At 57.4% G+C, this 56,434-nt stretch carries 57 protein-coding genes and 1 riboswitch (2 of these 58 only partly in view); of the genes, 25 read left to right on the forward strand and 32 right to left on the reverse strand.

The window, feature by feature from the left end; genetic code table 11:
- Positions 1–19, forward strand: a riboswitch (cobalamin riboswitch); it begins 203 nt to the left of the window's first position.
- Positions 20–106: 87 nt separating this feature from the next.
- Entirely contained in the window at positions 107–514 is a 408-nt protein-coding gene (locus tag Q1B46_RS11970; protein ID WP_299948219.1) for a hypothetical protein, read from the forward strand.
- 3 nt (positions 515–517) lie between these two features.
- Here Q1B46_RS11970 and Q1B46_RS11975 read toward each other — a convergent pair whose 3' ends face one another.
- A complete protein-coding gene (locus tag Q1B46_RS11975) occupies positions 518–1,021 on the reverse strand; it encodes a protein-tyrosine phosphatase family protein (protein WP_299948221.1) in 504 nt (167 codons plus the stop codon).
- An 86-nt stretch (positions 1,022–1,107) separates the two neighbouring features.
- On the opposite strand from Q1B46_RS11975, the gene Q1B46_RS11980 reads away from it, so the two are divergent.
- The 5 genes from Q1B46_RS11980 to Q1B46_RS12000 all read left to right on the forward strand — a co-directional run bounded on the left by Q1B46_RS11980 (position 1,108) and on the right by Q1B46_RS12000 (position 5,225).
- The gene (locus tag Q1B46_RS11980; RefSeq protein ID WP_299948223.1) at positions 1,108–2,949 is read left to right on the forward strand and encodes a DNA polymerase III subunit gamma/tau; all 1,842 of its coding nucleotides are present in this window, start codon (positions 1,108–1,110) and stop codon (positions 2,947–2,949) included.
- Positions 2,950–3,095: 146 nt separating this feature from the next.
- A complete protein-coding gene (locus Q1B46_RS11985; protein ID WP_299664234.1) occupies positions 3,096–3,440 on the forward strand; it encodes a YbaB/EbfC family nucleoid-associated protein in 345 nt (114 codons plus the stop codon).
- A 64-nt stretch (positions 3,441–3,504) separates the two neighbouring features.
- Positions 3,505–4,098 (forward strand): recombination mediator RecR, encoded by a 594-nt coding sequence (gene recR, locus Q1B46_RS11990; protein ID WP_299948226.1) that lies wholly within the window; start codon positions 3,505–3,507, stop codon positions 4,096–4,098.
- A gap of 26 nt (positions 4,099–4,124) precedes the next feature.
- The gene (locus tag Q1B46_RS11995) at positions 4,125–4,622 is read left to right on the forward strand and encodes a hypothetical protein (protein WP_299948228.1); all 498 of its coding nucleotides are present in this window, start codon (positions 4,125–4,127) and stop codon (positions 4,620–4,622) included.
- 114 nt (positions 4,623–4,736) lie between these two features.
- Positions 4,737–5,225 carry a hypothetical protein gene (locus Q1B46_RS12000; RefSeq protein ID WP_299948230.1) on the forward strand — a complete coding sequence of 163 codons (489 nt, stop codon included), beginning with the start codon at positions 4,737–4,739 and terminating at the stop codon, positions 5,223–5,225.
- Here the strand turns inward: Q1B46_RS12000 and Q1B46_RS12005 are convergent.
- Positions 5,222–5,863 carry a ribonuclease T2 gene (locus Q1B46_RS12005; RefSeq protein ID WP_299948232.1) on the reverse strand — a complete coding sequence of 214 codons (642 nt, stop codon included), beginning with the start codon at positions 5,861–5,863 and terminating at the stop codon, positions 5,222–5,224. The genes Q1B46_RS12000 and Q1B46_RS12005 overlap by 4 nt on opposite strands.
- Before the next feature lie 130 nt (positions 5,864–5,993).
- On the opposite strand from Q1B46_RS12005, the gene Q1B46_RS12010 reads away from it, so the two are divergent.
- Both Q1B46_RS12010 and Q1B46_RS12015 read left to right on the forward strand, forming a co-directional pair.
- Positions 5,994–6,755, forward strand: a complete 762-nt coding sequence (locus tag Q1B46_RS12010; protein ID WP_299948234.1) for a DUF1013 domain-containing protein — start codon at positions 5,994–5,996, stop codon at positions 6,753–6,755.
- Between the two features lie 54 nt (positions 6,756–6,809).
- Positions 6,810–7,199: a hypothetical protein gene (locus Q1B46_RS12015; protein WP_299948236.1), complete on the forward strand. Its 390-nt coding sequence runs from the start codon at positions 6,810–6,812 to the stop codon at positions 7,197–7,199.
- 42 nt (positions 7,200–7,241) lie between these two features.
- Here the strand turns inward: Q1B46_RS12015 and Q1B46_RS12020 are convergent, their stop codons facing one another.
- Together Q1B46_RS12020 and Q1B46_RS12025 are read right to left on the reverse strand one after the other, a co-directional pair.
- A complete protein-coding gene (locus Q1B46_RS12020) occupies positions 7,242–8,273 on the reverse strand; it encodes a permease (protein ID WP_299948237.1) in 1,032 nt (343 codons plus the stop codon).
- Entirely contained in the window at positions 8,266–8,574 is a 309-nt protein-coding gene (locus tag Q1B46_RS12025) for a winged helix-turn-helix domain-containing protein (RefSeq protein WP_299948239.1), read from the reverse strand. Before Q1B46_RS12025 ends, Q1B46_RS12020 begins: the two co-directional genes overlap by 8 nt.
- Before the next feature lie 148 nt (positions 8,575–8,722).
- Between Q1B46_RS12025 and Q1B46_RS12030 the strand changes: the two genes are divergently transcribed.
- The 5 genes from Q1B46_RS12030 to Q1B46_RS12050 all read left to right on the forward strand — a co-directional run bounded on the left by Q1B46_RS12030 (position 8,723) and on the right by Q1B46_RS12050 (position 16,789).
- A complete protein-coding gene (locus Q1B46_RS12030; protein ID WP_299948241.1) occupies positions 8,723–10,183 on the forward strand; it encodes a PLP-dependent aminotransferase family protein in 1,461 nt (486 codons plus the stop codon).
- Between the two features lie 123 nt (positions 10,184–10,306).
- Positions 10,307–12,082 (forward strand): sulfoacetaldehyde acetyltransferase, encoded by a 1,776-nt coding sequence (xsc, locus tag Q1B46_RS12035; protein ID WP_299664252.1) that lies wholly within the window; start codon positions 10,307–10,309, stop codon positions 12,080–12,082.
- 171 nt (positions 12,083–12,253) lie between these two features.
- Complete coding sequence (locus Q1B46_RS12040; RefSeq protein WP_299948243.1) at positions 12,254–15,070, forward strand: molybdopterin oxidoreductase family protein; 2,817 nt, start codon at positions 12,254–12,256, stop codon at positions 15,068–15,070.
- Positions 15,071–15,167: 97 nt separating this feature from the next.
- Positions 15,168–15,917, forward strand: a complete 750-nt coding sequence (locus Q1B46_RS12045; RefSeq protein WP_299948245.1) for a 4Fe-4S dicluster domain-containing protein — start codon at positions 15,168–15,170, stop codon at positions 15,915–15,917.
- Positions 15,917–16,789 carry a DmsC/YnfH family molybdoenzyme membrane anchor subunit gene (locus Q1B46_RS12050; protein WP_299948247.1) on the forward strand — a complete coding sequence of 291 codons (873 nt, stop codon included), beginning with the start codon at positions 15,917–15,919 and terminating at the stop codon, positions 16,787–16,789. Before Q1B46_RS12045 ends, Q1B46_RS12050 begins: the two co-directional genes overlap by 1 nt.
- A gap of 140 nt (positions 16,790–16,929) precedes the next feature.
- Here the strand turns inward: Q1B46_RS12050 and dapA are convergent, their stop codons facing one another.
- Entirely contained in the window at positions 16,930–17,802 is an 873-nt protein-coding gene (gene dapA, locus Q1B46_RS12055) for a 4-hydroxy-tetrahydrodipicolinate synthase (protein WP_299948249.1), read from the reverse strand.
- A 135-nt stretch (positions 17,803–17,937) separates the two neighbouring features.
- On the opposite strand from dapA, the gene Q1B46_RS12060 reads away from it, so the two are divergent.
- Complete coding sequence (locus Q1B46_RS12060; RefSeq protein WP_299948251.1) at positions 17,938–19,911, forward strand: transglycosylase SLT domain-containing protein; 1,974 nt, start codon at positions 17,938–17,940, stop codon at positions 19,909–19,911.
- Here Q1B46_RS12060 and Q1B46_RS12065 read toward each other — a convergent pair.
- Together Q1B46_RS12065 and mnmD are read right to left on the reverse strand one after the other, a co-directional pair.
- Positions 19,885–20,754, reverse strand: coding sequence for a DMT family transporter (locus Q1B46_RS12065; RefSeq protein ID WP_299948253.1), 870 nt, complete (start codon positions 20,752–20,754; stop codon positions 19,885–19,887). The genes Q1B46_RS12060 and Q1B46_RS12065 overlap by 27 nt on opposite strands.
- Complete coding sequence (gene mnmD / locus Q1B46_RS12070; protein WP_299948255.1) at positions 20,751–21,416, reverse strand: tRNA (5-methylaminomethyl-2-thiouridine)(34)-methyltransferase MnmD; 666 nt, start codon at positions 21,414–21,416, stop codon at positions 20,751–20,753. The genes Q1B46_RS12065 and mnmD overlap by 4 nt, the downstream gene beginning before the upstream one ends.
- Before the next feature lie 55 nt (positions 21,417–21,471).
- On the opposite strand from mnmD, the gene Q1B46_RS12075 reads away from it, so the two are divergent.
- Complete coding sequence (locus Q1B46_RS12075; protein WP_299948257.1) at positions 21,472–22,506, forward strand: FAD-dependent oxidoreductase; 1,035 nt, start codon at positions 21,472–21,474, stop codon at positions 22,504–22,506.
- Between the two features lie 67 nt (positions 22,507–22,573).
- On the opposite strand, the gene Q1B46_RS12080 is transcribed toward Q1B46_RS12075, so the two are convergent.
- The 3 genes from Q1B46_RS12080 to Q1B46_RS12090 form a co-directional block, all read right to left on the reverse strand.
- Positions 22,574–23,116, reverse strand: a complete 543-nt coding sequence (locus Q1B46_RS12080) for an NAD(P)H-dependent oxidoreductase (RefSeq protein ID WP_299948259.1) — start codon at positions 23,114–23,116, stop codon at positions 22,574–22,576.
- A gap of 95 nt (positions 23,117–23,211) precedes the next feature.
- On the reverse strand, positions 23,212–23,883 hold the full coding sequence (locus Q1B46_RS12085; RefSeq protein ID WP_299948262.1) for an OmpA family protein: 672 nt from the start codon (positions 23,881–23,883) through the stop codon (positions 23,212–23,214).
- Positions 23,884–24,001: 118 nt separating this feature from the next.
- The gene (locus tag Q1B46_RS12090) at positions 24,002–24,694 is read right to left on the reverse strand and encodes a YafY family protein (protein WP_299948264.1); all 693 of its coding nucleotides are present in this window, start codon (positions 24,692–24,694) and stop codon (positions 24,002–24,004) included.
- Between the two features lie 104 nt (positions 24,695–24,798).
- Between Q1B46_RS12090 and Q1B46_RS12095 the strand changes: the two genes are divergently transcribed.
- Positions 24,799–24,990: a hypothetical protein gene (locus Q1B46_RS12095; RefSeq protein WP_299948266.1), complete on the forward strand. Its 192-nt coding sequence runs from the start codon at positions 24,799–24,801 to the stop codon at positions 24,988–24,990.
- 1 nt (position 24,991) lies between these two features.
- Here Q1B46_RS12095 and Q1B46_RS12100 read toward each other — a convergent pair whose 3' ends face one another.
- On the reverse strand, positions 24,992–25,639 hold the full coding sequence (locus Q1B46_RS12100) for an RluA family pseudouridine synthase (protein ID WP_299948268.1): 648 nt from the start codon (positions 25,637–25,639) through the stop codon (positions 24,992–24,994).
- Positions 25,640–25,736: 97 nt separating this feature from the next.
- On the opposite strand from Q1B46_RS12100, the gene Q1B46_RS12105 reads away from it, so the two are divergent.
- Both Q1B46_RS12105 and Q1B46_RS12110 read left to right on the forward strand, forming a co-directional pair.
- Positions 25,737–26,147: a nuclear transport factor 2 family protein gene (locus tag Q1B46_RS12105; protein WP_299948270.1), complete on the forward strand. Its 411-nt coding sequence runs from the start codon at positions 25,737–25,739 to the stop codon at positions 26,145–26,147.
- A 2-nt stretch (positions 26,148–26,149) separates the two neighbouring features.
- On the forward strand, positions 26,150–26,860 hold the full coding sequence (locus Q1B46_RS12110) for an SGNH/GDSL hydrolase family protein (RefSeq protein ID WP_299948272.1): 711 nt from the start codon (positions 26,150–26,152) through the stop codon (positions 26,858–26,860).
- On the opposite strand, the gene rarD is transcribed toward Q1B46_RS12110, so the two are convergent.
- The 8 genes from rarD to Q1B46_RS12150 all read right to left on the reverse strand — a co-directional run bounded on the left by rarD (position 26,851) and on the right by Q1B46_RS12150 (position 36,594).
- Positions 26,851–27,756, reverse strand: coding sequence for an EamA family transporter RarD (rarD, locus tag Q1B46_RS12115; protein WP_299948274.1), 906 nt, complete (start codon positions 27,754–27,756; stop codon positions 26,851–26,853). The two genes, Q1B46_RS12110 and rarD, sit on opposite strands and share 10 nt — an antisense overlap.
- Before the next feature lie 160 nt (positions 27,757–27,916).
- Positions 27,917–30,364, reverse strand: a complete 2,448-nt coding sequence (locus Q1B46_RS12120; protein ID WP_299948276.1) for an FAD-dependent oxidoreductase — start codon at positions 30,362–30,364, stop codon at positions 27,917–27,919.
- Between the two features lie 89 nt (positions 30,365–30,453).
- On the reverse strand, positions 30,454–31,434 hold the full coding sequence (locus Q1B46_RS12125; RefSeq protein WP_299948278.1) for a helix-turn-helix domain-containing protein: 981 nt from the start codon (positions 31,432–31,434) through the stop codon (positions 30,454–30,456).
- A gap of 9 nt (positions 31,435–31,443) precedes the next feature.
- Positions 31,444–32,337, reverse strand: a complete 894-nt coding sequence (locus tag Q1B46_RS12130) for a homocysteine S-methyltransferase family protein (RefSeq protein ID WP_299948280.1) — start codon at positions 32,335–32,337, stop codon at positions 31,444–31,446.
- Between the two features lie 213 nt (positions 32,338–32,550).
- Entirely contained in the window at positions 32,551–35,001 is a 2,451-nt protein-coding gene (locus tag Q1B46_RS12135) for an FAD-dependent oxidoreductase (protein WP_299948282.1), read from the reverse strand.
- 15 nt (positions 35,002–35,016) lie between these two features.
- Positions 35,017–35,397, reverse strand: coding sequence for a GFA family protein (locus tag Q1B46_RS12140; protein ID WP_299948284.1), 381 nt, complete (start codon positions 35,395–35,397; stop codon positions 35,017–35,019).
- 4 nt (positions 35,398–35,401) lie between these two features.
- Positions 35,402–36,025: a LysE family transporter gene (locus Q1B46_RS12145; RefSeq protein ID WP_299948286.1), complete on the reverse strand. Its 624-nt coding sequence runs from the start codon at positions 36,023–36,025 to the stop codon at positions 35,402–35,404.
- A complete protein-coding gene (locus tag Q1B46_RS12150; RefSeq protein ID WP_299948288.1) occupies positions 36,025–36,594 on the reverse strand; it encodes an XRE family transcriptional regulator in 570 nt (189 codons plus the stop codon). The genes Q1B46_RS12145 and Q1B46_RS12150 overlap by 1 nt, the downstream gene beginning before the upstream one ends.
- Before the next feature lie 58 nt (positions 36,595–36,652).
- Here Q1B46_RS12150 and Q1B46_RS12155 point away from each other — a divergent pair, with 58 nt between their 5' ends.
- Positions 36,653–36,997 carry a DUF1294 domain-containing protein gene (locus tag Q1B46_RS12155; RefSeq protein ID WP_299948290.1) on the forward strand — a complete coding sequence of 115 codons (345 nt, stop codon included), beginning with the start codon at positions 36,653–36,655 and terminating at the stop codon, positions 36,995–36,997.
- A gap of 11 nt (positions 36,998–37,008) precedes the next feature.
- On the opposite strand, the gene Q1B46_RS12160 is transcribed toward Q1B46_RS12155, so the two are convergent.
- Both Q1B46_RS12160 and Q1B46_RS12165 read right to left on the reverse strand, forming a co-directional pair.
- Complete coding sequence (locus Q1B46_RS12160; protein WP_299948292.1) at positions 37,009–37,461, reverse strand: GAF domain-containing protein; 453 nt, start codon at positions 37,459–37,461, stop codon at positions 37,009–37,011.
- 94 nt (positions 37,462–37,555) lie between these two features.
- The gene (locus tag Q1B46_RS12165; protein WP_299948294.1) at positions 37,556–38,728 is read right to left on the reverse strand and encodes an acetyl-CoA C-acyltransferase; all 1,173 of its coding nucleotides are present in this window, start codon (positions 38,726–38,728) and stop codon (positions 37,556–37,558) included.
- Positions 38,729–38,829: 101 nt separating this feature from the next.
- Here Q1B46_RS12165 and Q1B46_RS12170 point away from each other — a divergent pair, with 101 nt between their 5' ends.
- From Q1B46_RS12170 to Q1B46_RS12180, 3 genes are all read left to right on the forward strand, one after another.
- Complete coding sequence (locus tag Q1B46_RS12170) at positions 38,830–39,168, forward strand: STAS domain-containing protein (RefSeq protein ID WP_299948296.1); 339 nt, start codon at positions 38,830–38,832, stop codon at positions 39,166–39,168.
- Complete coding sequence (locus tag Q1B46_RS12175; protein WP_299948298.1) at positions 39,140–39,640, forward strand: ATP-binding protein; 501 nt, start codon at positions 39,140–39,142, stop codon at positions 39,638–39,640. The genes Q1B46_RS12170 and Q1B46_RS12175 overlap by 29 nt, the downstream gene beginning before the upstream one ends.
- 213 nt (positions 39,641–39,853) lie before the next feature.
- Positions 39,854–41,431, forward strand: a complete 1,578-nt coding sequence (locus Q1B46_RS12180; protein WP_299948300.1) for a gamma-glutamyltransferase family protein — start codon at positions 39,854–39,856, stop codon at positions 41,429–41,431.
- Positions 41,432–41,455: 24 nt separating this feature from the next.
- Here the strand turns inward: Q1B46_RS12180 and hspQ are convergent, their stop codons facing one another.
- Positions 41,456–41,782: a heat shock protein HspQ gene (hspQ, locus tag Q1B46_RS12185; protein WP_299664454.1), complete on the reverse strand. Its 327-nt coding sequence runs from the start codon at positions 41,780–41,782 to the stop codon at positions 41,456–41,458.
- Between the two features lie 80 nt (positions 41,783–41,862).
- On the opposite strand from hspQ, the gene Q1B46_RS12190 reads away from it, so the two are divergent.
- Together Q1B46_RS12190 and Q1B46_RS12195 are read left to right on the forward strand one after the other, a co-directional pair.
- The gene (locus Q1B46_RS12190) at positions 41,863–42,744 is read left to right on the forward strand and encodes an AEC family transporter (RefSeq protein ID WP_299948302.1); all 882 of its coding nucleotides are present in this window, start codon (positions 41,863–41,865) and stop codon (positions 42,742–42,744) included.
- A gap of 59 nt (positions 42,745–42,803) precedes the next feature.
- Positions 42,804–43,382, forward strand: a complete 579-nt coding sequence (locus Q1B46_RS12195) for a lytic transglycosylase (protein WP_299664293.1) — start codon at positions 42,804–42,806, stop codon at positions 43,380–43,382.
- A gap of 10 nt (positions 43,383–43,392) precedes the next feature.
- On the opposite strand, the gene Q1B46_RS12200 is transcribed toward Q1B46_RS12195, so the two are convergent.
- The 4 genes from Q1B46_RS12200 to Q1B46_RS12215 all read right to left on the reverse strand — a co-directional run bounded on the left by Q1B46_RS12200 (position 43,393) and on the right by Q1B46_RS12215 (position 49,547).
- Complete coding sequence (locus tag Q1B46_RS12200; protein WP_299948305.1) at positions 43,393–43,989, reverse strand: outer membrane lipoprotein carrier protein LolA; 597 nt, start codon at positions 43,987–43,989, stop codon at positions 43,393–43,395.
- 39 nt (positions 43,990–44,028) lie between these two features.
- The gene (locus Q1B46_RS12205; RefSeq protein WP_299948310.1) at positions 44,029–46,914 is read right to left on the reverse strand and encodes a DNA translocase FtsK; all 2,886 of its coding nucleotides are present in this window, start codon (positions 46,912–46,914) and stop codon (positions 44,029–44,031) included.
- A 14-nt stretch (positions 46,915–46,928) separates the two neighbouring features.
- Positions 46,929–48,110: an aminotransferase class I/II-fold pyridoxal phosphate-dependent enzyme gene (locus Q1B46_RS12210; protein ID WP_299948312.1), complete on the reverse strand. Its 1,182-nt coding sequence runs from the start codon at positions 48,108–48,110 to the stop codon at positions 46,929–46,931.
- A 108-nt stretch (positions 48,111–48,218) separates the two neighbouring features.
- Positions 48,219–49,547, reverse strand: a complete 1,329-nt coding sequence (locus tag Q1B46_RS12215; protein ID WP_299948314.1) for an amidase family protein — start codon at positions 49,545–49,547, stop codon at positions 48,219–48,221.
- A gap of 51 nt (positions 49,548–49,598) precedes the next feature.
- Between Q1B46_RS12215 and Q1B46_RS12220 the strand changes: the two genes are divergently transcribed.
- On the forward strand, positions 49,599–50,861 hold the full coding sequence (locus Q1B46_RS12220; protein ID WP_299948317.1) for an FAD-dependent monooxygenase: 1,263 nt from the start codon (positions 49,599–49,601) through the stop codon (positions 50,859–50,861).
- On the opposite strand, the gene Q1B46_RS12225 is transcribed toward Q1B46_RS12220, so the two are convergent.
- From Q1B46_RS12225 to Q1B46_RS12250, 6 genes are all read right to left on the reverse strand, one after another.
- On the reverse strand, positions 50,858–51,043 hold the full coding sequence (locus tag Q1B46_RS12225; protein ID WP_299948318.1) for a Trm112 family protein: 186 nt from the start codon (positions 51,041–51,043) through the stop codon (positions 50,858–50,860). The two genes, Q1B46_RS12220 and Q1B46_RS12225, sit on opposite strands and share 4 nt — an antisense overlap.
- Positions 51,040–51,681, reverse strand: coding sequence for an LON peptidase substrate-binding domain-containing protein (locus tag Q1B46_RS12230; protein ID WP_299948320.1), 642 nt, complete (start codon positions 51,679–51,681; stop codon positions 51,040–51,042). The genes Q1B46_RS12225 and Q1B46_RS12230 overlap by 4 nt, the downstream gene beginning before the upstream one ends.
- Positions 51,682–51,708: 27 nt before the next feature.
- Complete coding sequence (gene trxA / locus Q1B46_RS12235; RefSeq protein WP_299948322.1) at positions 51,709–52,626, reverse strand: thioredoxin; 918 nt, start codon at positions 52,624–52,626, stop codon at positions 51,709–51,711.
- 87 nt (positions 52,627–52,713) lie between these two features.
- Positions 52,714–53,502, reverse strand: coding sequence for an exodeoxyribonuclease III (locus Q1B46_RS12240; protein ID WP_299948324.1), 789 nt, complete (start codon positions 53,500–53,502; stop codon positions 52,714–52,716).
- Positions 53,503–53,988: 486 nt separating this feature from the next.
- Positions 53,989–55,542 carry a hydantoinase B/oxoprolinase family protein gene (locus Q1B46_RS12245; RefSeq protein WP_299948326.1) on the reverse strand — a complete coding sequence of 518 codons (1,554 nt, stop codon included), beginning with the start codon at positions 55,540–55,542 and terminating at the stop codon, positions 53,989–53,991.
- Positions 55,535–56,434: the 3' portion of a Xaa-Pro peptidase family protein gene (locus Q1B46_RS12250; RefSeq protein ID WP_299948328.1), read on the reverse strand. Its footprint extends 189 nt past the window's final position; the window shows 900 of its 1,089 coding nt (coding positions 190–1,089); its start codon lies beyond the right edge, outside the window; it ends in the stop codon at positions 55,535–55,537. Before Q1B46_RS12250 ends, Q1B46_RS12245 begins: the two co-directional genes overlap by 8 nt.

Here is a 56,434-nt window from a genome sequence, read left to right on the forward strand (position 1 = left end):
CATCAGGATGAAACTGAAACCTGGGCGGGGTGTCCGGGCAGGGTTAGACCGCAGACTTGCCGTCCCTCCTGACTGATGCCCCATTCCGCGCGCGGAGGGCGCATAGATGATCTGGAAGACCAATACGCACAAATTCTCGGCAACAATTTGCCAACGGACCGGAAAAAACTGCCCTGCCTTGGCCCGAATGGCACGGGCACTGGCCAGTTCGATGGCAAAAGCTGACCCCAAAACCACCGAAAGATTCGAGATTGAAGGAAGCTGCGATCTGACCCATTGCCCCAATGGCTGCACTGCTCGTTTTCGCGCCCGACCTGATGAAATCAGAGTATATTGCGATGTGGATTCGGACGCCAAAATCGAACATTTGGATGGCTATGCGGATCTTTTGTTTGGCACCGACGCCTGCGCAATCCCTGCAGGCACATTATCTCGCCCGCCATGCGCGATGCTTGAGGCGTTGGCGCTGAGCAAGCGTACTCGGCCCCAGACCGAGTTCCGCCCGTCGGTCTGATCGTTAGTCGGCTGCTAAAACACTGGCAGGCGCAGTAGCCCAACGCATCTGCGCGTCGGTTTCAACGGCACAAGGGCGCAACCCTCGCAGCCTTTCCAAGGCTGTGTCAGGGTGTTCTCCGCACTCGACCATCAGGCGCAATACGGCCATACCAGACCGACCGCACCCGCCTTTGCAATGGATTAACACGCGCCCTCCGCCCGACAGGGCCTGACGGGCAGACTCGCTGACCTCGTCCCACAGCGCATTAACCTCACGCGCAGGAATGCCGTAGTCTTCCACAGGTAAGTGAACCCAGCGGCAAGCGCGGCTACGCACATCCGCCCCGAAATCCCGCGCGCCATCAAGGATCATCTCAACCTCGGTGGCCATTGACAGAATTAGGCCGGGTTTCCAATCGGCCACAGCATCCAAATCACCAAGATAATCTCCTCCCCGTCCGGGCATTGAGGTCAACGCAAGCGTTCCTCCACCAACCTGTAGCGCATGGATAATAATCTCAGACATTCTACGCTCCCCCCGAAACGCTAATCAGAAAATCTAATACTGGTCTTAGACTGTACGATACTAACCGCGTCGGCCAACATTCCAAAATGAAAATCGTCGCGCCTTGCTGTGGACGCGGGCGGCGGGGGTCTCTACGCTGCGGGCAACTCGAATCCAACAGAGCAGACATGACCGACACGCCCAGCCCCGCCTATCAGGTTCTTGCCCGCAAATACCGCCCCGAAACCTTTGCTGACCTTGTGGGTCAGGATGCGATGGTGCGCACCCTAAAAAACGCGTTCGCGGCGGATCGGATCGCGCAGGCTTTCATCATGACCGGTATCCGTGGCACCGGGAAAACCACCACCGCCCGGATCATCGCCAAGGGGATGAACTGCATCGGGCCAGACGGCGAAGGTAAACCAACCACTGAGCCCTGCGGCCAGTGCGAGCATTGCGTGGCCATCATGGAAGGTCGTCATGTCGATGTGATGGAGATGGACGCCGCGAGCCGGACAGGTGTTAATGACATCCGCGAGATCATCGACAGCGTCCGCTATCGCGCAGCCAGTGCGCGCTACAAGATCTATATCATCGACGAGGTCCATATGTTGTCGACCAGCGCTTTCAATGCGCTGCTGAAGACGCTTGAGGAACCGCCCGAACATGTGAAGTTCATCTTCGCGACCACCGAGATTCGCAAGGTTCCGGTGACGGTCCTGTCCCGCTGCCAGCGTTTCGACTTGCGGCGGATCGAGCCTGAGGACATGATCGGCCTGCTGCGCAAGATCGCCGAAGCTGAGAATGCACAAATCGGCGATGATGCACTCGCATTGATCACTCGGGCCGCTGAGGGGTCGGCGCGCGATGCGACGTCGCTGCTCGATCAAGCCATCTCGCACGGTGCGGGCGAAACCAGCGCGGATCAGGTGCGCGCGATGCTTGGATTGGCCGATCGGGGCCGGGTGTTGGATCTGATGGAGATGATCCTGCGCGGTGATGCCGCCGGTGCCTTGACCGAGCTTAGCGGGCAATATGCAGAAGGCGCTGATCCTTTGGCAGTCCTCCGCGATCTGGCTGAGATCACCCATTGGGTTTCGGTGGTTAAAATCACCCCCGATGCTGCGGAAGATCCCACCGTTTCACCCGACGAACGCGCCCGGGGTCAACAAATGGCCGACGCGTTGCCTATGCGTGTTCTGACACGCATGTGGCAAATGCTGCTGAAAGCGCTCGAAGAGGTCTCGGCCGCGCCAAATTCCATGATGGCTGCGGAAATGGCCGTGATCCGCCTGACCCATGTGGCCGACCTGCCGAGCCCGGAAGAGCTGATCAAGCGCCTGCAGGACACCCCTCCGCCACACGGTGGCGGCCCGAGTAGCCGGATCAGCGTTTCGCCGCAATCAAGCCCTGCACCGCAGGCTTCGGCCCGACCGGCCTATGCCTCTTCTACCATTGGTGGAAGTGCGGGCGGACCAACAGCCGCGTTGGCCCAGGATGTGCAGGCCGCGCTGGCGCGCTATCCAACATTTGAACATGTGGTGGAACTGATCAGGGTGAACCGGGATGTGAAATTGTTGGTCGAGGTGGAAAACGGCGTGCGCCTTGTGTCCTACCAACCAGGCAGGATCGAGTTTGCGCCCACCGACAACGCCCCAACCGACCTGTCCCAAAGACTCGGGGCGTCGCTGCAGCGCTGGACGGGGAACCGGTGGGCGGTTTCGATTGTCTCAGAGGGCGACGCCCCAACAATTGCCGAACTGCGTGATGCTGCCGATTTGGCATTAAGGGCCGAGGCTGAGGCGCATCCACTGGTCCAAGCAGTTCTGAGCCAATTCCCGAACGCTCGGATCAAAAGCATCGAAACAGCCGAACAACGTGCAGCCCAGATCGAAACCGAAGCCCTGCCCGAGGTCGATGACGAGTGGGATCCGTTTGAGGAAGACTAACCCGCGCGACTTGGGGTCGATCCATCAAGTGCTGTCGAGCCTAATAGGCGGGAAGACCTTGACAACGGACGGGGGCAACCTGACCTCTTGTGCCGCGCGTTTGCCCTTCGTATTTAGGAAACAAATCGAGTAACAGGAGATTACCGATGCTTAAAGGACTCGGCGGCCTGGGTGACATGGCCAAGATGATGAAATCCGCCCAGGATTTGCAGACCAAAATGACCGACATGCAGGAAGAACTGAACACCATCATGGTTGTCGGCGAATCCGGTGCCGGGCTGGTCAAGGCCACGGCGTCTGCAAAAGGTGACTTGAAAGGGCTGGATATCGATCCTTCGATCTTCAATGGCGACGACAAAGAAGTGGTCGAGGACCTGATCCTGGCGGCCATCAAAGATGCCCAATCCAAAGCCGCCGAACGCGCAGAAGAAGAGATGGGCAAACTGACCGAAGGCATGGGTTTGCCAAAAGACATCAAGCTGCCGTTCTGATACACCCTCCTGACGGATCAATGGCCGGGTGTCTTCATCCGGCCCATTTGCAGGAGCCTTCGCGGTGAGTTCGAATAGCGATATCGACAACCTGATCGACCTGATGGCAAAGTTGCCGGGGCTGGGCCCCCGCTCGGCCCGCCGCGCGGTACTGCACCTGATCCGCAAACGCACCCTGCTACTGACGCCTTTGTCAGACACGATGCAACAGGTCGCCATTACTGCCCGCGAATGCCTGAATTGCGGCAATGTGGGTACCACCGACATCTGTGACATCTGCGACGATGAAGCCCGCGCGATCGGCGAACTCTGTGTGGTCGAGGACGTCGCCGACCTTTGGGCGATGGAGCGCGCAGGCGTTTTCAAAGGCCGCTATCACGTTCTAGGCGGCACGCTGTCCGCGCTGGACGGGATCGGCCCGGACGACCTTCGCATTCCCCGACTGAAAGATCGCGTGGTGGCCGAAGAGATCACCGAGATCATCCTCGCCCTGAACGCCACCGTCGATGGCCAGACCACCGCCCAATACATTGCCGATCAGTTGGAGGGGCAGGTCCGCCTGACCTCACTGGCGCAGGGTGTGCCGATCGGGGGTGAGCTGGACTATCTGGATGATGGGACGATTACGGCTGCGCTTAGGGCGCGGAAGGAATTGTAGTCTTTTTTGCTTCAAGGATGGAATTTGTGACAACTAAGATGCAGAAACTCAAACCAGCAGTGCGTTTGCAGATTTTGGCATTAGGTGCTGTGGTGTTGTGCTGTCTCGCAAGCGTGGCGAATCCAGAAAACCTCAGACTAGCTGTGATCTCAAACATGGACGATCAGACACTTGATGCGTTCTACAATAGAATTGCCGCAGAAAACTCGGTCGTCGACCCCTTTGCTCGTCCAATTGGAATCGATGATACTGACATACTTGTCATTCTGTTAGACAACTGGGCGGACGTTGAAATTCTTCCAAATGGTGGTCCCCTAGACCCATTATTTGCGAATCTCGGAAAGAACCGCCCAGATACTGTAAGAATCGAAACATCGGCCAAGAGGTCCAGTGGCACCGAATTCCGGATTATTGCCTACGCTCTTGCGAGCACAAATTACAAGTCGTTGGCGTGTTACGCCGAAGATATCGCCGAAGTACTTCGCAACAATTTTGACGTTTTAAATTCAGACTACTGCCAGTAGTTTGAAAGCGACCTTATTTTCAGCGATGAGGTGTCATAACACGTCTATTATATTGATTGTCCCTACTACGTTAGTAGGCATCAAAATCGCCACATAATGTTGGGATACCATGCTATGAGCCGCCTTCTCGCCCTCACCTTCGCCGCTTTAACCGCAACCGCCGCTCTATCCCAAGAACTGATCGACAAAGGCTTTGTCGAAGGCTGGAACATCATGATGGACCCGAACCTCGGCAATGGTTGCCTGATACAGACCATCTATCAGGACCTTTCCGTTGTGCGGTTAGGCTATGACGCGCTGGACAATCGTGGGTATTTCACCGTTTACAACAAAGCCTGGGGCGACATCAAACCGGGGCAAAGCTATCCGATCCGATTTGATCTGGACGGCAAAAGCTTTGATGCCACCGCCACCGGGTTCAAGCAGGATCGTGTGCCGGGCGCGACGGTGTTCTTCACCGACCGGAATTTCGTCACCTCGATTGCCCAGAACAAGACTATGACCGTTTACAACCCGGAAGGTCAGGCTGTCATGGCGATTGACCTGAAAGGTACCGCCAAGGCGCTGGAATATGCCCGCGACTGTCAGAACAAAAAGCTTTAACGAATCGGATCGAACAACGCGTCGTTGGCGGTGCAGTCGCGGATGACATCGCGACCACAGGGAACAGGTTCAAGATCGCGGGACAGACACAGGCGGACCTCTTCTATGTAGCCCTGCTTGCAAGTGATGGTGATCATGTCCGCCTCAAGCGTGGGGTTGGCCTTCAAAAAGGCCTTCTCTACCACCGACGCCGGCAGCTTGACCGAAGCATCCAGTTTGCGGAAAACCTCGGGGCGTGTGACGCCTGAATAGGCCTGCCGCGACAGGGCGAAATAGTCAGGCGCGTTGAGACCCGAGCAGGTTCCATGCTTTTTCCACTGATGCCAGGCCAGCCCAGAAGACCCCTGAATATCTTCCATTTCCCGTGTCATGCGGCGGGTAGGCGCGGCCTCGGGCGTGCGGCAAAACGAAGGCCAGCCCTGATGGAACTGCGGCCAAAGACCGTGCAGGATCCACCCGTGATCATGCCGCGCGTCGCATTGGTCCGATCCGCGCGCATCCCCTTCGCGGGCGCACCAATTGGGCGACCAGCTAAGCGACAGGACGTAATAGTCGAACTCTCCTGCCTTTTCACCTTCGGCCAGTGCGGCCACGGCGCTCAGCACCCACAAAAACAGCCCCCAAATACCCTGGCGCATTCGCCTCTTCCCTTCTTTATCTGACGCGACTATATAAGCCTCAAGTTCCCCGACAACGGAAACCTGCCCCGAAGCCACGGGGCCGCCGAATTCCGGCGACGGGATAGATGTATTTATAGGAGACGGGCTGATGGCAAAACCGCTTATGGCCAAGGCAACCGCCGTATGGCTGGTGGACAACACCACGATCAGCTTCAAGCAGATCGCGGATTTTGTAGGCATGCACGAGCTTGAAGTTCAAGGCATCGCGGATGGCGATGTGGCCGCTGGTGTGAAGGGCTTTGACCCGATTGCCAACAACCAGCTGACCCAGGACGAGATCGATACAGCGCAGAACAACCCGCTTTACAAGCTGAAGCTCAAGTTCAACCCGGCTGCATCGGGCGAAGAAAAACGTCGCGGCCCACGCTATACCCCGCTGTCCAAGCGTCAGGACCGTCCGAACTCGATCCTGTGGCTGGTCAAGTTCCACCCCGAACTCAGCGACGGTCAGATCGCCAAGCTGGTCGGCACCACCAAACCGACCATCCAGTCGATCCGCGAGCGCACGCACTGGAACATCTCGAACATGCAACCCATCGATCCGGTTGCTCTGGGCCTGTGCAAACAGTCCGAGCTTGATGCGATTGTTCAAAAGGCTGCCGCTAAGAAAGCAGCTGAGGGCGGTGTGATGAGCGATGACGAGCGTCGCAAGCTAGTATCGACCGAGCAGTCGCTGGAAATGGACTCGGCGCCGAAGATACCGACTGCGATTGAGGGGCTGGAAACCTTCTCGCTGTCAAATGAACCGGAAGAGAAAGAAGACGATGACGTGATCGTCGACGCTGATAGCTTCTTCAACCTGCCTAAAGATGGTGGCAGTGAAGAAGATGACGAAGATCCGCGCCCCTGAGATGCGTCAGCCCTGACTTGAATTAGTCAGGGCTCAATTTGTTCGGGAAACCCAATGCTGAGCATTTTGTCCTCAATACTCGGACCGCATCGCGCCGTTTCGGTCTATGTGTTCCTGAAAACCTGGTGGCTGGCCATTACCGGGGCCATCGCCATGACTGCCATTGTTGCAGGATTGTTGTTGCTGAACGATGATGGCGCGCATGAACACCACTCGTTCCTGACTGTTACGGTTCTTTCTGCGTCGCCAATCAATGGCGATATCAAGAACGGCGTGATTGCATCGGTACGCTTGCCGGACGGTTCGGCAACTTCCATCACCTCGACGGAACGGCCAGTTGCGCAATCTGTCGGGACCAGCGCGTGCATCGAGAAACGTGTCTACGTTGAAAGCGGTGAACCCCGATATAGGTTCAAGCTGCCGCGATACTGCGCCGCTAGCTGAAAAGTAAAACCGCCCGGTCACATCGCCGGGCGGCTTTTTCGTTCAAATCATCTGGAACACTACACCCGCAACGATGGCCCCGCTGATGCCTAACCCCAGATAGGTGGCAAAGACGCGCGGCTTGACCAGTGACCAGACCGCCGCCATCGCCGGAATTGAACTGACGGCCCCGGCAACCATGAACGCCATGGCAGCGCCCGCTGTCATCCCCTGCTCCATCAGACCGGCCAATAGCGGCGGTGCGACGTAGGAGTTCAAGTAGGCGGGCATCCCGACCAATGCGGCGATGACGATGGGCGCCACACCCTCGCCCCCGACGACACGAGCGATCAGGTCTGCAGGGACATAGCTAACCAACAGCGCCTCAAGCACGTAAGCCAGCGCCAGCCATTTCAGCAGGAACAGGCCGTTCTGAACAAACTCAGAGCGGAACTTGGACCGACGTTCAGGTTCTTGCCAGAACTTCCAAACTGGTTTGTCGTCTGTCTTCGGCACGCTGCCGCAGCAGCCCGCAGGTTTGTATTCCCGCAGAGGCTCGGCAAAGGCACCGCTGCGCATCAGGGTGCGAACCGCAAAACCCCCGAAAAGACCTAGCGCAATCGCTGCAACAGCCTTGCCAATGGCAAAAGGCCAGCCCAGCGCACCTGCGGTGATCAACAGTGTTGGTGGATCGATCAAAGGCGAACTCAGCCAGAAGGCCATCACCGCCGACAAGGGCGCGCCCAGCGCCAGAAGCCCGGCGATAAAGGGAATCACCTCACACGAACAGAACGGAGCCAGTCCCCCGAACAGCGCGGCCAGAAAGATCATCCGCGTCTCGCGCCCTTCAAACGCGCGGGCGACCATAACTTCGGCCCCGGTTGCCTTGAGGTAGGACAGCAACAGAACGGCAAACAGGATGTATTGACCGGTATGCGCAAGCGCTTTTCCGGCAAACGCCACGACTTCGGTCCAGTTACCTGGGTCAAAGATTGCCACAAGCGCCAATATGACCACGATCAAAGCCCACGGCGTTTTGACTATGTCGATCAGATTCCTAGCCAAAGGCCTGGGGTTCTGTGTCAGTTCAGCCATCGTTCGCGACCTTTCCCACCTCATCCACGCAGCATTCACTGAGGATGAACTGCGCCAGATTTCTCAGTTCATCAAAACACGCCCGATTGATCGTACTGCGTCCGACTTTCTCTTGCTCTACAACACCACCCGCGGCCAAAAACCGAAGGTGGTGCGCCAGGGTCGAGGGCGCAATGCCCGTCCGAGACTGGATTTCTCCGACAGTCAGCCCCGTTTGCCCGGCGCGGACCAAAGTCTTCAGAACCTTCAGCCGAGCTTCGGACCCCATCGCCGAAAAGCCAGCAGCGGCTTCTTCCCACATCTGCCATCTCCATTAAACTAGATTTATAGTTATTTAGATCGATTCCCTTTATACGTCAACAGCAGGATTGCCGGTGCATTCTCTATTAGGTTCGGTCGCGCGATAAGTCCAGATTGCCACGACCTTAGGTCCAACCTATAAGGATGCAATGGGTATCTCGGTCGACACGTTTTTTCTGGAACGCAATGGGCAAGGCACGTTGCAAGCGCAGCTGCAGCAGTTGATCGCCGAGGGTATTCTGTCAGGGCGGTTTCATGTTGGTGAAAAGCTGCCCTCGTCCCGTAAACTTGCTGCTCATCTGGGTGTCAGCCGGATAACGGTCACCCTCGCCTATACCGAATTGCTGGCAAATGACTACCTTACTGCCAAGGGCCGGTCGGGATATTATGTTTCGGAAAATGCGCCCGTGCCGCCGACCTATACGCCAGTGCGGCGTGATACCGAGGTCGTCGACTGGGATCGAACCTTTGCGCGCAGATACTCGGATGGTGATGTGTTGGCAAAGCCCAAAAACTGGCGCGAATATCGCTATCCATTCATCTATGGTCAGGTCGACAGGAAACTGTTCGATCATGCAAACTGGCGTCTTTGCGCGGTTCGGGCCCTTGGGCACAAGGATTTCGACTCTCTGACCGGAGATCATGTCGATCAGGACGACCCTTTGCTGATCGAGTTCATCGCTCGCCACACACTGCCCCGTCGCGGGATCGTAGCAAGGCCCGAGGAAATCCTGATCACATTGGGCGCTCAGAACGCTCTTTGGCTGGCCTCGCGCATCTTGTTGAACAAAAACCGAAGGGCAGCCATCGAAAATCCTTGCTACTACGCCCTACGCGATCTTCTGAATCATTCGGAGTGCAAGCTTTCCTACCTGCAGGTCGACCGTGACGGGTTACTTCCGGAAACGATCCCTGACGATACCGACGTCATTTTTACCACCCCCAGCCATCAGTGCCCGACTACTGCGACCATGCCGGTCGATCGCCGACATGCGCTGCTGAGTCGTGCTCGTGAATTGGACGCCATGATCGTCGAGGATGACTATGAGTTCGAAATGTCATTCCTCGGGGCCCCATCACCCGCGCTTCGATCAATGGATCGGGACGGGCGGGTCATCTATGTAGGCAGTTTTTCCAAGTCGTTATTTCCGGGTCTGCGGCTGGGCTATATGGTCGGGTCCGAACCTTTTATCCGCGAAGCCCGGGCATTGCGATCATTGGTCCTACGACACCCGCCCGGTCACATACAGCGAACCGCAGCCTATTTTCTGTCGCTGGGCCACTATGATGCGCAGATCCGGCGTATGGCCAAAACGCTGCAACGCCGCCGCGAAACCATTGAAGAGGCCATCGGGCAATATGGCCTGACCGTGGCGGGGCGGGGCATGCTGGGCGGATCATCGATCTGGATGCAGGCACCGCCACGTGTCGACACCGCAAAACTGGCCAGAGACCTACAGCGCCAAAGTGTCCATATCGAACCTGGCGAGCCTTTCTTCTCGGGCGAGAACAGACCGAAAAACTACTACCGACTGGGATACTCTTCGATCTCGTCAGAGCGTATCGCGCCTGGCATCCAGCAAATAGCCGAGGCCATCCGTAGATCCTGAACTGTTCTGGACTTAAGCCGCCACCCGTTCTGGCCCTAACGCCACGGACACCTGTGCGCCAAAACCGACCAGAAACAGGGGCGCCAGACCCCGTGCCAGCCATCTATGATCGGAGATACGCAGATGAAGATGACCACCGAAGAAGCCTTTGTCAAAACTTTGCAGATGCATGGGATCGAACATGCGTTCGGTATCATCGGCTCGGCCATGATGCCCATTTCTGACATTTTTGAGAAAGCTGGTATCACTTTTTGGGATTGCGCGCATGAAGGTTCAGGCGGAATGATGGCCGATGGCTATACCCGCGCGACCGGAAAAATGTCGATGATGATCGCTCAGAACGGCCCCGGCATCACCAACTTTGTCACCGCTGTTAAAACTGCCTACTGGAACCACACTCCGCTGCTGCTGGTCACTCCGCAGGCCGCCAACAAGACCATGGGTCAGGGCGGTTTCCAGGAGATGGAGCAGATGCGCATGTTCGCGGACTGCGTTTGCTACCAGGAAGAAGTGCGCGACCCCAGCCGCATGGCCGAGGTTCTGAGCCGCGTGATCATGAACGCCAAGCGCGCATCGGCACCTGCGCAAATCAATGTCCCGCGTGACTTCTTTACTCAGGTTGTCGATATCGAACTGCCTGCTGTAGTTGAATTCGAACTGCCTTCGGGCGGCGCATCGGCAGTATCCGAAGCTGCAGCACTGCTGTCGAACGCAAAGAACCCCGTCATCCTGAACGGTGCTGGTACGGTTTTGTCGAAAGGCGGCATTGAAGCTTCGAAAGCACTAGCCGAGCGTCTGGATGCCCCGGTTTGCGTTGGCTACCAGCACAACGACGCCTTCCCCGGATCGCACCCGCTGTTCGCTGGCCCGCTTGGCTACAACGGCTCGAAAGCCGGTATGCAGTTGATCAAGGAAGCCGACGTGGTTCTGTGCCTCGGTACCCGTCTGAACCCCTTCTCGACCCTGCCGGGCTACGGAATGGAATACTGGCCTGCAGACGCGAAGATCATTCAGGTCGACATCAACCCCGACCGTATCGGCCTGACCAAGAAGGTCTCGGTTGGTATCGTGGGTGATGCAGCAACTGTTGCTACTAACATCCTGAACCAACTGTCTGATACAGCTGGTGACGAAGGTCGTGATGCGCGCAAGGCGAAGATCGCTGAAACCAAGTCGCGCTGGGCGCAAGAGCTGACTTCGATGGATCACGAGCAAGACGATCCGGGCACCACCTGGAACGAACGCGCCCGCGCTGACAAGCCCGATTGGTTGAGCCCGCGCAAAGCATGGCGTGCGATCCAGTCCGCCCTGCCGAAAGAGGCAATCATTTCGTCCGATATCGGCAACAACTGTGCCATTGGTAACGCCTATCCATCGTTTGAAGAAGGCCGCAAGTATCTGGCCCCCGGCCTGTTTGGCCCCTGCGGCTATGGCCTGCCGTCAGTAATCGGTGCCAAAATTGGCTGCCCGGATGTTCCGGTTGTTGGTTTCTCGGGCGACGGTGCCTTCGGCATCGCGGTCACTGAACTGACTGCGATCGGTCGCGAAGAATGGCCCGCCGTCACTCAGGTTGTGTTCCGCAACTATCAGTGGGGTGCGGAAAAGCGCAACTCGACGCTCTGGTTCGATGACAACTTCGTCGGCACCGAACTGGACACCAAGGTATCTTATGCAGGTATCGCAGAGGCCTGCGGCCTGAAAGGCGTCGTGGCCCGTACCATGGACGAACTGACCGCCGCGCTGAGCCAGGCGGTCGAAGATCAGAAGAACGGCATCACCACCCTGATCGAAGCAATGATCAACCAGGAACTGGGTGAGCCCTTCCGTCGCGACGCGATGAAGAATCCGGTTGAGGTTGCCGGTATCGACGCAAGCGACATGCGTCCGCAGCAAGTTTGATCGCTGTCAAAAACATAAGCCGGACCGGGTTTAGCCGGTCCGCGCACCCAAATACTGAAGGAAAAGGGCGATTGCGCTCTCTTCCTTTGAACGGTTGAGCCCGGCCTCATTCCGCTCCAGTGTGCTCAACACGATCAAGTACCAAGGCGAACCGCCACAGGGAGAGTAAGCGTGAACCAACAACCGGACCTCAACCTATCGCCACCGGTATCGGACGAGATTCGCCGCACCACCTGCTACATGTGTGCCTGCCGCTGCGGTATCAACGTGCACATGAAGGATGGAAAGGTCGCCTATATCGAAGGCAATCGGGATCATCCGGTGAACAAAGGTGTTCTCTGCGCCAAGGGCAGTGCGGGGATCATGCAGGTGAATGCACCTTCACGGCTGCGTGCACCGCTGAAACGGGTCGGCCCACGTGGTTCGGGCGAATTCGAAGAGATCAGCTGGGACGAAGCACTTGATATCGCCGTTGGCTGGCTGAAGCCAATACGCGAGGACAACCCCGAAAAACTGGCTTTTTTCACCGGACGCGACCAAAGCCAAAGCTTCACCAGCTTCTGGGCGCAAAACTTCGGCACCTGCAACTACGCAGCCCATGGCGGGTTCTGCTCGGTCAACATGGCGGCGGGCGGCATCTATACGATGGGCGGCGCGTTCTGGGAGTTCGGCCAGCCCGACTGGGATCATACCAAACTGTTCATGCTGTTCGGCGTGGCCGAAGATCACGACAGCAACCCGATCAAGATGGGTATCGGCAAGATCAAGGCGCGCGGCGCGCGGGTGATTGGCGTGAACCCCATTCGCTCGGGCTATAATGCGGTCGCTGATGATTGGGTCGGCATCACGCCCGGCACCGATGGGTTGTTCATCCTGTCGATGATCCACGTCCTGATGAAGGCGGGCAAGATCGACCTGGACTACCTCAGCCGGTACACCAATGCTCCGGTTCTGGTGGATGCGTCAGAAGGGCCCGGTAAGGGTCTGTTCCTGCGGGATGCGGACGGCAAGCCGCTGGTCATCGATCGTAAAACCGGCAAGTTGACCGCATTTGACAAGCCCGGCGTTCGCCCTGACCTGTCGGCAACTTATGAAAAGGACGGCATTACCCATCGTCCGGTGTTCCACCTGATGGCCGAGAAGTACCTCAGCGAAGACTACGCGCCAGAGAACATTGCCGATCAATGCGGCATCCCCGCCAGTCGCATCCGCGCCATCGCAGGCGAACTGGCCCGCGTGGCCTTTGACGAAGCGTTTGAACTGGATCATGAATGGACCGACTTCCGCGGTGAGAAACACACCAAGATGATCGGTCGCCCGGTCGCGATGCACTCGATGCGCGGTGTGTCAGCCCATGCCAACGGTTTCCAGACCTGCCGCGCGCTGCATGTTCTGCAGATCATTCTCGGCACGGTCGAGGTTCCCGGTGGGTTCCGCTTCAAGCCGCCCTATCCCAAACCGGTCGAAGCGCACCCAACCCCCCACTGCAAGGTCACCCCTAACTCACCCCTGGACGGGCCGCATCTTGGCTTTGTTCAAGGCCCCGAGCATCTGGCGCTGAAAGACGACGGCAGCCCGGCCCGGATCGACAAGGCCTTCACTTGGGACAACCCTATGTCCAGCCACGGCCTGATGCATATGGTGATCTCGAACGCCCATGCGGGTGATCCCTACAAAATCGACACGCTGTTCATGTACATGGCGAACATGTCATGGAACTCGTCCATGAACACCAAGGGTGTCATGGGGATGCTGACGGACAAGGATGAAAGCGGCGAATACGTCATTCCACACATCATCTATTCCGATGCCTACAGCTCGGAAATGGTGGCCTATGCCGACCTGATCCTGCCTGATACCACATATCTGGAGCGCCACGATTGTATCTCGCTTCTGGACCGCCCGATTTGCGAGGCCGAGGCGGCAGCAGATGCGATCCGCTGGCCGGTGATCGAACCCGACCGCGACGTGCGCGGGTTTCAATCCGTCCTGATCGATCTGGCAAACCGTCTGGATTTGCCGGGGTTCACCAAGGAAGACGGCAGCGCCAAGTGGCAGGACTATGCGGATTACATCGTCAACCATGAACGCAAACCCGGTATTGGCCCCCTCGCCGGGTTCCGCGGCGAAAACGGCGACAAGGTAGGCCGTGGAGAGGTCAACCCCGATCAGTTGAACCGCTACATCGAAAACGGCGGTTTCTACGTGTCCCATATTCCGTCGGGTGCGGACTACTATAAACCCTGGAACACCGCCTATCAGGACTGGGCCGTGGGCATGGGCATCTATGACAGCCCGCAGCCCTATTTGTTCCAGCTCTATTCCGAGCCGATGCGCAAATTCCAGCTGGCCGCCGAAGGGCATGGTGAACGGCAACCACCTGAACACCTGCGCCAGCGCATCAAAGATACAATGGATCCGCTTCCGATCTGGTACGACACAGACCAGACCGGCAACGAAGGCTTCACCGTCAACGCACTAACCCAACGCCCAATGGCGATGTATCACAGCTGGGGCACTCAGAACGCTTGGCTGCGCCAGTTGCACGGGCGCAATCCGCTTTATGTCCCGACCAAGCTGATGCGCGAACACGGGCTGGAAGATGGCGATTGGGCCAAAGTCAGCTCTCCGCATGGTGCGATCACAGTGCCCGTCATGGAAATGGCCGCGCTGAACGACAACACGGTCTGGACCTGGAACGCCATTGGCAAACGCAAGGGCGCATGGGCCTTGCAGGAAGATGCACCTGAAGCCACCAAGGGCTTCCTGCTGAATCATCTTATCCACGAGCTGTTGCCTCCAAAAGGCGACGGCCTGCGTTGGGCCAACTCTGATCCGATCACCGGTCAGGCCGCATGGTTTGATCTGAAGGTTAAGATCGAAAAGGCCGCACCGCCGATCGATAGCGAAAGCCAGCCCGAGTTCCCCGCGATCAAATCTCCTGTTGGCAAAGGTCCGAAAGATCTGGCTTGGAAGGTGGGCAAATGACCCGATCGGCGCTTCATTTGGCCAAAAATATCCCGGGGAGGGCGAGGGGCTGGCCCCTCGCTCCTGCCCTCACCATGAAATCGAAGGCAAGGCAGTCATGACCCAACTTCCCGAATCCACCGACCGCAAGATGGGTCTGGTCATTGACCTTGACACTTGCGTCGGCTGCCACGCGTGCGTGATTTCGTGCAAAGGCTGGAACACCGAAAACTACGGTGCTCCGCTGTCGGATCAGGACGCCTATGGAGCCGACCCCTCGGGCACTTTCCTGAACCGTGTACATTCCTACGAGGTGCAGCCTGCCGAAGGGCACGCCCAGCTGATCCACTTCCCCAAATCCTGCCTGCATTGCGAGGATGCCCCCTGCGTCACCGTCTGCCCGACCGGTGCCAGCTACAAGCGGGTCGAGGATGGGATCGTTCTGGTCAATGAAAGCGATTGTATCGGCTGCGGACTTTGCGCGTGGTCTTGCCCTTATGGCGCCCGCGAGATGGACGCGACCGAGGGCGTAATGAAGAAATGCACGCTGTGCGTGGACCGCATCTATAATGAAAACCTGCCTGAAGTGGATCGTGTGCCCTCTTGCGTTCGCACCTGCCCTGCAGGCGCACGTCACTTTGGTGACCTGGGTGATCCTACCAGCGACGTCAGCATACTGGTTGCTGAACGCGGCGGTATGGACCTGATGCCTGAACTGGGCACAAAACCCGTGAACAAATATCTGCCGCCCCGGCCCAAGGACCAAATTGAGGAACAGATCGACATTCTGGCCCCACTTTTGGCGCCCATCGCCGAAGAGCCTAAGAGTTTTCTAGGTTGGCTCGACAAGACACTGGAGAAGCTCTGATGCACCCAGCCCCTTCAGTAATCGTTTTCACCACCCTATCCGGCCTCGGCTTTGGTCTATTGTTCTTTTTGGGGCTCGGGGTGCCTGACGTCTCGGGCTGGGTTGCATTTGTGTTCTTCGCAATAGCGTTTGGCCTGTCGGTTGGCGGGTTGATGGCCTCGACCTTCCACCTCAGCCACCCCGAACGCGCGTTGAAAGCGTTCACACAATGGAGATCAAGCTGGTTGAGTCGTGAGGGCTGTTGCGCAGTTCTTGCCCTAATTTCTATGGGGCTATATGCGATTGGCATTATCTTTCTGGGCCAGCGCTGGGGCTTCTTCGGCATCCTTGGATCAATTCTGTCGTTGGCAACCGTATTCACGACATCAATGATCTACACACAACTCAGGACAATCCCACGCTGGAACATGAAACTGACGCCTATCCTGTTCCTCAGCTTTAGCCTCGCGGGTGGCGCATTGCTGGCGGGTCAGACCCGGATCGCGATGCCATTGCTGTTGGTCGCAGCGCTGGTGCAAATTCTGTATTGGCGGCAAGGTGACAAGGCGTTTGCAGACTCTGGCACCGATCTGGGAACCGCAACGGGGCTTGGTGACCTCGGAACCGTGCGTGCGTTCGAGCCGCCACATACCGGAACAAACTACCTGCTGCGCGAGTTTGTCCATGTGGTCGGGCGCAAGCACGCCGAAAAGCTACGGTTGATTTCGTTTGTACTGGCCTTTTTCCTGCCCATCGCCCTGTTGCTGATCCCGTTCAGCCATTTCTTTGCGTTGCTGGCGGTCCTGTCGCATCTGGCCGGTGTAGCGACGTCGCGCTGGTTGTTCTTCGCACAGGCCGAACATGTAGTCGGGTTATACTACGGCAAGCGCTGAAAAGGGGGCGCTGCCCCCGCCGCGGCAAGCCGCGACTCCCCCGAGATATTTAAGGCCAGATGAAGTTTGGGTCCCAGAATTCAAAGGGCGGCGTTCGAATTCCGAAGCCGCCCATTTTCTTTGAGTTCATTGAAACAGGTTCAGATCAGTCCAGCATGTACCATCGCTGAGTCGATGGCAGCTTTGGTGCTGTCATCCAACTCGGTCAGGGGTGAACGCACCTCAGTGCTGCACATGCCAAGTTTGCTGAGGGCGTATTTCGCGCCAACCAAACCGGGCTCAATAAAGATCGCTTCGTGAAGTGGCATCAAGCGATCCTGATAGTCCAGCGCCTTCGCATAATCACCAGCCAGCATTGCCTGCTGAAATTCCGCGCAAAGTTTCGGAGCCACATTCGCCGTAACCGAGATGCAGCCGACACCGCCATGCGCATTGAAGCCTAGCGCGGTCGCGTCTTCCCCGGACAGCTGACAGAAATCGGTGCCACAGCTTGCACGTTGCTGGCTAACGCGCGCCAGATCACCTGTGGCGTCTTTGACACCGATAATGCGCGGCAACTTCGCCAGCTCACCCATCGTTGCGGGTGTCATGTCTACGACCGAGCGCCCCGGGATATTGTAGATGATGATCGGAATATCGGCACAATCATGTAGGGCGCGGAAATGCGAGAACAGCCCTTTCTGGGATGGCTTGTTGTAGTATGGCGTCACCACAAGCGCCGCGTCCGCACCTACCTTTTGAGCGAATCGCACAAACCGGATCGCCTCGACCGTGTTGTTGGATCCTGCACCGGCAATGACTGGAACCCGCCCTGCGGATGTCTTGACGACCTGTTCCACGACGATCTCGTGCTCTTCATGACTAAGCGTTGGGCTTTCACCCGTGGTCCCAACAGGGACCAACCCCGTCGAGCCCTGCTGAATCTGCCACTCCACCAGATGTTTGAGCGTATCCAGGTCCAACTCGCCGTTGCTGAACGGGGTAACGAGTGCCGGCATAGACCCTGTGAACATGGGTGCGCTCCTTCGAGGTGCAGATTGCAGTTTTTACGTCGCGGCCGCCGACAATCGTGGGTTTGTGAGTTGATCCCGGCAGCGCAAGCCTTATCCTGAATGGCTCTATCCTTGGTTGGTCAGGAAATGCAAGGGATGACACGCTTTCTAACCCTGTTGATGTCGGTGATTGTGATTTCGGCGCTTACGCTTCAGCCTGTGCGGGCGGATGCGACCGGGAATCTGCGCGCCGGGCTTGATACCATGCGCAAAGGTGACTGGAATCAAGCGCTGAAAGTAGCCGGCACGCGCGGTTCAGTGGCACGAGACATCATCGTGTGGCACTGGCTGCGTGAGGGCTTTGGCAGTTCGGGGGATGTGCTCGTATTTCTGGAGCGCCGTCCGGATTGGCCCGGATTGGCCTGGTTGCGCCGCAAGAGCGAGCCCTCTTTTACCGGGGCCGATCCTGAGCGAGTTCTGAAATTCTATGCCGGGATGCCTCCGCAAACAGCTGAAGGTGCGTTGAATTATGCCGTAGCCTTAAAGAGCAATGGTCGGAACGGTGATGCTGAAGCCGATATCGTGGCCGCATGGCGAACGATGCCAATGGGGTCAGGCCTGCAAAAGGATTACCTGGAGAATTTCGGAAGCCTGCTGAAACCACATCACGCGGCGCGGTTGGACCGGATGCTGTGGGACGGGCATCTGGTTAGTGCGGGTCGAATGCTCCCTCTGATCGATACCGACTATCGCAAGCTGGCCGAGGCACGCATTGCCCTGCAAAAACGCGAGGACGGTGTGGATGGCAAGGTTGCCGCCGTGCCAGAATCACAGGCAAAGGACCCCGGTCTGGCCTTTGATCGGTTTGTCTGGCGTGATCGAAAGGAACTGGACGACAGCGCAATCGACCTGATGCTGGCACGCTCGACCGGGCCAAAGTCGCTGGGTGAACCCGACAAATGGGCAGAAGGACGGCGCAGGCTGGCGCGGCTTGAGATGCGAATGGGCGATGCGGAACGTGCCTATGCGATCGCTGCCAATCACCACATGACACCTGAAATGGGCTATGGGTATGCCGATCTGGAGTGGCTTTCCGGGTTTCTTGCCCTGCGTAAGTTGAACGATCCGGACACCGCGGTGCGTCATTTCCAGAATTTCTCGGGCGCGGTGCAATCACCTATTTCGAAAGGGCGCGGCGGATATTGGCTGGGCCGCGCCTATGCAGCGCAAGGGGACGCAGACAAAGCGCATGAGGCCTATGCAGAAGGGGCGAACCATCAAACTTCGTTCTACGGGTTGCTGGCAGCCGAGCAGATCGGTCGCCCATTTGACAGCGAGCTGGCCAACCCGCGTCGTGCGCCCCATTGGAAACAGGCTGAATTCGCTGACTCCAGCGTGTTAGAGGCTGGATTGCTGTTGCAGCGCGCGGGTGAGGATAACTTGTCGGAACGGTTCCTGACCCATCTGGTCGAGAGCCTTGATCAGACACAAGCTGCACAACTGGGCGATCTGGCGCTTGAACTCAATGAGCCGCATCTGGCGGTGATGATCGCCAAACGCGCGGCGACAACGGGCACCGTCCTGCCCGCCGCCTATTATCCTGTCCACCCGGTTGCCGACATTGGCTTGCCAATGGCCAAAGAGATGACACTGGCCATTGCCCGGCGTGAAAGTGAGTTTGATCCAGTCGTCATCAGCGGTGCAGGCGCACGGGGATTGATGCAGGTTATGCCAGCCACCGCCAAGCTGGTGGCGACGGATCTGGGCATTTTGGGTGGCCACAAAACCGCGCGACTGACCTCGGACTGGCAGTATAACGCGAAACTGGGGGCGAACTATCTTGCGACACTGGCTGAGGATTTCAACGGAAACGTTGTGATGATGGCTGCCGGATACAATGCCGGACCCAGGCGTCCGATCTCGTGGATGGAACGCTATGGCGACCCACGCACAGGCGCGGTGGATGTGATCGACTGGATTGAGACCATCCCCTTCAAAGAAACGCGCAACTATGTGATGCGTGTTGCCGAAAGCCTGCCGGTCTACCGCGCGCGGTTGGGGCAGCCTGCTTTGCCGGTGCCTTTCTCGCAAGAATTGGTCGGCTCAACCCTTGCGTCGTTCGCGCCATAAGGTGAACAGGCCCGCCGCAATCACCAAAGCTACGCCCAGAACGACCGCCGGGCGCAGTGCCTCATCGAAGATGGTGATGCCCAGAATTGCGCTCCACATCAGGTGGAAATAGGCAAAGGGTTGCACCGCGCTGGCCTCGGCCATCTCATAGCACTTGATCAGCAGCCAGTGCCCCAGCACGCCGGTGATGCAGAGCAGACCCATCCAAAGCCAGTCGCTGCTTATCATGGGTTCCCAGAACCATACACCAACAGCCGTCATCGCGACCGCACCCGCCACGCCGGTCCAGAAGAAACTGGTCGCAGTGCTGTCTTCCCGCGCGACATATCGCGTGAGCAACCCGTAGACGGCGAACATCAGCGCCGAGATCAGCGGGATAACCGCCCATGGGTTAAACACCCCCACACCAGGCTGAAGGATGATCAATACGCCGATACAGCCAACACCGATGGCCGCCCAACGCCGCCAGCCGACTTTCTCGCCCAGAACCGGCCCGCTAAGGGCGGCGATCAGCAGTGGGTAGCAGATGAACACGGCCTGACTTTCGATCAGCCCGAGGATGGTGAAGCTGAAAACAGCGACACAAATCTCAGCAGCCAGCAAAAGGCCGCGAAAGATCTGCAGCCCAAGCTGGCGGGTCTGCGCCGCCACCCGCAACCCTCCCGGTGATCTTGCTGCCACGGCGATCACGAAGACGGCAAAGAACCAGTACCGGATCATCACAACCATATAGGTGTTGTAGGTGCCCGCCAGATGGCGCGAGATTCCGTCCTGCAATGCGAACACAATCGTCGCTCCGACCATCAGCGCGATACCGGCATTGATGTTGTTCTTCTGGCTCATGGCTTCACTGCCCGAGTCATGTGCCGCTTGCGGCCAAAGCCCGGGCTGCGGGTCACGTTGAACCCCGCATCGGACAACCCCCGACGCACGAAACCGGCGGCGGTATACGTCGCCGCAGTGCCGCCTTTGACCGTGTGATCTGCCACGTGCTGCATCAGGTCCGAACCCCACAATTCGGGGTTCTTTGCGGGCGAGAATCCATCCAGAAACCATGCATCTGCTGCACCATCCCATGTAGGCAATGTCTGACGCGCATCACCTGTAATGACCTCAAGATGCAACGTGTCCAGCAAACATTTCTGACCAGCCCAGACACTCAGAAAGCGGTCTGCCCATGGCGACAGTTCAGGGAACGCCGCCAAAGCGCGCGCCATATCGTCTGAAGCCATCGGATAGGCCTCGAAGCTGGTGAAGTGCAGCGGGGTTGCCTGCCCCGAGGTCTCCCACTCTGACCAGACGGTCAACAGGTTCAGACCAGTGCCAAAACCCAACTCGGCGATACAAAATCCCGGCGCAAAACGGTCAGGCAGATCATTGCCTTCTAGAAACACATGCCGTGTTTCATCCAGCCCGTTCTGTAGCGAATAATAGGGATCATCAAATCGATCCGAGACCGGAATATGATCATCCGTCCAGGTCAGTTTGGCGCGCTGGTCTGCCATCGGGGAATCCTGTAGCTAAGCGGCGCGACACTGAACAAGGAAAAGGGGATTGGCAATGGTCGATGTGACGGTGCGCGGCGCAGGGATTTTTGGCCTGTCCATCGCCTGGACCTGCGCAAGGCGCGGCGCAAAGGTCCAGATCGTCGATCCCTTCGGCCCCGGAGCGGGGTCCAGCGGTGGATTGGTTGGTGCGCTCGCCCCACACGTGCCCGAAAACTGGAATGCCAAAAAAGCGTTTCAATTCGAAAGCCTGATCATGGCCAAACCGTTCTGGACACAGGTCGAGGCGACAGGCGGTGTATCACCCGGCTACGCGCGGCTTGGACGTTTGCAGCCCATTGCGGACGCGCGAGGGCTGGAGCTGGCCCGAGCACGGGAACAGACGGCGGCAACTCTCTGGCAGGGACAGGCTGATTGGATCGTCAGGGCTGTGGATCAGATTGGCGCATGGTGTCCGCCCAGCCCCACGGGATTTGTCATCCACGATACGCTGAGTGCGCGCATGCATCCCCGGCGCGCCTGTGCAGCATTGGTGGCAGCACTTGCAGTGATGGGGATAGAGGTTACCACCGATGCGCCCGATATAGGGCAGGTCATTCACGCCACGGGGCTTGCGGGGCTGCAAGAGCTCAGCACCGCGTTTGGCAAGACGGTCGGAAATGGCGTCAAAGGGCAGGCAGCCTTGCTGCGCTTTGATGCAGGCACCGTTCCACAACTGTTTGCCGATGCCGTCCACATCGTGCCTCATGCCGACGGAACGCTGGCTATCGGATCGACCTCAGAACGAGAGTATGACGATCCGAGCAGCACAGATTCTGCTTTGGACGATGTGCTGGATCGGGCCATGCGGGCAGTGCCGGTACTGCACGGGGCCGAGGTGATTGAACGCTGGGCTGGTATCCGCCCTCGCAGTAAAAGCCGTGCGCCAATGCTGGGCGCGCATCCGTTGCACAAAGGGCAGTTCATCGCCAATGGTGGTTTCAAGATCGGGTTCGGTATGGCCCCGAAGGTGGCCGAGGTCATGGCCGATCTGGTTCTCGACGGGCGCGACGTGATCCCCGAGGATTTCCACCCAAAGGCTTCGCTGTAATGCGTCAACGCAAAATTGGCCATCCGGGCTTTGAACACTCCAAACAAAATGGTGTGTAGCCAGGAGATTAGAACCCGGCTTCGGTTCGCAATTTTTGCATCAGGGCCTTCAGCGTGTGTTCATAACGATCATTCGATAACCGCCCGTCGGCATCGAATTCATTCGAACTGTCCGCCAGATGAATTTCAGGCCCCTGTAGAATGCGCGGCTGGAACGGAACCATGAAAGAACGCAGGATCATCTGAGCCCGCTCACCCCCAGCGCGCCCGGCAGCAGCAGACATTACCGCCACGGGTTTATCCATCCACGGCTTAACACTGGTCCGGCTGACCCAGTCTAATGCGTTCTTCAAAACGCCCGATGGCCCCTTGTTGTATTCCGGGGTCGAAATAACCACAGCATGGGCCTGCGCGATCTGATCTGCCAACAGTTGAACCATTTCGGGAACACCCACGTCAGCTTCGTGATCACCGTCATAAAGCGGCAGATTCAGATCAGCCTCGATGAATGTGCCCGGCTCGAACAGACGCGCGGCTTCACGTAGCAGTTTGCGATTGGTCGCACCTTTTCGCAACGAGCCAGAAAGACCAAGAAGGATCGGTTCGGACATGGGGAAACTCCGCTGTGGTGTTTCCCTTAATTAGCCCGAGATACCCCTGAACCAAAGCCCAGGTGACGCGCAGTCACTGTGCGTGAAATGCGTCGTCAGGCGTTGCCGCTGGGAATAACCACAATTTCAACGCGCCGGTTCTGGGCTTTGCCTTCTGGCGTCAAGTTCGACGCGATCGGGTTGTTTTCACCCTGCCCCACCGTGGTGATACGGGAATAGCTGACGCCGTTGGCCTGCAAAATATCGGCCACGGAATTCGCCCGGCGTTCAGACAGGCCAAAGTTGTATGACGCTTCTCCATCACTGTCCGTATGGCCGATGATCTGGACGTTCGAGTTCGGATAGTTGACCAGGTTCTGCCCAACTTTTACCAGATCGGCACGCAGGGCTGGACGTACGGTGGAACTGTCAGTGTCAAATGTGATGTCATTCGGGACCGTAACGATCAGGCGATCACCCGCGTTGACGATTGTAATGCCGTCATTGGCCAACTGTTGCCGCAGCTCTGCCGCTTGCCGATCAAGTTGGTTGCCGATCACACCACCGCCCGCGGCACCGATGGCGCCACCGGCCAGTGCACCCAACAACGGATCCGAGTCATTTGCGATTGCACCCACACCAGCGCCGATCAAACCACCCAGTAATGCGCCTTGCTTGGCATTCTGGTTTGGGTCGTTCTGCACGGTGAGAGTACCGGGATCGGTGCACGCCCCCAGAAACAGCGCCGAACACAACCCGGCTGTCAGTACACATTTGGAAATCGTCATGGAATCACCTTCTGCTCACGTACCCGTTCGCCGGGCTTGCTTCGTTCCGTGCAGTATAACATGGTGAGAACAAAGAGCCTCAAGCAACAATTGAGTGAGATAGGCAAATACCTGCCGCTCAGGCAGCCCCTGCCGTGTCAGCCCAAGTATTCTGCTCTTGCCAGATTGCGCGCAAGGGCTCTCCCTGCCCGCAAAATGAATCCTCGGTCAGTTCACAGGCCCATATCCGATCAGTGCGAAAGTGGCGAAACCCATTCCTTAGCTCGCACCATGCTGCAAGCAAAGTGCATTCTATGTGATAGATCAGGGCAACGGGCCGCACGGTGCGTTCGGTACGCTCGTCATTCGAATTCACGTAAGTGATGCGTATTTTTTGTTCGGCCCGGATCGCTTCGCGATAGTTCACCACAGGTATGCACCCTTTCTCAGGGTCGTCCAATGGCGCGCCCCAGGGTGCAACCTGAAGCCAGTTGGCAGGCGCACGCAAAGCTTCAATCTTGCGGCACACGCGGTCAGCCGCCTGCTGCAGAGTACGGTCCCCAGTACGAGCCAGCATTGAAAGGCCAACCCACAGGGCCTCAACCTCTTCAGCGTCAAAGTTCAGCGGCGGCAAATCATACCCGCGCCGCATCAGATACCCGACACCGGCCTCACCTTCGATCGGCGTACGCTGGGCCTGCAAAGCAGCAATATCGCGATAGACAGTACGTACCGAGACTTCGAGCTTGGTCGCCAGCGCTTCGGCCGTCATGGGGGCCTCTGCAGCACGCAGAATCTGAATGATTTCAAACAGGCGGGTCGAACGGCGCATCCGTGTCTCCTTGTGATCTGCTGACAGCTTAGCACACCCCACTGACAAGGTGGTGTCAGGAGCGTTGGACGAAGATTGGTCAATCACTAATCAGGAGATTGACCATGCCTTATCTCGACAATCACGTCATGATGACATTGAAGCTGGATCGCTGGTCCCAGGATCACGTTCTGCGCGGCTTCGAGATTGAGCGTGAACGCGCAGCGGCCCGTGAGCGGCACGCTGTACGCCCCGCCAAACGGGCCAGACGAATTTCTCTGGGCAACCTGAAAATGCTGTGGACTAGCAACGCCTAGTTTAAAACCCAGCTGGCGCGCGGAACCTCATCGAAATACCGCCTTCGGGGTTCTTCAGCCGCAATTCCTCGGAATGCAGCATCAGCCGCGGGAAATCCCGCGCGGCACCATCGGCATAAAACGGATCGCCCAGAATCGGGTGCCCCAGCGCAAGCATATGTACACGCAGCTGATGCGAACGTCCGGTTTTGGGAAACAGGCGCACCCGTGTTGTTTCGTCATCATGTTTTACGACACGCCAGTCGGTGACAGCGGGTTTTCCTGTCTCGTGGCAAACCATCTGGCGCGGACGGTTGGGCCAGTCGACGATCAGCGGCAGATCGACGGTTCCCGTTTTTTGTTCGACACGCCCCCAAACGCGCGCGACATAGGTCTTGCGAGTCTGTCTGTTTTCGAATTGCAACCCTAGATGCCGCTGCGCGTGCGGCGTCTGGGCAAATACCATCACACCGGATGTATCCCGATCCAACCGATGCACCAACAGTGCCTGCGGAAACGCAGCCTGCACGCGGGACAGCAGGCAATCGGCCAGATGCGCCCCCCGCCCGGGCACTGACAAAAGGCCCGCGGGCTTGTTCACCACGATCAATTGCGTGTCTTCAAACAGCACATCCAGCGGCGTTTTGGGAGGATCATAGGTTTCGCTCATGCGGGCCTGCGTATCTCAGCCCGCCACTTCCCGCAACGTCGTCCTTGCCTGAACGAGACGGTTCAGCAACTCTTTCACCAACCTGAAGGATGAACGCATGCACCCGACGATCAAAAGAATGCAAGACGTTGTCGCAAAGGGCGATGAAAGTCTGATCCATGAACTGTTGGCAGAAGATGTGCGGTTTTCGCCACCTACCTATTACAGCACATGGACAGGGCGCGAACCAGTTGCAGCCGTCCTGGGTCATGTGGGCCAGGTATTCTCAGATTTTCGGTATCGCCGGATTATGGGCGACGGCAACGATTGGGCATTGGAGTTTCAATGCAAAGTCGGCGAGCTGGACGCGGTTGGCGTCGATCTGATCACTCTGAGCCAAGATGGGTTGATTCAGGAGTTCGAGGTCGTCATGCGCCCCTACAAAACTGTGGGCGCTTTGCGCGAAGCTATGATGGCGCGGGTCATGAAAGATGTCCGCTTTCTCAAGTACAAAGACGCGCTGAGCTGACGATGCTTTCGTCGATCGGTGCAGATCAGATTCTGCGGGTTCCACTGCTGCCCATACTCGCCTTTCAGGGGCTTGTAGTTCGGCGCAACGCGCAGTTCCTGCCGGAACCAACTGGCCCCCGCGAAGGGCGCGAGGGACGCGGGCCGCGCCTTCGGCTGCTGATCGCCGGAGACAGCTCGGCCGCCGGGGTCGGCGCTGGTACGCAAAGGCAAGCACTGTCGGGGCAATTGGTCAGTCGGTTGGCAATGCATCACACAGTTGAATGGCGGCTGGAAGCGACCACCGGACATACCACGCAAGATACGATCAATCGGCTACAAGAATTGCACGAGCCATTTGACGTGGTTGTGACCGCACTTGGCGTGAATGACGTAACTCGTGCCGTGCACAAGCAACGTTTCGAGACACAGCAAAGACAGTTGCTGACTTTGCTGACCGGCCAGATGCGGGCGCAAAAGGTGATTGTAACGGCAGTGCCTCAGATGGCTCGGTTCCCGGCGCTGCCACAACCCCTGGCCTGGGTTCTGGGGCAGCAGGCCGCCCGGCTGGATCGGGGTCTGCAAAACGCCGTCGCGGGTTTCCCGCAGGCAACGCATCTTGCTTTGGATCTACCGGATGACCCGGCTCTTGCCGCCATGGACGGGTACCATCCGAGCCCCAAAACCTATGCAATCTGGGCTGAAGAACTCACCCGGATCATAAATCAGGCCTGAGTGCGCATTTGCCGGATCATTGGAACCGAGTATACAACCAAAGCGGCCCAGATCAGCGGGAATGCGATCATTCTTGCCGGATCAATCTGTTCCCCGAACAGCGTGATCGCGGTGATAAAGATCATCGTAGGTGCAATGTACTGCAGGATACCCATTGTGGACAGACGCACCAGCTTGGCGCCGTTGGCATAAACCAGCAGCGGCACTGCGGTTACGATACCCGCCCCCGCAAGCAATAAGGTATCAGATGCAACCACGCCAAGATGTCCGGTCCCATTTGCACCCAGCCACGTGACATAGGCCAAAGCCGGAATCAGCAGGATTAATACTTCCAGCAAGAAACCCTGATTTGGCCCGATCGGAAGGGAGCGCTTGAAAAACGCATAAAAGCCCCAACTCAGCATTAGTCCCAATGCGGCCCACGGCAGGGTTCCGGCTTGAAAAACCAGCACCAGCACACCCAGCGCAGCCAATCCAATTGCCACCAATTGCGTCCGGTTCAAAGGCTCGCGCAGCAGTATCGCGCCCAGCGCAATACTGAACAGTGGATTGATGTAATACCCCAACGCCGCATCCAGAGCATGCCCTGAGGAAATCGCCCAAACATAAATCGCCCAGTTCACCGAGATCAGCGCTGCCGTCAGCGCTGCCATGCCCAGCATCTTCGGATTGCGTAACGCGGCTTTCAAATCCCCGGTGCGCCCGAGTGCAATCAACAACAATCCGGCGACCGGCACCGACCAGATAACCCGGTGGGCGACGACCTCAACCGGGCCGATATGCGCGATCGCCTTCATGTAAAGCGGCAGAAATCCCCATAAGACATAGGCCGTCACAGCCAGCGCCAGCCCTTTGGGCGTGTCTGTGTTGTTGGGCGATACGGGGGTGTCTGCCACGGCGGGTCTCCGACTGATACCGTATTTCTCTACGGCAAATCAGACAGGCTTGGGAACCATCAAATCTGTGAAGCGGGCTATCAAGAATTCTGATATGTCGCGGCAGACTGCGCCAGCCTGCAGAAACGAGCCGGGGCGCCACAGCGCCCCGTCAATTTGGTCACGCTTTGACGCGCTCGGACTTCGGATCATACATCGGTTTCAGCGATGCCTCAGCTTTCACCTTCACGCCGCAAACATCGATCTCGTAGGTCGAAGACAGCACATCAGCGGCTTTTTCACCTTCACAGGGCACATAGCCCAAACCAAGGGCGCCACCCAACGTGTGACCATAATTGCCCGAGCTGAGATACCCCACATATTCGCCATCGCGTACGATCGGCTCGTTGTGGAACAACAATGGCTCAGCGTCGGTCAGTTTGAACTGAACCAGACGGTTCTTGGGGCCACTTTCCTTGCGTGCGATCACCGCCTCGCGCCCGATGAAATCGCCGCCCTTATCAACTTTGACAGCAAACCCCAGGCCTGCGTCGATCACATGATCTTCGCTCGTAATGTCGTGTCCAAAATGGCGGAATCCTTTTTCGATCCTGCAGCTGTCCATCATGTGCATACCGCAAAGCTTAAGGCCCATGTCCTGACCAGCCTCGTGCAGAGTTTCGAAAACATGGCCAGCCATATCGGAGGAAACATAGATCTCCCAACCAAGCTCACCCACATAGGTCACACGATGCACACGGGCGAGGCCCATCCCAATCTCGATTTCCTGCGCCGTGCCGAACGGGTTGGTGGCATTCGAGAAATCGTTGGGCGAGACCTTCTGAAGCAGTGCCCGGGCATTCGGGCCCATGACCGCAAGCACGCCTTCGCCCGCAGTGACATCAGTGATGACCACGTTGAGATCGCCCGCATGGCGCTGCATCCAAGTCTGGTCGGCCAGTCGCGTTGCGGCCGGCGTGACGACCAGATAAACGGTTTCGGTCAGGCGGGTGACGGTCACATCCGCCTCAACCCCGCCTCTGGAATTCAGGAACTGGGTATAGACGATTTTACCCACCGGGACAGACATATCGGCACCGCAGACATGGTTCAGCAGGTGTTGTGCATCCGGCCCTTCGACGCGCAACTTTCCGAAGGAGGACATGTCATACATGCCCACATTTTCACGTACGGCGCGGTGTTCTGCAGCCGAATTCTCAAACCAATTCTGACGCTTCCATGTGTACTGATACTCGCGCGGCTGGCCCTCGTTTGCGAACCAATTGGCGCGCTCCCAGCCTGCCGTTTCGCCAAATACGGCCCCCAACTTTTCCAGTTGCTGATGGAACGGAGTTCTCCGCACGCCACGGGCGGTGGCTTTCTGGCGATAGGGGAAATGGTCCGCATAGAGCAGGCCCAGCGTTTCCTTTGAGCGTTCAAACAAATAGTGTTTGTTGCCCTGAAACGGCTGCATCCGGCTGATGTCGACCCCGCCCAGATCAAAGGGTTTCTCGCCGGTTTCCATCCACTCGGCCAGCGCTTTGCCCGCGCCCCCGGCAGACTGAATGCCGATCGAGTTGAAACCCGCCGCCACAAAATAGTTGCGCAGCTCGGGCGCTTCGCCCAGATGATAGGCGTCGTCAGGGGTGAAACTTTCAGGGCCGTTGAAGAATGTGTGGATGCCTGTCTCGGCAAGCATCGGCATCCGGTTTACAGCCATTTCGAGGATCGGCTCAAAATGGTCGAAATCCTCGGGCAGCTGATCAAAGCAAAAATCCTCGGAAATGCCGTTCATGCCCCAGGGCTTGGCCTTCGGCTCAAAACATCCCAGCAGGATCTTTCCCGCGTCTTCCTTGAAATAGGCGCATTCGTCGGGAACCCGCAGCACCGGCAATTCGGTCAGTTCGGGGATCGCTTCTGTCACGATGTAGAAATGTTCGCAGGCGTGCAGCGGCACGTTGACGCCCGCCATACGCCCTACCTCATGCCCCCACATACCGGCGCAATTGACGACATATTCAGCGTCGATATGGCCAGTATCGCCCCCAGAAGCCCAATCGACACCGGTAACACGGCCATTGGCCCGGCTGATCCCGGTCACCTTCACCTGTTCGCGAATGGTCGCGCCCATCATGCGCGCGCCCTTGGCCAGTGCCAGCGCCACATTGGCCGGATCACCCTGCCCGTCATTGGGCAGATAAACGGCTCCAACCACATCACCAATGTTGAGGTGGGGGTACATCTTCTTAGCAGTTTCGGGAGAGATTTCCTCGACATCCACATCAAAGGCCCGGGCCATGGCGGCAGAGCGGTACAGTTCTTCTTTACGCTCATGCGTAAGCGCCACCGAAATCGAGCCATTGGCCTTGATGCCGGTGGAGATGCCGGTTTCGGCCTCGAGCTTTTGATAGAGGTCAGTGGTGTATTTTGCCAGCTTGGTCATGGTGGATGAAGCGCGCAGCTGACCGATCAGGCCCGCCGCGTGCCAGGTGGTACCACAAGTCAGTTGCTTGCGTTCAAGCAAGATGATGTCCTTCCAGCCTTGTTTGGCCAGATGATAAGCCACTGAACAACCGATGACACCGCCGCCGATGATGACCACTCGGGCCGTGGTGGGAAGATCAACCATCCTGAATTCTCCGTTGCCTCAGGTTTTCTGCAGGCTGACATGAAACATCGACAATAAAAGCATCAAAAACGTCATCTCGATTGCAAAAATCACCGATATTCGACACCTCTTTTTTGGCGTCGCAAAACAAATGGCGTAATGCCAAAAAAGCTTTTGTAAACGGATGAGAACCCGTTCGGGAAACCACAAACCAACCCGATTTCCCGCACGCTCATCGTCGTGTTCAAAAGCAGGTTGTTGGCTTTTGCCAATCGCATTTCACGGTAGAACCCATTCGGCGTGGTTCCAAAAATCGCCCTGAACTTACGTTCAAGCGACCGGTTCGAGACGTGCAACATCTCAACGATCTGATTAATAGGCAAAGGTTCCTCGATATTCGCCTGCATCAACTTGATACACTGATCCAGCTTCTCATCACCTGTTGCTGTTGTACGGGCACCCGAAAAGGGTTGCATGGATGAGAAATCCCGGATGCTCTCATGCAGCATGATATCGGCAACCGTCATCTTGGCAGCACCCGAGATGTGCCGCCCAATCACCGCCAGCGCAACATCTGTCGTAGCCTCCATTCCTGCGCAGGTCACTACCGGGCCCTGTTCAGTAGCGATCGAAAGCTTGGCCTCAAAACGTGCGCCCCGTTCGCGTAAGAAAGATGCGTTTTCCCAATGAGTTGCCAGGTGGTTCGCGCCGTTTTCATCGATATATCGGCTGGCGGCTTCCGCCAGTAAAAACACCTGTGCACCTCGATACGTATAGTCCGACACGACACGCCCCAAAGAAAGCTCTGGCTGATCTGGGTCAGAGTTTCCGATCACAAACAGATAGTCCGCATTGGGTTGCGACACGACCGCTTCGGTTGTCACGGTTGCGCCACTGCTGCTTTCAATCGGTCCTCCTTTTCGTGACCGATACGCGAATGAGAACGGAGGATGCGCGCACACCCGATTGGCCAGGCGCAATACCTCAACCAGTGAGGCCAGCTCCAGCAATACAAAGCCGGGTGCGACCAGAATATCAAAGTGGTGCTGGGCTCGATCTTGCTGCGGTTCAGGCTTGGTCCGGACCGGCATGAGGTGCCCTCAAACGATTGTGTGCCCGGCCGAACGCAAACTGTCAGCAAGGGCTTTGATGTGGTCCGGTCCGACTTCGCAGCAGCCCCCGACGATTGTCGCCCCCTGCGCCACCCAGCCCATGGCATGCAGTGCATAGGCATCGGGACCCAGATCATGGCGACTTTCCAACGCGTCAACCGTTGGCGCATCCTGCAAGAAGTCGTCTGTGATGCCTGTGAAACCATTCGCGTAAGCGCCGAACGGGCAACCAAGCTTTTCTATGACCTCCAGCGCCGCTGGGATCGCTTCGGGGCGTGCGCAGTTGATCAGAACTGCTTGGGGGGCGAAGCGTGCCACCAGCGGGGCAATGTCTTCCAACGCTTCACCCGAGCGTAGCCGCGTGCCGTCTTCATCCAGAACCGAAAGGGCCAGCCAGACGGGTTTGCCACTATTCGCTGTTCCGCGCAGCGCACCTTCGGCTTCCAGAATCGAGGACACGGTTTCGATCAGAAACAGATCAACCCGGTCCGCCATCATCTCGGCAAGATCGGCAAATTGTCTGGCCGCATCATCTGGGTCGGGGTTCAGGTCGGGCCGATAACTGGCCAATAACGGGCCAAGTGCACCCGCAATTCGCCCACCGGCACTGCGTCGTGCCTGTTCAGCCCGTGACAGCGCCGTGTCGACCAGGATGGACATCTGATCTTCGATCCCCGCGCGCACCAGACGCGAGCGGTGAATGGCATAGGTATTCGTCGTGGCAATCGTTGCACCGCTGCGGAAATAGGCGGCGTGCACTTCAGCCAGCAAGTCAGGCTTGTCGATCATGACGCGCGTTGACCACAGCGGCGTTGGCCTATCACCACTGCGTTTCACCAGCTCTTGTCCAATTGAGCCATCCAATAAAGTAACGTCAGCCATTCACTTTACGACCTCCAAAGATTGGTTGGTGCATCCATGGATCGTAATGTCGTGTAAATAGACGTCCCGCAAGCCTGCACTCGCGATGCGTCCGGCAATTTATTACCAGAAAGCGCAAAAAACTTCCCGCCATTAAACGTCTCTGGCCTGCCGTGGCAGGCCAGATATACGCCTTGTTTCTGCGGGGTCATTCGCATGCCCTTCCTGGTGCAGTCAGGCCCTTAGCCGTTCGTTCGCAGGATCCCAAAGCGGTTGATCCTCCTGCACAACGGCGCGGCATTTCCGGCCATAGATTTCAACCTCAAGCTCAGTTCCCGGCACCGCCAGATCGGCGCGCACCATGCCCAGCGCGACCGATGCACCGATACGGTATCCCCACGCGCCCGAGGTGGTCTCACCCACAATCTCATCCCCGCTCCGGATACAGGACATGTAAGGCGCATCGACCTCGCCTGCGTCCACGATCAGAGTGACGAAGGCCTTTTTAACACCTTGCTGCTTTTCATTCTGAATGGCAGCTTTACCGGTGAAATCTTGCGGCTTGTCGAGCTTGACAAAGCGCTCCAGCCCCCCTTCGAGCAACGAGTAATCCGTGCTCAGATCGCCCTTCCATGCGCGATAGCCTTTCTCGATCCGTAACGAGTTCAGCGCGTACATGCCAAAGGGTTTGGCCCCAGCTGCCAGTACGGCATCGTAAATGGCAGGCATCGCGTCATTTTGGGCATGTATCTCCCAGCCCAGCTCACCCGCGAAGGATACGCGGATCAGAAAAGCTTCTTGGCCGGCGACTGTGGCAAACTGATGCGTCAGCCATCCCTGCTGCAAGTCCGCATCTGTGATGCCCGACAACACAGTCCGTGACATTGGCCCGGTGACAATCAGAGTGTCACGCTCGGTTGTGGTTTCGCGAACGGTCACGCCCTCGGGCACCGAATTTCGGATCAACTCGCCATCATGCCATTGCGCCGTTGCGGCGGTGATCAGGACAAAGTTGTTCTCAGCCAGACGGATACAGGACAGCTCGGTCAGAATGCGCCCTCTCTCATCCGAGACATAGATCAGGTTCATACGCCCGGCTTTGGGAATGCCTCCGGTACAGAAACCGCGCAGCCAATCATCGGCGCCGTCGCCCTGTATCCAGAACCGCGAGAAGCCCGGCAGGTCCAGTACGCCGCAGCGGTCACGCACGGCTTCGCATTCTTCTTTGACCCGTTGTTCCCATGGGCCAGAGCGTCCCCAAGTATGGGTTGCCTCAAGGGACGTATCATCACCGGGTTGCGCGAACCAGTTTGCGCGCTCCCAGCCGTTATAGGCCCCCATGACACCACCCAGTGCCTTGACCTTTTCATGGACCGGGGACGTTTTCTTGTTTCGCGCTGCAGGCCATTCATGATGAGGGAAATGCATGGCGTATTCGTTGCCATAGACCTCCATCCCCTTCTGATTGCAGTAATCCTGATCGGTGTAGTCGGTATAGCGACGCGGATCGACCGCCCACATGTCCCATTCGGTGTGACCATCGACGATCCATTCCGCCAGCACCTTGCCTGCACCACCACCCTGCGCGATGCCGAAGGTGAATGTGTGCGCCTCAAAGGCATTTTTCACCCCCGGCATCGGCCCGATCAGTGGCAGCCCATCCGGCGCGTATGGAATGGGACCGTTGATTACGCGGCCAACACCCGAGGTCGCCATCAGCGGCACGCGCTCCATCGCGTCCATCATGATATCTTCGATACGGTCCAAATCGTCATTCCACAGCTGGAACGAAAAATCTTCGGGCATCGGATCGTCTTCTGTCATCCAGTGGCCCTTGCAGTTGGGCTCGTATGGGCCGAGGTTGAAGCCGTTCTTCTCCTGCCGTAGATAATACGAGATATCGACATCGCGCAGCAGTGGCAGCTTCTTGCCACCATTTTCTTTCGACCACGCTTCGACCTCAGGAACTTCGTCAGTCAGCAAATACTGATGGCTCATGACCATTGCCGGAACGGTGCGGCCGCCGAAAGGTTTGAACCAGTCACCCACGCGTTGGGCATAGTACCCGGCGGCATTGACCACATAGTCACAGGCGATATCACCCTTTTCGGTATGCACCGTCCAAGTGCCGTCATCATGCTGGGTTACATTGGTTGCCGGGCAAAATCGGATGATCTTCTGCCCCATATCACGCGCGCCCTTAGCCAATGCCTGCGTCAGCTGCGCAGGATCAATGTCCCCGTCTGTCGGATCGTATAGCACGCCCTCAAGATCATGGGTTTCAAGGAAAGGATAGCGCTCTTTGGCTTCTTCTGGGGCCCACATCTCCATCGGGATGCCCTGATATCGACCCATGGACATGGCATGTTCAAATTCCTGCATCCGTTCCTTGCTGTGTGCCAAACGGATCGAACCCGAAACGTGGTAGTTCATCGGATAATCAACTTCATCGGCAAGTCGCGAATACAGCTCGGTCGAGTAGCGCTGCATATTCATGATCGCCCATGAATTCGAAAAGGTCGGCACGTTCCCTGCCGCGTGCCATGTCGACCCGGCAGTCAGCTCGTTCTTTTCCAGCAAAACGCAATCGGTCCAGCCCTTCTTGGCCAGATGATAAAGGGATGAACAGCCGACTACGCCGCCGCCTATGATGACCACGCGGGCCTTGGTTGGAAAATCATTCATGCGCTTGGTTCCCTGTTAGTATGCCCGCTGAGGCAGATCGTCCTGGATGTCGTAATAGTCGCCCTTGTCGGCGACAAATATGTGTTGGGCGAGTTTCAGCCCGGTCGGCTCATCCAAAGAGCCAACTGAAACCGCTATCGTGTCCTCATCATTATGCTGCCAGAAAAGGAACGAGCCACAAGCACTGCAAAATCCGCGCTTGGCGATGTCAGAGGCCCGGTACCAACTTAGCATCTCGCTTGAAGTAAAACTCAGATTGTCCTGATGCGTGACGGTCGAGGCCCACAGGTGACCCGACTGTTTGCGACATTGGCCGCAATGGCATGCATTTGGTGGCGTGAGGTCTCCGTCAATTGCATAAGCGACCGCGCCGCAAAGGCAGGAACCAGTGTGCATGTCTTTATCCTCTCGCTGAAGGCGTTGAGCTGGCGCCCAACAAAACGCCATAGATGATGAAACATGTCGCCATCACGCGACGCACCCAAATATTGAACACCGCCCCCAGCGCGGCTTTCCCCATCACCGCACCCAGCAGGGTAAACCCGGTATAGCTGAGCGTCGTGATGACCAGCGCTGTGGGCATGATCACCGTCATCTGCTGCCAGATCAGCACATCTGGCTGCACGAACTGTGAAAACGCAGCAAGATATCCGGCGACGCTTTTTGGATTGATCGTGGCAACGGCCAGCGCGTGAAAGTAGACATGTCGCGCAGGGCGTTCTGATGCCGGGGCTGGTTTCGCCGCATTCATCCAGCCACGAACGCCCAACCAGATCAGGAACCCCGCCCCGATCAGCTTTGCGACAAAGAACCCCGTTGGCGATGCGGCAATCAATGCCGTGATACCAACTACCGAGAGGATCAGAAACGCGCTTGCCTGCGTCAGAATAGCCAGCACACCGAGCATCGCCTTGGAGAGCGGCAGGCTCATTCCGTTTGAGATGCAATTGACCGCATTCGGTCCCGGAGTGGTCACGAAAACCAACCAGAACAGAGCGAATATGGTCCAGGCCTCGAAACTCATCAGTACACCGGCGGGGCGATGACCCAAATGGCCACTGCAGGCTCTTCAAACGGGTTGGCCCATTTGTAAGGTTCATGCTTGATCCGGAAGCTGTCACCGGGACCAACCTGAAAGCGACGCGCCCCAATCGTCAGTTCCAGGCGGCCCGACACCATATACCCAACTTCTTGCGTTGGTCGGTTTGCCGGGGTCTGCATCTGCGAGTGCGGCTCAAACGTGGAATGCACCATTTCGAAATCATCAGTCAGGTCAGGTGAAAGCAGTTCTTCGATCAGCCCCTCCTCGCCGGACCCCATTGGCCGACGTGATCCGGCGCGCACAACATACCCCTGCTCATCCGCTGGGGCTGCGGAATGGGCAAACAGCATCGACATCGGCACGCCCAAACATTCGGCGATTAGGCGCAGGTCTGAAATCGAAGGTTCGGACATATCTCTTTCGACCTGGCTGAGCCACCCGACGGACCGATCCAACCGATTGGCGATCTCGGTCAACGTCAGCCCGCGCGCCTTGCGAAGCGCGCGCAGGTCGGCACCGAGCGATGCGCTGTGAGGGGCCTGAGAGTTCAATTTTGCGCTCCGAGTCGATATGAAAATTATCCTTCATTTTTCACGGTGCCTCGAATCAATGAAATTTCCAAGCGTTTTTTCACTTGGTCCTGCAGTTCAGGTTGGCTATGCACGATCCATGTGGATTGCTGTGATGTATCTTTGGGCCATCAACACCCTGACTTTGCTCGCCTTTGGCTGGGACAAGCTGCGTGCACGCCGCAGAAAGCGACGTGTGCCCGAGCGGCGATTGTTGTGGTTGGCGGCGCTGGGTGGCAGCCTGGCTGCGCAGCTAGGGCGCTGGATATTCGAACATAAGGCGCGCAAGCGCAGTTTCTCGGCTTGGCTTTATGCGATCACTGCGTTTCAGGTCGGGCTTTGCTATTTGATTATCTCCAGCGATCTGGGGGCGCTGTTGCGATAGGTGCAAGACCTTTAGTTCGCAAATACATCCGTGAGGATGAAGCCCAGCGCGGTTGCATCATCCTTGGTAAACGCATCAGGCTGATCGCTGTCGATGTCAAAAACCGCGATAACGTCTCCGCGTGCGTTGCGTACCGGCAAAACCAGTTCAGAGCGGGTGGACGACGCACAGGCGATATGGCCGGGGAACGCCTCGACATCTGGAATCAGCTGCACTTGCCCCGTCCGGGCAGCCGCGCCGCACACCCCCCGTTCAAACGGAATCATGAGGCAGCCATGCCCACCCTGATAGGGCCCGATTTTCAATACTTCGGGTTCGGTCACGCGGTAAAACCCTGTCCAATCGAAACGGTCATCGGAATGATGCACTTCGCACGCAACCGTGGCCATCAGCGCAACCTCATCCGTTTCGCCTTCGGTCAGGGCAGCGATGGTTTTGGCAAGTGTGTCGTAATCGGCTGTCATGATGATTGACCTTGCATTCGGTGGGTCAGGGGCGCTGCCCCTCTTGAACCTGTGGTTCAATTCACCCTCGGAGTATTTGCAAAAAGATAAGGCGTCAAATGCGTTCTATCGCGATGGCCGTACCTTCTCCACCGCCGATGCAGATTGCTGCGACACCACGCTTGAGGTTTCGTTTTTCCAGCGCGTTCAACAGTGTGACCATGATGCGGGCACCAGAGGCGCCGATCGGATGGCCGAGGGCGCAGGCCCCGCCATTTACGTTCACGATGTCGCGGGACAAACCCATTTCATGCATGAAAGCCATAGGCACAACTGCAAAGGCTTCGTTCACCTCCCACAGATCGACATCTTCTTTCTTCCAGCCGATACGCTCCAACAGTTTCTGTGCGGCCGGAACAGGGGCAGTTGTGAACAGTCCGGGCGCCTGCGCGTGGCTAGCATGACCGAGAATTCGCGCGCGCACGGTCAGGTTCAACGCTTGGGCGGCTTCCGCTGATGCAAGGACCAACGCGGCGGCCCCATCCGAGATCGAGGACGAATTGGCCGCTGTGACCGTACCGTCCTTACGAAAGGCTGGTTTCAGTGTGGGTATCTTATCGGGCCGTGCCGATTTCGGCTGCTCATCTGCGCCTAAAACGACCTCGCCCTTACGAGACTGAATCGTGATCGGGGCAATTTCTTGATCAAAGGCGCTATTTTCTTGCGCGGACAGGGCATTTGAAAGGGATCGCAGCGCGTATTCGTCCTGAGCCTCACGCGTGAACTGGTAGGCTTCCGCACAATCTTCGGCGAAGGTTCCCATGAGACGGCCTTTGTCATAGGCGTCCTCGAGCCCGTCCAGAAACATATGGTCAACCACCTGCCCGTGACCGATCCGGGCGCCGCCGCGCATTTTGGGCAGCAGGTAGGGCGCATTGGTCATGCTCTCCATACCACCGGCGACCATAGTCTGGGCATGACCCAGCGCGATCTGATCAAACGCAATCATTGCGGCCTTCATGCCAGAACCGCACATTTTGTTCAGCGTTGTGGCGGGCACGTCGTCTGCCAAACCGGCCGCAAATCCAGCCTGCCGCGCAGGGGCCTGGCCCTGACCTGCTGGCAGGACGCAGCCCATCAGCACCTCATCAACAGTCTCAGTACCCGCACCTTCCAGCGCTGCGCGGATTGCAGCCCCACCCAAATCGGCAGCGGAGACGCCGTCGAACATTCCCTGAAAGCCGCCCATCGGCGTACGCGCGGCCCCTGCTATCACAACCTCGGTCATTCGGAATCTCCCTCTGCTTTCGTGTCCATGGATACCGAATGGTAAGAATTACCGTCTAGCGTATTTCTACGATCAAATTGCTATGCGAAGGGCGGTTGAACATGGGGCTTAGCAGCGACATGACCGGCGAAACACAGATCATATCCGTTCATTGCGACCGAATTGATGCCGCGTTGGCGATTCAATTCAAAGAAGACATGCGCGCAGAAACTCGAACCGATGCGAAACGGGTCGTACTGGATTTGTCGACTGTTGAGTTCATCGACTCAAGCGGTTTGGGGGCCATTGTCGCTGCGATGAAACAATTGGAAGACGGGCGCAGGCTGGATCTGGCCGGGCTGCGCCCGATTGTCGAAAAGGTATTCCGCCTGACGCGTATGGACACCGTATTCAGGTTATTCGCATCGCTGGATGAAGCGATTGGCGCAGGCGCAGACTAAACACCGGCAGGAGTGGATTGGCGTGGGTTCCAATTGCAAACATGACTGCCTGGACGTGAGTTTTCCCGCAACACAGGCCCAAGCCAGTGTCGGGATAGCGACACTAAGCGCACGGTTGGCTGCACACGGCTTGCCAGAGAGCAAAGCAGACGATGTCAAAATTGCACTGGCTGAAGCGATCAACAACGTGGTTGAGCACGCCTATGCGGGAACCGCCCCCGCCGACATTCAGATTGACTGTTCTCTCTGCGAGAAAAAACTGGTGATTCAGATCTCGGATACCGGCAGCCCCATGCCGGGATTGCGTGTGCCGAGCGGCCTATTGGCATCTGTCGATACAGCCCTGCAGGATCTTCCCGAGGGTGGCTTTGGATGGCACCTAATTCACCAGCTTACCAGTGACATACAGTACGAACGCAGGGGCGGTGGCAATCTGCTTTGCCTACGATTCGACTTTGATGAGATGCCCTGACAGGCACCAAATGGCCACAATAACGCCCAGATCGAACCATTGTCGCGCCGCAAACAAACATCATAACCAAGGGGTAGCTCAGATAGCTTCCCTCGGCGCCTAACGTCACAGCCCCCACCCAGTGAACGGCGCCGAGGATCTCCTCCCCCCGGATATCAATGGACAATTTCCCGCCGCGGCTTAGTCTCTGCATGTTTGCAGAAGGAAAGACTCATGCGCGATTTTCACAAGGCTGGCCGCTCGGAAGTTTTTGCGACCGAAGGGATGTGCGCAACGTCTCATCCATTGGCCGCCAAAGTGGCGTTGGACATTTTGCAACGCGGCGGCAATGCGATGGATGCCGCCATCGCAGGAGCGGTTCTTCTAGGGATTTGCGAGCCGCAGATGACCGGATTAGGCGGCGATTGCTTCGTTCTGTATAATCGCGCTGGCGAAAACAGGGTGCGCGCGCTGAATGGTTCAGGTCGTGCCCCAGCAGCTGCCAATGCGCAAGAATTGCGCGAACGCGGGCTTAGTGCCATTCCCCTGACCAGCCCCGATTCTGTGACTGTCCCTGGCGCGGTGGAAGCGTTTTGCCGTCTGGCACAAACCGAAGGACGGCTGGGGCTGGACGCGATTTTGCAACCAGCGATACATTACGCTGAGGTCGGCGTACCGGTTTCTCCGCGCGTGGCGTTTGATTGGAAAAACGGCGCCGCTACGCTGCAAGGCGCTGCGCGTGATCACTATCTGATCGATGGTAAGCCTCCGCAAACTGGTCAAGTATTTCGCGCACCAGCCCAAGCAGAGGTTCTGCGCCGCGTGGCACAGCACGGGCATGAGGCGTTTTATACCGGCGAGATTGCCGAAGACATGCTTGCGGCTTTGTCCAATCTCGGAGGCGTGCATACGGCACCTGATTTCCAGGCGGTACAAAGCGATGAGACATTACCCGTCAGCGGGGATTACGGTGGTGTCGAATTGTTCGAACACCCCCCAAACGGTCAGGGCGCAACTGCGATCCTATTGTTGAATATTCTAAAGCATTTCGATCTGGCCGCACTTGATCCGTTGGGCGCCGAGCGTGCGCATATCGAGGCCGAGGCCAGCAAACTGGCTTATGACGCGCGCAACCGCTTCATAGCCGACCCCAACCACAGTACCCGCATGGCGCATTTCCTTGCGCCAGAGACCGCAGCAAATCTGGCTGCGCTTATCGATCCACAGTGTGCCATGCCCACCGCGGCCCCGCTGACCGAATCCGTTCACAAAGATACCGTCTACATCACCGTGGTTGACCGGGACCGCATGGCCGTTTCGCTGATCTACTCAATCTACCATGGTTTCGGCTCGGGCATTGCTTCAGAGAAGTTCGGAATATTGCTGCAGAACCGAGGGGCTGGCTTTAATCTCGAACCTGGCCATCCGAATGAGCTGGCAGGCGGAAAGCGTCCGATGCACACCATCATTCCCGGTCTGTTGCGTGACAATGGCCGGATTGCGATGCCCTTTGGCGTCATGGGTGGTGCCTATCAACCGACCGGCCATGCCCGGTTTGTATCCAACATGACGGATTTCGGGATGGAGCTGCAGCAGGCCATGGACATCCCGCGCGCGTTTGCGGATGGCGGTGTCTTAAAACTGGAGCGCGGCTATTCCGACCCAATCAAACAACAATTATCCGATATGGGGCACATCATTGAGATTCCGGAAACACCCCTTGGGGGGGCGCAAGCCATTCGAATCTGCAAAACAGGCGTCTTGATAGGGGCAAGTGACCCGCGCAAGGACGGCTGTGCCCTTGGATACTAAAATCTTGCGATAGAGTTACGTAAATCAGTTAAACTGAAAATGTAGCGGGTAAGATCCGTCCTGAAACGGGCCGAACATATTGGGGATGTCGGGGTGATCAACGGGCTCACCCGATTGGTCCTCGATTAGATTTTGTTCTGAAACATAAGCCACATAGAAGGATTGGTCGTTCTCAGCCAGCAGGTGATAGAACGGTTGATCTTTCAGAGGGCGGCTATCTTCGGGAATTGCTTCATACCATTCTTCAGAATTCGAAAATTCCGGATCGACATCAAAAATCACCCCTCGAAAAGGGTGTCTTTTATGTCGAACCACCTGTCCCAGGCGGTACTTGGCTTGTGTCTTTAACATTGTTTCGGCCCCCAAAGAGGTTACTACCTCTTTTCGGGCGGAAAAGCCAATCATTGAGTGGAAATTCGGGGAAACAGTCTGTGCACCTAATACTGACAGTGTTTGAAATCGTGGCCCCTGTGTTCCTTCTGGCGGGGATCGGATTTGCATGGGTAAAGCTTGGGTTTGAGTATCGGTTGCAATTTGTCACGCGCCTTGCGGTGACGCTTGCCGTGCCCAGCCTGATCTTCGTCGCACTGATGCAAACCAACATTTCAGGAGGCGATCTGACTCGGTTCACCCTTGCTGCAATCGCCGCTCATGTCGCACTTGCTGCCGTATTTTGGACCTTCGTACGCCTCACCGGGATGGAGCAGCGCACCTATCTTGCGCCGCTCATTTTTGGCAATACAGGCAATCTGGGTCTGCCGTTGTGCATATTCGCCTTTGGTCAGACCGGATTGGGCTATGCGGTGATTTTTCTGGCAGTGACCGCCCTGTTCTCGTTCACTTATGGCATCTATCTGGTCGCCGGGCGTGGTGCCTTTGGCAAGGTACTGCGGGAACCCATGGTCTGGGCCACGTTGCTGGGGGCTTTGTTCCTTTGGCGCGGGTGGGAAACACCTGTGTTTCTGACCAACACGCTGGAATTGCTGGGTCAAATGGCAATTCCGATGATGCTGATCACATTAGGCGTAGCAATCGCACGGCTGACAACACAGAAGCTGCGACAGGCGATATGGCTTTCCATATTGAAACTCGCCTTTTGCTTTGGACTCGGCTGGATTCTTGCCGTCGGTTTCGGGTTGGGAGCAGTGGCAACCGGAGTATTGGTTTTGCAAATCTGCACCCCGGTCGCTGTGACGTCATACCTGCTGGCAGAACGGTTTGATGCCGATTCCGACGCTGTTGCGGGCATGGTCATGGTCTCAACCATATTGTCTGTCGCCGCAATACCGATAATTCTTGCTATTATTCTGTAGCGATTGTGATTTCCTAAAAGCTCAATCTGCGCTAGAATAAAGAAAAAGGCACGAGGCACATGAGCAGAATTCTTTTCGTACTCTTCGGGGTGCTGCTTTTGGCATCCTGTGGCGGTGGGTCGAAACAGCCGCCGAGCAGACTGAATGACGCGTGCAGCATTGCGCGCGAAAAACCCGATTATATCAAAGCCTTCAAAAGCACCGAGCGCAAATGGGGCGTCCCCGTGCACGTTCAGATGGCCACGATTTATCAGGAAAGCCGATATCGGCACGACGCGCGTACACCGCACAAATACGTGCTGGGCGTCATTCCGATGGGTCGTCAAAGCAGTGCCTATGGTTATGGTCAGGCACTCGATGGCACGTGGGAGCAATATCAGCGCGAAACCGGCAAACGCCGCGCCAAGCGGGATCGCATCCGCGATGCCTCGGATTTTATCGGCTGGTACATGAACAAAAGCTACGAGCGGAACGGCATCCATCCCAGCGACACGCGCAACCAGTATCTGGCCTATCACGAAGGTCACACGGGTTTTGCGCGCGGCAGCTATAACAGCAAATCATGGTTGCTGAACGTCGCCAGTGATGTCGACGCCCGCGCGCAGCTATATCAGGCGCAGCTGGCCAATTGCCGCTAAGCCTGTCGGGTCAGCGATCGCCTGACCCGATTCTGGTTCTACTGGAAAACACGCTTGAATCGAGGTTACCACCCTCGGTCAGTGGCCCTAGCAGTACGGTTGTCTGACCGCCCGCATTGTCGTGTATCACCCATTTGCGCAGCTCTACCGGTTCAGAGGTGAACATCAGCTCGATCCGCCCGCTTTCCGGGTTCTTCGGGTCCTGCGCCGTAACAACCGTAGCGGTGCCATCAAAATCATGTCCGACGACCATGTTGGCCTGTCCAAGATTGACGTTACGGGCCAGGACCAGTGAAAGCGGTGTTCGCTTTAGCGGGTACTGCTCGGGCGGCTGGTTTGATTTGGGATCGAAAATCTGAACCGTCCCTGCCCGCGCCAGAACCACGGCGTTGTTAGGCGGATCATATTCAAACCGCATCTTACCTGGGCGCTGCAACCACAACTTCCCGGTACTTAGCGAACCATCATCATTCACCTGCGTGAACGTGGTCTGAACCGTCTTCAACTGGTTCAGATAGTTGGAGATCTGCGACAGTGGCAACTTATCCGCGGCCCAAGCGGCGGGCGCAGCCAGTGTCAGAGCAAGGGCAAAAGCAATCTGTTTCATGAGACCCAGATAAGCGCTTTGCCCTTGTTATTAAATATCCTACTGCTCAGGAACGAGGATTTCACGTTTGCCCACATGATTTGCCCCGGAAACAACGCCTTCGTCCTCCATCTGCTCAACAAGTCGCGCAGCCTTGTTGTAGCCAATGGCAAGTTTCCGCTGAATGTAGGATGTCGAGCATTTGCGATCCTTGATCACAATCGCCACCGCCTGATCATAGAGCGCGTCTTCACCATTGGTGTTGCCACCTGTGTTCAAACCCAAAACCGCATCGATATTGTCGGCCTTGTCCTCGGCTGGGCCTTCCAGAACGGTACCTACATAAGCTGGCGGGCCGAACTGTTTCAGGTGGTTGACGATTTCTTCGACCTCTTCGTCCGAGACAAAGGGCCCGTGGCAACGGGTGATCTTGGCGCCGCCTGCCATATAGAGCATATCGCCCTGCCCCAGCAGTTGCTCGGCACCCATTTCGCCAAGAATGGTTCGGCTGTCGACTTTCGAAGTTACCTGGAACGAAATCCGGGTTGGGAAGTTCGCCTTGATTGTGCCGGTGATCACATCGACCGAAGGGCGCTGCGTCGCCATGATCAGGTGAATCCCCGAGGCCCGTGCCATTTGTGCCAGACGCTGAATGCAGGCCTCGATCTCTTTACCGGCGACCATCATCAGGTCGGCCATCTCATCGACGATAACGACGATATAGGGCATCGCTTCGGGCGCGAATTCCTCGGTCTCGAACATCGGTTCACCGGTTTCATCATCAAACCCGGTTTGGACCGTACGGCTGAACAGCTCGCCCTTGGCCAGCGCATCCTTCACGCGACCATTGTAACCCGCGATGTTTCGCACACCCATTTTGGACATCTTGCGATAACGGTCCTCCATCTCGCCCACGACCCATTTCAAGGCCACAACCGCCTTTTTCGGGTCGGTCACAACCGGAGACAACAGATGCGGGATGCCATCATAAACAGACAGTTCCAGCATCTTGGGGTCGATCATGATCAGGCGGCATTCATCTGGCGTCAGCTTATACAGCAACGACAGAATCATCGTGTTGATTGCCACCGACTTACCGGAACCGGTGGTCCCCGCGATCAGCAGGTGAGGCATCTTTGCCAGGTTGGCCACCACGGATTCACCACCGATATCCTTGCCCAATGCAAGCGGCAGCGCCTGATTGCCGTCGCCGAAATCTCGGCTGGAAAGGATTTCTCGCAGCACCACCATCTCGCGGTTTTCGTTGGGCAGCTCGATGCCGATCACCGAACGTCCCGGCAAGGTCGAAACACGCGCAGAAAGCGCTGACATAGACCTTGCGATATCGTCTGCCAGACCAATAACTCGGCTGGCCTTAAGACCCGGAGCGGGTTCGAGTTCGTACATGGTGACGACGGGACCGGGGCGAACGCTGACGATCTCACCCTTTACGCCGTAATCATCCAACACGTTTTCGAGCATCCGGGCATTTTCTTCCAACGCCTCATCACTCAGATGATGGCGCTGAATGCTGGCCGGGTTAGACAACAGGCTCAACGGCGGCAGTTCAAAATCGGAATGCTGTTCTTCGAACGAAAGCGTCGGTTGTGCCTCGGCCTGCGCCCTGCGCGACGGCGGAGGTGTGCGGCGAACCGGCTGGGCCACCACGGGCTTGCGCGGCTCAGCAACCGGAATCTTGACCCCCTGTAACTGTTGTGGCGCAGGCTCGGCTGCGTTCTCGAACACCGCGTCGTCATCATAGTCCGGCTCAGGGATATAATCGGGCTGCGCCAGCAACGAAGCGTTCGAACCTGCTGTCAATTGGGGTTCGGGAGGAAGACCCGCCGACGTTACCGGGGGCTCGGGCGGCAAGTCATCAATCGCGCCCGATTCCAGTATCAGCGGATCGGGACCCCTGCCCCGCCCTTTGGTCAATGGCAGGTTTGGATCAGGTTCGGGCGTCAACTCGCCAGCTGCTACCTTACGACTGCGCACGGCGGCAGAGATTTTGGACCGGATACGGTCCTCTTTGGGCATGTCATAGTAACCTTCGACCGCGACAGGATCGACCAGCTCTGGCTCAGGCATCGGATCGGGACGACGGATCAGCGAGGGCATCCGCGCCAGAAGACCCATTTTCTGCACTGGCTCCTCCAACTCGGGCTCTTCGAAAATCGGATCGGCATAGGCGAGATCATCCTCAAACTCTGCCTGCACGGGCATGGCGCGTTCGGCACGGTGTTCAGCCCATTGTGCCTTCCGGTCCCGCGCAGCCCGCGCCGTGGCAGAGGCCCCCCGGCCCAACGCGTTCATCAACAGGTCATAGGCCATAACAAGACCCAGCAGGAAGGCGCGAAATCCTGTGCGCACGTCCGCTTTGGTAAAGCCCAGCACAAATACACCCATCGCCAGCATCCCGACCGCCATGGCCAGCGACATCAGCTTGACCAGAAAATGCGAAGAGATCGGTAGCAGCGTCAGCAATGCACCAATCACGGTGTCGCCAAACAGACCACCCAGCCCATAGCTATGCGTCGCACGCCATTCGGCCCCCGGCACCAGCGTTGCGGCGTAGACCGCCAGAACGGCGATCCAGATCGGTGCAAAAATCAGACGGGCAATAGCACGATCTTCGCCCAAATGGCCCGCAAACCGCACGCCCCATGTCGTCAACACAAGAGCAATGCCCAGGCTGCCCCAGCCCACAATCATGAACAGCGGCGCAGCGATCGAGGCCCCCACACGCCCCATCCAGTTCTGCACCGGCGCGTCGGTCGAAACCATCCAGTTTGGATCCTCCGGCGAATACGACCAGATCATTGCAGCGGCGGCCAAGCCCAGCAAAATCAGGGCAATCCCGATAAGCTCTTTGCTTCGCCGTTCGATGGCGGCCTGCGTAGTGCTGTCTAACAGCGGGTCGCGGTTGCGCGCGTTATAAGATGCCATTTTGCCCTCGTACCTCACGAATAGATGCAGTCGCGGAGCTTGATCAGCCCGCGCTTCATCTCTGTTTTTGGGGCCACCATGGCGACCCGAATAAATTGCTCGCCCGGGTTTTGTCCCGGATCACCTTGAGAAAGGTATGCGCCCGGCAGAACCCGAACACCGGTCTCTTGCCAAAGCTTCAATGCTGTTTCTTCACCGTTCTCGACCGGCAGCCACAGGAAAAAGCCCGCCTCGGGTGGCATATAGCCCTGCAGGCCTGCAAATACCTCGTCCGCGATGGCGTATTTTTCCTGATACAGCGCACGATTTTCCTGCACATGCGCCTCGTCTGCCCAGACCTTTGCTGCAGCAGCCTGCAACGGGGCGGGAAGTGGCGCCCCCGCGTAGCTGCGCAACAGCTTGACCCGTTTGATCGTTTCAGGCCCACCCGCGATCAGCCCTGACCGCAACCCGGCCAGATTTGAGCGCTTGGACAGAGAGTTGAACAGCGTGACCCGCTCGGGATCAGCACCCAGTTCCTGCGCAACGGTCAGTGCACCAACCGGGGCTGCGTCGCGGTAAATCTCAGAGTAGCATTCATCTGCAAAGATGCGGAAATCGTATTTCTCGGCCAATTGGATCAGCTCAGCCCAGTATTCACGCGACGCTACCGCGCCCTGAGGGTTTGCCGGTGAACAGATATAAGCCACAGCCGTGCGGTTCAGCACTTCTTCGGGCAGGCCTGCATAGTCCGGCAAATGGCCCGTTGCTGCGGTCGCGGGTACAAAATACGGCTGCGCACCAACCGAGATCGAAGCGACCATATAGACCTGATAAAACGGATTCGGACACAGGATGATCGGCTGCTGTCCGTTCTTCTGCTCGGGACACAGTGCCATGGCGGCGTTATACAGCCCCTCTCGGGTGCCATTCAGGGCCATTACGTTGGCATCTGCGTCCATCGAGACGCCATAGCGGCGGTTGACCCAATCGGTGATCGCCGTACGCAACGCAGGCGAACCTTCATTGGGGGGGTAGCTTCGAAATCCGGCGGCGTTTTCCATGATTACATCGGTCACCCACGCCGGAAAATCGTGCTTGGGCTCGCCAATGGTCATATGAACTATATCGCCACCCGGCTGATGATGATCCAACAGGGCGCGCAGACGCGGGAATGCATATTCCGGTAGGTTCGAAAACCGCTCGGGGAAATTCATAATACTGCCTCAACATCGGGGTCATTTTTTGCCCCGTTTTTTGGCAGATTACAGATCAGGCTGCCCGCCGTCCAGACAAAGAGGTTCCGAATCAGGGGATTGTGGCATTCAGGTCAATGCGGTTTCCGCCGCTGAACCCAGCCGCAGCAACGCCTCTTCCGACCCCGGATAGCCCAGCATCATCAACCCGCAACCGGGTGTTCCCGTGGGTAGGGTCAACGCCGCCAACCCCATCAGATTGCCAATCCGCGTATTACGTAAGGCCAACAGATTCTCGGTGACATAATAGTCATGATCATTCATCAACCGATCCAGATTTGGCGGCAAGATCGGCGCCGTCGGTGCGAGTACGGCGTCAAACCCCGCGGTTGCCGCGTCCCAGGCCTGACGACAGGCGGTCAGCGTTGACCAAGCAGCCACATAATCGGGGCCGGAATACGCCTTGCCCATACGGAACCGTTCCAGAATTTCGGGATACATCGCCTCGGGGTTCGCCTCGATCACGTCGCGCCAAAGTCCATAGGCTTCGGCCGTATAAAGCACACCCGAAAGGCTCATGGCATCGTTCAGCTCGGGCACCTCAAGCGGGACGATATCGGCCCCGGCCTCTTTCAGACGTAATAGCGCTTCGTCATAGGCTTTGGCCGGTGCTTCGCGCAGATCATCCTTGGCCACGTTCTGCAGGTCCGCAAAACGGCGACCTTTCAAGGAGGCTCCGCGCAGGTCAGCCGGAATATTGCCTTCGAGCGCGGCAAGCATATGCGCGGCGTCCTCGACAGACCGGGCCAGAGGTCCAACCGTATCAAATTTCAGGCAAAGCGGCACAATGCCTTCAAGACTGATGCGCCCCGCCGTTGTTTTCAGCCCAACCAGATCGTTCCAGGCCGAAGGTATCCGCACAGAGCCACCCGTATCCGAACCAATACCAGCGGCTGCCAACCCCCAAGCGACCGAGGCCCCCGCCCCCGAGGATGAGCCGCCCGGCACCGCGTCTTCGTCATTCACACAGGGCGGTGTGGCAGTAACCGGGTTGAGACCCAGCCCCGAGAAGGCCAGTTCGCTCATATGAGTTTTGCCCAGACAGACCGTCCCCATGGCGGTGGCATTTCGCAAGACCTGTGCATCCGCCTCGGGTACGCGACCTTTCAGCAGGGCCGAACCGGCCTCGGTTCCAACACCCGCTGTGTCAAACAGGTCTTTCCAGCTGATCGGAACCCCATCCAGCAACGACCGACGCAGGCCAAGTTTGGCGCGTTCTTGCGCGGCGCGGGCTTCGGCGCGGGCGCGATCATGAGTGACACGGGCATAGATGCGATCGCGGTGTGGGTGGGCATCAATCGCGTTCAGATAGGTTTCGGTCAGCTCAACCGGATCGATCTGCCCCATTCCGATTCCACGGCCCAAATCACATGCCGTCATGGTCAGCCAGTCTTGCATCCCATCCCTCCCGAGTATCTCTTTGTGCGGACGGTAGCGACAGGACCGCACATGGACAATCCCGAAAGGGCGCGCATATTGCAGCACATGGAACACAGATCCGACATCTTGATCGTTGGCGGCGGCCTGAACGGACCCGCCCTTGCGCTGGCGCTGGCTCAGACCGGGCATTCAGTCACCGTTATTGATGCACTTGCCGAAAAGGTGCGCAAGAACGCGGCCTTTGACGGGCGCGCCTATGCGTTGGCGCTGGCTTCGCAACGTCTGCTTGACGCGATTGGCATATGGGAGAAGGTTGAAGAACACGCCCAGCCGATGCTTGAGATCAAGGTCACGGACGGCCATGCGGGTGCAGGTCCATCCCCATTCTTCATGCATTTCGATCATGCCGAGATCGAAGAAGGTCCGATGGGTTATATGGTCGAAGACCGCCACCTGCGGCGCGCATTTCTAGAGGTCATGGCCGAACAAGACGGGATCACCGAAATCAGCGGCAAAACAGTCGTGTCGCAGCACATCTCGGCACTCGGGGCCACTCTGACATTGGACGATGGGTCAACCCTGTCCGGCAGCCTTCTGGTCGGTTGTGACGGCCGCCGCAGCGGTACCGCCACGCGCGCAGGGATCAAGCGAACCGGCTGGAACTATGGCCAGACCGCTCTGGTTTGTGCCATCGAACACGAACTTCCCCATCACGGCATCGCCCATCAGTTCTTTATGCCGCCTGGCCCGCTGGCGATTCTGCCGCTGACCGGCAACCGCAGCTCAATCGTGTGGAGCGAACGTACCGAGACGGCGGAACAAATCAACACACTGCCCGAGGCAGAATATCTGCAGGTTCTGCGACCCCGTTTCGGCGATTTTCTTGGTGATATCCGCCTGCAAGGCGACCGATTCACCTATCCGCTGAACCTGACGATCGCCAATTCCTTCATCTCGGACCGGCTGGCCCTGGTCGGAGATGCCGCCCACGGTATGCACCCGATCGCCGGACAAGGCCTGAATGCTGGCTTGCGCGATGTGGGCGCCCTGGCCGAGGTTCTGACCCTTGCAGGTCGACGTGGCGAGGATATCAGCTCATCCCTTGTGCTGGAGCGATATCAGGAGTGGCGCCGCTTTGACACCGCCTCGCTTGCGATGGCGACGGATGTGTTCAACAAGCTGTTTTCAAACGACAATCCCCTGCTTCGGTTTGGTCGGGATATCGGTATGGGCATCGTCGGATCCCTGCCCGGCCTGCGCCGGGGCTTTGTACGCGAAGCGGCGGGTTTGACCGGCGACCTGCCCAAATTGCTACAAGGACGCCCGATTTAGTCTATCTCGCGCGCCTCATCCACCAACATCACCGGGATGCCGTTGCGGATAGGGAAGGCCAAACTAGCAGCTTTAGACACCAGCTCTTGCCGCTCGGCGTCATAATGCAGCGTCGTATGGGTCTGCGGGCAAATCAGCGCCTCAAGCATGTGGCGGTCAAAGACGTGTTCAGAGTTGCTCATTGCAGTTTTTCCTCATTCGATCCGCCGCGCATGGCGAATTCAATCAATGTCACCAAGGTTTCGCGCCGGGTGCGCAGGCAGGGGGCTTCAAGCAAGGCCTGCTTTTCCTCGGGGTCGAATTCCAGCATCATAGACAGGGAATTGACCAGAAGCTCATCATCGGCATCTTTCATCGTATCCCAATCAGTCGACAACTGACGGGATGAGAAGAACCGCTCCAGCAATCGTAGGAACCGGGTGCGGTTAAACCCGTCATCCACCTCGGCCTTGCCCAGATCACGGTCAAAACCGTCCCATGTCACCGAGGCACGCCGATACGGGGTGAAACTGTCCAACTCGGCCCTGACCCGGAACCGGGATATCCCGGTCAGTGTTATCATATAGCGACCATCTTCAGTCTCAGAAAACTGCGTGATACGGCCGGCGCATCCGATCTGATGCAGACGGGTCTCATCCCCCTGACAGGTGTTCGGCTGCACCATCCCGATCAGACGCTCAGACGTTTTCAGCGCGTCATCCAACATCTGTAGATAACGCGGCTCGAATATATGCAGCGGCAAGCGCGAACGGGGCAGCAGCAGCGCTCCGGGCAGAGGAAACACGGATACCGTTTCCGGCAGATCAGCAGGATGCATCATGTAGACGAGTGTAGCCCCGATCGGAAATTAGGCAAATATCATCGAGCTGAGTTTGCGCCGTCCGTTCAAAACAATTGGATCATTGGCCTTGAGCGCGTCAAAGATTGTAAATAGCTGCGCCTTGGCCGCACCTTCATTCCACTCGCGATCGCGGCGGAACAATTCCAGCAATTGTGCCACTGCCTCTTCTACATCGCCATTGGCATGCAGGGCCTGCGCCAGATCCAAACGGGCTTGATGGTTGTCGGGCTCTGCCTCAACCGTTGCGGTAAGTTCGCCCACCGGACCCGCGTCTGCGGCCTGTTTGGCCAATTCCAGCTGCGCATGGGCTGCTTCGACCTCGGGCGAAGTGGAAATCTCAGCCGGGGCACCATTGAGGATCGCCTCAGCCTGATCCATATCACCCAGCGCAATATGCGCGCGCACCAGCCCTCCGTAGGCTGCAGCATGGTTGGCATCTTCGCCCAGTATCGCCGCGAAGGTTTGCGCCGCGTCTACGGCGGCCCCTTCAGTCAGCATATCTTCTGCCGCCTGCACTGCGTCTTCCAATTGCCCACCCGGGCTCTCGCCCCCGGCGGCTTCGATCACCCGATCAATGAAGGCCTTGATCTCAGAGCCCGGCAATGCACCCTGAAATCCGTCAATCGGCTGACCCTTATGAAATGCGTAGACGGTAGGAATCGACTGAATGCGCAGTTGCCCAGCAATCGCCTGTGCCTCGTCCACGTTGATCTTGACCATCTTGACCGCACCTTTGGCGGCGGTGACAGCCTCTTCCAGTGCTGGCCCCAATGTTTTGCAAGGCCCACACCATGGGGCCCAGAAATCGACGATGATCGGCATCTCTTGCGAGGCTTCGACCACATCGGCCATGAAGGTGGCCTCGGTCCCGTCTTTGATCAGATCGGTAGCTTCGGGGCTGGCTGCGCCGTTCAGAAGGTCCATGACTTTTTCTCTCTGGTTCGAACTTGCGCCCTATATGCAGCCGCACGCGGCAGAAACCAAGGGGTGAGTTCGGCGGAACTGGATCGACTAGACGTCGAAGGTGGCGAAAACCGGGGCGTGATCGCTGGGTTTTTCCCATCCGCGTGCGTCCCGCAGAATGCGGCTGGAATGACCTGCGTTCGAAATATCGGGCGTGGCCCAGACATGATCCAACCGGCGCCCCTTGTCCGCCGCATCCCAGTCGCGCGCGCGATAGGACCACCAGCTATAAAGCTGACCTTCTGGGATATCCTGCCGCGTGATGTCCACCCAATCACCCGCGTCTTGCGTTTCCGCCAGATGTTCAACCTCGATCGGTGTGTGCGAGACCACTTTCAGCAGTTGCTTATGCGACCACACATCATCTTCGCGCGGCGCGATGTTCAGATCGCCCACCAGAACGGATTTTTTCGGCTTTTCCTCATGGAACCAATCGCGCATGTCTGTCAGATAATCGAGTTTCTGCCCAAACTTCTCATTCACTTCACGATCCGGCACGTCACCACCCGCTGGAACATAGAAGTTGTGAATGGTCACACCATTCTCCAACCGCCCCGCAATATGGCGCGCATGCCCCAGGCCTGCAAAATCCTTGTCCCCCACTTCTTCCATCGGAAGGCGCGACAGGATTGCAACCCCGTTGTACCCCTTCTGCCCCCGCGCGATCATGTGTGTATAGCCAAGCGCGGCAAAACCTTCGGTTGGAATCTTGTCGACCGGAGACTTGCATTCCTGCAAACACAGCACATCAGGTGCCTCTTCCTGCAGCAATTTCAGCACGATAGGCTCGCGCAGGCGGACTGAGTTGATGTTCCATGTGGCAAGGGTAATGGGCATGGCGGGGGATTCCTTTGTCGCAATTTGTGCAGGTTAGCGCGGCGCGGGACGGGGTGCCATGAAAATCAGCCGACGAGAGCCGTGGTTTATTCATTGGTAGGTATGCGGACAATCCCGCCTTTTGCTCGCGCAGCTATTGCTAACGCAGCATTTTCTCGCGGGCGCGGCACGTACATCGCTGCGTCGCAGCCAGTGCCGCCAAATCGGTCATTCAAAGCCAATTTTGGGGAGCGAAACCCAAACTGCCTTTTCGCTGCGAGCCTGATCAACCGACGCGGAGCGGAACGTTTTAGACATTAATGAATTTGGCTTTCGCTGGCGCAGAAATGCTTCCGGAACGCGGCAAGATATTCACGTGCGTTGCATTTATTTATCGACGACGCGACCATCTAACTGACTTTCGGGAGCTCATTTTTACCGGTCTGTCTTCTCGATGATGCATTAGCTCATTGAGAATTCAACCGGCATCTCTGATTCCACGAGGAGCTATGCCTTCAAAGTTGAACCACCGTAGGCTGAACGTACCTCGACTTCTTCACCTGCGTTCAATCTCAACCCACTGATGATGTCATAGTCTTCGATCCGCCCATTTTCGCGCCGGACATTGAAACTGTTCAGACCACCGTCGGAGGCATTCTGTTCCGACCAGACCGGGACTTTCGCGTGTGAAAATCCGCAGGACATGGTGGCAGGTGCATTCATGCGATAGCGGGTCACGACGCCGTCGCCCCCTGCGTATTCCCCAGTGTTCTTGGGTGCGATGTTAAGCTCCTTAGCGACGACGTCAAAGCCATATCGCGCTTCTGCGATCTCGATGGGACAATTGAACGTGTCTCCATGCGATGTCGAGTACATCGCATTGGTTCCTGCGCGCTCCTTCGTGGCACCCCACCCGCCCATCTGAGGTTCAACCATGGCATAATTGCGACCTGTTTCTGGGTGTTGTCCTGCGATGACTGTTCCAAAGATCGTACCAAAATGACCGGCAGGCAGAAGCCCTGGCGCGGCCTTTGCCATGCAATGCCAAAGCGCGTCAAAAAGACGGATGCGTGTTTCAAAGTAATAGGCATGTGCGGCCGTCGGCCCCGCCTCGAAGATGGTGCCGGGCGTTGTGCGTACTTCCAGAGGGGCAAACGACCCAGCGTTGGCAAAGCGTTCTGGGTCCGTAAGCGCCTTAAAGAACATCTGGCAGGCGATCACAGCCCCATCCCGGCTGGTGTTGTGCGGACCACCTGATTGCAAAGGGGCCTGTGTCAGGTCAAAGGAGATGCAGTCATCGTTGATGTCAATTCCGATATCCCAAACGTCGCCGTTGTCTTGCGGTTCTTGAATGCGAAAAGACCCCTTGGGCAGTTTCGAAAGCCCTGCCCGTGCACGCGCTTCGCCAATCTGGCGAGCGTCCAGAATGGCATTGCGCATGGCATCCGGACCGTAGCGGTCGCAAAGCCGACGAATAAGTCGCGCTGCCCGCCGTCCTGCTGATACCTGTGCCCAAAGATCGCCAGAGACAAAATCGGGTAGCCGCGAATTTGTCTTGATGATGTCGAACACTGCATCGCTGCGTTCTCCGCCAGAGAAAAGCCTGACGACGGGAAGGCGCAGGCCCTCTGCAAATATTTCGGTGGCGTCGGCGGCCATGGACCCGGGTGTTTTGCCCCCGATGTCGCCCCAATGGGCGATCGAAGCGACCCAGGCGACGCGGATCCCATAGTGAAACACGGGTTCCGCGACCACAACGTCATTGAGGTGCGTAACACCGCCAGTATTAGGGTCATTGGTGACAAAGACGTCCCCTTCAGCGATGTTGTCGCCTTCCTTTGAAAGGATCGCTTTGACAGTTTTGTCGAGCACCCCAATAAACGAGGGTATGCCAGCGCCGGAACTGACAAGCTCACCGTCAGCATCTGTTACGCCTGTGCCCACATCCAGCACTTCATAAATGATCGGGCTCATCGCGGATTTTCGAAGAACTTCGAACATTTCTTCGGCTGCAGCATCCAGACCGGATTGCAGGACAGAGGATGTAAACGGATCAGACATTGATGGTCACCAGATCGCGCGAAAGATCAGACAGGATTTCGGGACCGTCCTTGCGCAGGATGACGATCTCTTCCAGACGAATTCCAAATTGGCCGGGCAGGTAAATCCCCGGCTCAATGGAGAAAACCATACCTTCGTCCAATACAGCGTCGGAACTGGTGGTAATGTAGGGTGGCTCGTGTACCTCGGTCCCCAGACCATGCCCTGTGCGGTGTACGAAAAATTCGCCATACCCCGCATCCGTGATGACTTTGCGCGCGGCCAGATCAACTTTCTTGGCGGCAACGCCCGGCCGTGCAGCCGCCAGTGCCGCCTTAACGGCTTGATCTACAATTTGGTGGACGTCCGCATATCCGTCAGGCGGATCACCCAGAACCGCCATACGGGTGATATCGCTGCAATACCCATCCATCCTGCCGCCAATATCCATAACGATCACGTTCCCAGGCTTCAGAAGCGTTTCGCCGGTCTGATGATGTGGGAAAGCGCCGTTTTCGCCAGCGCCCACAATACCAAACAGCGGCTTTACTTCTTGTTTAGAAAAACTTTCTTTGATGATTTGGCCCACATCCGATTCTGACATACCCGGCTTCATCGCCGCCCAAGCGGTCTGCAAAGCGACATCTGCTGTGTGCGCATTGGCCTTGAGCTTTTGATATTCATCTTCACTTTTGCGCATCCGCAACGCGCCAACCGTAGAGGCCGAAAACTGCCGCTTGGCCTGCGGCAGGGCCTTCTCCACTAACGCGGCAAAATCAGCGCGCATGGTTTCGTCAAGCGCCACATGGCCCGCGTTGTCGGCACCGATTTGTTTTAACAGCCGTGCAAACTGTGCGTTCGGACCATCTGCATCGGACCATTCAAAGAATGGAATGCGTGTCTGCTTGCGAGC

The organism is uncultured Ruegeria sp., assembly GCF_947500045.1.
GTDB lineage: Bacteria > Pseudomonadota > Alphaproteobacteria > Rhodobacterales > Rhodobacteraceae > Ruegeria.

Coding starts and splice junctions, on each gene's coding strand:
- Q1B46_RS12105 (WP_299948270.1), top strand. CDS start 25,737: ATGCACCCGACGATCAAAAGAATGCAAGACGTTGTCGCAAAGGGCGAT.
- mnmD (WP_299948255.1), bottom strand. CDS start 21,416: ATGGCAGACCAGCGCGCCAAACTGACCTGGACGGATGATCATATTCCG.
- Q1B46_RS12010 (WP_299948234.1), top strand. CDS start 5,994: ATGGCAAAACCGCTTATGGCCAAGGCAACCGCCGTATGGCTGGTGGAC.
- Q1B46_RS12090 (WP_299948264.1), bottom strand. CDS start 24,694: ATGCGCCGTTCGACCCGCCTGTTTGAAATCATTCAGATTCTGCGTGCT.
- Q1B46_RS12175 (WP_299948298.1), top strand. CDS start 39,140: ATGAAGCGATTGGCGCAGGCGCAGACTAAACACCGGCAGGAGTGGATT.
- Q1B46_RS12100 (WP_299948268.1), bottom strand. CDS start 25,639: ATGAGCGAAACCTATGATCCTCCCAAAACGCCGCTGGATGTGCTGTTT.
- Q1B46_RS11985 (WP_299664234.1), top strand. CDS start 3,096: ATGCTTAAAGGACTCGGCGGCCTGGGTGACATGGCCAAGATGATGAAA.
- Q1B46_RS12165 (WP_299948294.1), bottom strand. CDS start 38,728: ATGACCGAGGTTGTGATAGCAGGGGCCGCGCGTACGCCGATGGGCGGC.
- Q1B46_RS12125 (WP_299948278.1), bottom strand. CDS start 31,434: ATGCCGGTCCGGACCAAGCCTGAACCGCAGCAAGATCGAGCCCAGCAC.
- dapA (WP_299948249.1), bottom strand. CDS start 17,802: ATGTTCACAGGGTCTATGCCGGCACTCGTTACCCCGTTCAGCAACGGC.
- Q1B46_RS12130 (WP_299948280.1), bottom strand. CDS start 32,337: ATGGCTGACGTTACTTTATTGGATGGCTCAATTGGACAAGAGCTGGTG.
- Q1B46_RS12015 (WP_299948236.1), top strand. CDS start 6,810: ATGCTGAGCATTTTGTCCTCAATACTCGGACCGCATCGCGCCGTTTCG.
- Q1B46_RS12060 (WP_299948251.1), top strand. CDS start 17,938: ATGACACGCTTTCTAACCCTGTTGATGTCGGTGATTGTGATTTCGGCG.
- Q1B46_RS12045 (WP_299948245.1), top strand. CDS start 15,168: ATGACCCAACTTCCCGAATCCACCGACCGCAAGATGGGTCTGGTCATT.
- Q1B46_RS12065 (WP_299948253.1), bottom strand. CDS start 20,754: ATGAGCCAGAAGAACAACATCAATGCCGGTATCGCGCTGATGGTCGGA.
- Q1B46_RS12085 (WP_299948262.1), bottom strand. CDS start 23,883: ATGACGATTTCCAAATGTGTACTGACAGCCGGGTTGTGTTCGGCGCTG.
- Q1B46_RS12030 (WP_299948241.1), top strand. CDS start 8,723: ATGGGTATCTCGGTCGACACGTTTTTTCTGGAACGCAATGGGCAAGGC.
- Q1B46_RS12080 (WP_299948259.1), bottom strand. CDS start 23,116: ATGTCCGAACCGATCCTTCTTGGTCTTTCTGGCTCGTTGCGAAAAGGT.
- Q1B46_RS11970 (WP_299948219.1), top strand. CDS start 107: ATGATCTGGAAGACCAATACGCACAAATTCTCGGCAACAATTTGCCAA.
- Q1B46_RS12145 (WP_299948286.1), bottom strand. CDS start 36,025: ATGAGTTTCGAGGCCTGGACCATATTCGCTCTGTTCTGGTTGGTTTTC.
- Q1B46_RS12020 (WP_299948237.1), bottom strand. CDS start 8,273: ATGGCTGAACTGACACAGAACCCCAGGCCTTTGGCTAGGAATCTGATC.
- trxA (WP_299948322.1), bottom strand. CDS start 52,626: ATGGACCTTCTGAACGGCGCAGCCAGCCCCGAAGCTACCGATCTGATC.
- Q1B46_RS12215 (WP_299948314.1), bottom strand. CDS start 49,547: ATGCAAGACTGGCTGACCATGACGGCATGTGATTTGGGCCGTGGAATC.
- Q1B46_RS12140 (WP_299948284.1), bottom strand. CDS start 35,397: ATGCACACTGGTTCCTGCCTTTGCGGCGCGGTCGCTTATGCAATTGAC.
- Q1B46_RS12205 (WP_299948310.1), bottom strand. CDS start 46,914: ATGGCATCTTATAACGCGCGCAACCGCGACCCGCTGTTAGACAGCACT.
- Q1B46_RS12200 (WP_299948305.1), bottom strand. CDS start 43,989: ATGAAACAGATTGCTTTTGCCCTTGCTCTGACACTGGCTGCGCCCGCC.
- Q1B46_RS12210 (WP_299948312.1), bottom strand. CDS start 48,110: ATGAATTTCCCCGAGCGGTTTTCGAACCTACCGGAATATGCATTCCCG.
- Q1B46_RS12240 (WP_299948324.1), bottom strand. CDS start 53,502: ATGCCCATTACCCTTGCCACATGGAACATCAACTCAGTCCGCCTGCGC.
- hspQ (WP_299664454.1), bottom strand. CDS start 41,782: ATGTTAAAGACACAAGCCAAGTACCGCCTGGGACAGGTGGTTCGACAT.
- xsc (WP_299664252.1), top strand. CDS start 10,307: ATGAAGATGACCACCGAAGAAGCCTTTGTCAAAACTTTGCAGATGCAT.
- Q1B46_RS12230 (WP_299948320.1), bottom strand. CDS start 51,681: ATGATGCATCCTGCTGATCTGCCGGAAACGGTATCCGTGTTTCCTCTG.
- Q1B46_RS12220 (WP_299948317.1), top strand. CDS start 49,599: ATGGACAATCCCGAAAGGGCGCGCATATTGCAGCACATGGAACACAGA.
- Q1B46_RS12170 (WP_299948296.1), top strand. CDS start 38,830: ATGGGGCTTAGCAGCGACATGACCGGCGAAACACAGATCATATCCGTT.
- Q1B46_RS12000 (WP_299948230.1), top strand. CDS start 4,737: ATGAGCCGCCTTCTCGCCCTCACCTTCGCCGCTTTAACCGCAACCGCC.
- Q1B46_RS12005 (WP_299948232.1), bottom strand. CDS start 5,863: ATGCGCCAGGGTATTTGGGGGCTGTTTTTGTGGGTGCTGAGCGCCGTG.
- Q1B46_RS12180 (WP_299948300.1), top strand. CDS start 39,854: ATGCGCGATTTTCACAAGGCTGGCCGCTCGGAAGTTTTTGCGACCGAA.
- Q1B46_RS12050 (WP_299948247.1), top strand. CDS start 15,917: ATGCACCCAGCCCCTTCAGTAATCGTTTTCACCACCCTATCCGGCCTC.
- Q1B46_RS12075 (WP_299948257.1), top strand. CDS start 21,472: ATGGTCGATGTGACGGTGCGCGGCGCAGGGATTTTTGGCCTGTCCATC.
- Q1B46_RS12120 (WP_299948276.1), bottom strand. CDS start 30,364: ATGGTTGATCTTCCCACCACGGCCCGAGTGGTCATCATCGGCGGCGGT.
- Q1B46_RS12195 (WP_299664293.1), top strand. CDS start 42,804: ATGAGCAGAATTCTTTTCGTACTCTTCGGGGTGCTGCTTTTGGCATCC.
- Q1B46_RS12095 (WP_299948266.1), top strand. CDS start 24,799: ATGCCTTATCTCGACAATCACGTCATGATGACATTGAAGCTGGATCGC.
- Q1B46_RS12155 (WP_299948290.1), top strand. CDS start 36,653: ATGAAATTTCCAAGCGTTTTTTCACTTGGTCCTGCAGTTCAGGTTGGC.
- Q1B46_RS12110 (WP_299948272.1), top strand. CDS start 26,150: ATGCTTTCGTCGATCGGTGCAGATCAGATTCTGCGGGTTCCACTGCTG.
- Q1B46_RS12025 (WP_299948239.1), bottom strand. CDS start 8,574: ATGTGGGAAGAAGCCGCTGCTGGCTTTTCGGCGATGGGGTCCGAAGCT.
- Q1B46_RS11980 (WP_299948223.1), top strand. CDS start 1,108: ATGAAAATCGTCGCGCCTTGCTGTGGACGCGGGCGGCGGGGGTCTCTA.
- Q1B46_RS11975 (WP_299948221.1), bottom strand. CDS start 1,021: ATGTCTGAGATTATTATCCATGCGCTACAGGTTGGTGGAGGAACGCTT.
- Q1B46_RS12160 (WP_299948292.1), bottom strand. CDS start 37,461: ATGACAGCCGATTACGACACACTTGCCAAAACCATCGCTGCCCTGACC.
- Q1B46_RS12225 (WP_299948318.1), bottom strand. CDS start 51,043: ATGAGCAACTCTGAACACGTCTTTGACCGCCACATGCTTGAGGCGCTG.
- Q1B46_RS12135 (WP_299948282.1), bottom strand. CDS start 35,001: ATGAATGATTTTCCAACCAAGGCCCGCGTGGTCATCATAGGCGGCGGC.
- Q1B46_RS12245 (WP_299948326.1), bottom strand. CDS start 55,542: ATGTCTGATCCGTTTACATCCTCTGTCCTGCAATCCGGTCTGGATGCT.